At 43.2% G+C, this 57,671-nt stretch carries 36 protein-coding genes and 2 pseudogenes (1 of these 38 running past the window's edge); 5 read left to right on the top strand and 33 right to left on the bottom strand.

Annotated elements, in window-relative coordinates; genetic code table 11:
- The 6 genes from FGT79_RS00190 to FGT79_RS00165 all read right to left on the bottom strand — a co-directional run.
- Positions 1–176: the 5' portion of an ABC transporter ATP-binding protein gene (locus FGT79_RS00190; protein ID WP_138750784.1), read on the bottom strand. It extends 2,041 nt beyond the left edge of the window; only the first 176 of its 2,217 coding nucleotides appear in the window; its start codon is at positions 174–176; the stop codon falls past the left edge of the window.
- Positions 177–255: 79 nt separating this feature from the next.
- The gene (locus FGT79_RS00185; protein ID WP_138750783.1) at positions 256–690 is read right to left on the bottom strand and encodes a MarR family winged helix-turn-helix transcriptional regulator; all 435 of its coding nucleotides are present in this window, start codon (positions 688–690) and stop codon (positions 256–258) included.
- 234 nt (positions 691–924) lie between these two features.
- Positions 925–3,189: a glycoside hydrolase family 3 C-terminal domain-containing protein gene (locus FGT79_RS00180; RefSeq protein WP_138750782.1), complete on the bottom strand. Its 2,265-nt coding sequence runs from the start codon at positions 3,187–3,189 to the stop codon at positions 925–927.
- Between the two features lie 37 nt (positions 3,190–3,226).
- Positions 3,227–4,774 (bottom strand): DUF5597 domain-containing protein, encoded by a 1,548-nt coding sequence (locus FGT79_RS00175; protein WP_138750781.1) that lies wholly within the window; start codon positions 4,772–4,774, stop codon positions 3,227–3,229.
- A gap of 68 nt (positions 4,775–4,842) precedes the next feature.
- On the bottom strand, positions 4,843–7,368 hold the full coding sequence (locus FGT79_RS00170) for a glycoside hydrolase family 3 N-terminal domain-containing protein (RefSeq protein WP_138750780.1): 2,526 nt from the start codon (positions 7,366–7,368) through the stop codon (positions 4,843–4,845).
- A 34-nt stretch (positions 7,369–7,402) separates the two neighbouring features.
- Positions 7,403–9,004, bottom strand: a complete 1,602-nt coding sequence (locus tag FGT79_RS00165; RefSeq protein WP_138750779.1) for an ABC transporter substrate-binding protein — start codon at positions 9,002–9,004, stop codon at positions 7,403–7,405.
- A gap of 353 nt (positions 9,005–9,357) precedes the next feature.
- On the opposite strand from FGT79_RS00165, the gene FGT79_RS00160 reads away from it, so the two are divergent.
- A complete protein-coding gene (locus tag FGT79_RS00160; RefSeq protein WP_138750778.1) occupies positions 9,358–9,891 on the top strand; it encodes a TetR-like C-terminal domain-containing protein in 534 nt (177 codons plus the stop codon).
- Positions 9,892–9,985: 94 nt separating this feature from the next.
- Here the strand turns inward: FGT79_RS00160 and FGT79_RS00155 are convergent, their stop codons facing one another.
- The 22 genes from FGT79_RS00155 to FGT79_RS00050 all read right to left on the bottom strand — a co-directional run bounded on the left by FGT79_RS00155 (position 9,986) and on the right by FGT79_RS00050 (position 45,298).
- Positions 9,986–12,274 (bottom strand): glycoside hydrolase family 3 C-terminal domain-containing protein, encoded by a 2,289-nt coding sequence (locus FGT79_RS00155; RefSeq protein ID WP_138750777.1) that lies wholly within the window; start codon positions 12,272–12,274, stop codon positions 9,986–9,988.
- Between the two features lie 395 nt (positions 12,275–12,669).
- Positions 12,670–13,665 carry an alpha/beta hydrolase gene (locus FGT79_RS00150; RefSeq protein ID WP_281285891.1) on the bottom strand — a complete coding sequence of 332 codons (996 nt, stop codon included), beginning with the start codon at positions 13,663–13,665 and terminating at the stop codon, positions 12,670–12,672.
- Positions 13,629–15,119, bottom strand: a complete 1,491-nt coding sequence (locus tag FGT79_RS00145) for a carboxylesterase/lipase family protein (RefSeq protein ID WP_138750775.1) — start codon at positions 15,117–15,119, stop codon at positions 13,629–13,631. The genes FGT79_RS00150 and FGT79_RS00145 overlap by 37 nt, the downstream gene beginning before the upstream one ends.
- A gap of 296 nt (positions 15,120–15,415) precedes the next feature.
- The gene (locus tag FGT79_RS00140; RefSeq protein ID WP_138750774.1) at positions 15,416–17,191 is read right to left on the bottom strand and encodes a family 43 glycosylhydrolase; all 1,776 of its coding nucleotides are present in this window, start codon (positions 17,189–17,191) and stop codon (positions 15,416–15,418) included.
- A 546-nt stretch (positions 17,192–17,737) separates the two neighbouring features.
- Complete coding sequence (locus FGT79_RS00135; RefSeq protein WP_138750773.1) at positions 17,738–19,345, bottom strand: glycoside hydrolase family 43 protein; 1,608 nt, start codon at positions 19,343–19,345, stop codon at positions 17,738–17,740.
- Positions 19,342–21,369, bottom strand: a complete 2,028-nt coding sequence (locus tag FGT79_RS00130) for a beta-galactosidase (protein WP_138750772.1) — start codon at positions 21,367–21,369, stop codon at positions 19,342–19,344. The genes FGT79_RS00135 and FGT79_RS00130 overlap by 4 nt, the downstream gene beginning before the upstream one ends.
- 20 nt (positions 21,370–21,389) lie before the next feature.
- The gene (locus FGT79_RS00125; RefSeq protein ID WP_138750771.1) at positions 21,390–22,169 is read right to left on the bottom strand and encodes a response regulator transcription factor; all 780 of its coding nucleotides are present in this window, start codon (positions 22,167–22,169) and stop codon (positions 21,390–21,392) included.
- Positions 22,170–22,185: 16 nt separating this feature from the next.
- Positions 22,186–23,970 carry a sensor histidine kinase gene (locus FGT79_RS00120; protein WP_138750770.1) on the bottom strand — a complete coding sequence of 595 codons (1,785 nt, stop codon included), beginning with the start codon at positions 23,968–23,970 and terminating at the stop codon, positions 22,186–22,188.
- Positions 23,971–24,038: 68 nt separating this feature from the next.
- Entirely contained in the window at positions 24,039–24,908 is an 870-nt protein-coding gene (locus tag FGT79_RS00115; RefSeq protein WP_138750769.1) for a carbohydrate ABC transporter permease, read from the bottom strand.
- Between the two features lies 1 nt (position 24,909).
- A complete protein-coding gene (locus FGT79_RS00110; protein WP_138750768.1) occupies positions 24,910–25,824 on the bottom strand; it encodes an ABC transporter permease in 915 nt (304 codons plus the stop codon).
- A 111-nt stretch (positions 25,825–25,935) separates the two neighbouring features.
- On the bottom strand, positions 25,936–27,531 hold the full coding sequence (locus FGT79_RS00105) for a type 2 periplasmic-binding domain-containing protein (protein ID WP_138750767.1): 1,596 nt from the start codon (positions 27,529–27,531) through the stop codon (positions 25,936–25,938).
- A 363-nt stretch (positions 27,532–27,894) separates the two neighbouring features.
- A complete protein-coding gene (locus tag FGT79_RS00100; protein ID WP_138750766.1) occupies positions 27,895–28,983 on the bottom strand; it encodes a phosphotriesterase family protein in 1,089 nt (362 codons plus the stop codon).
- Positions 28,984–29,014: 31 nt separating this feature from the next.
- Positions 29,015–29,773 carry an SDR family NAD(P)-dependent oxidoreductase gene (locus FGT79_RS00095; RefSeq protein WP_138750765.1) on the bottom strand — a complete coding sequence of 253 codons (759 nt, stop codon included), beginning with the start codon at positions 29,771–29,773 and terminating at the stop codon, positions 29,015–29,017.
- A 274-nt stretch (positions 29,774–30,047) separates the two neighbouring features.
- Positions 30,048–30,776, bottom strand: coding sequence for a helix-turn-helix transcriptional regulator (locus FGT79_RS00090; protein WP_138750764.1), 729 nt, complete (start codon positions 30,774–30,776; stop codon positions 30,048–30,050).
- 147 nt (positions 30,777–30,923) lie between these two features.
- Positions 30,924–33,386, bottom strand: a complete 2,463-nt coding sequence (locus FGT79_RS00085; protein WP_138750763.1) for a glycoside hydrolase family 2 TIM barrel-domain containing protein — start codon at positions 33,384–33,386, stop codon at positions 30,924–30,926.
- A 227-nt stretch (positions 33,387–33,613) separates the two neighbouring features.
- Entirely contained in the window at positions 33,614–35,947 is a 2,334-nt protein-coding gene (locus FGT79_RS00080; protein WP_138750762.1) for a beta-glucosidase, read from the bottom strand.
- A 44-nt stretch (positions 35,948–35,991) separates the two neighbouring features.
- Entirely contained in the window at positions 35,992–37,581 is a 1,590-nt protein-coding gene (locus FGT79_RS00075; RefSeq protein ID WP_138750761.1) for a glycoside hydrolase family 43 protein, read from the bottom strand.
- A 99-nt stretch (positions 37,582–37,680) separates the two neighbouring features.
- The gene (bglX, locus tag FGT79_RS00070; RefSeq protein WP_138750760.1) at positions 37,681–39,885 is read right to left on the bottom strand and encodes a beta-glucosidase BglX; all 2,205 of its coding nucleotides are present in this window, start codon (positions 39,883–39,885) and stop codon (positions 37,681–37,683) included.
- A 73-nt stretch (positions 39,886–39,958) separates the two neighbouring features.
- Complete coding sequence (locus FGT79_RS00065) at positions 39,959–40,846, bottom strand: carbohydrate ABC transporter permease (RefSeq protein ID WP_138750759.1); 888 nt, start codon at positions 40,844–40,846, stop codon at positions 39,959–39,961.
- An 18-nt stretch (positions 40,847–40,864) separates the two neighbouring features.
- Positions 40,865–41,818: an ABC transporter permease gene (locus FGT79_RS00060; protein ID WP_246096054.1), complete on the bottom strand. Its 954-nt coding sequence runs from the start codon at positions 41,816–41,818 to the stop codon at positions 40,865–40,867.
- 216 nt (positions 41,819–42,034) lie between these two features.
- Entirely contained in the window at positions 42,035–43,573 is a 1,539-nt protein-coding gene (locus FGT79_RS00055) for an ABC transporter substrate-binding protein (RefSeq protein WP_138750758.1), read from the bottom strand.
- Positions 43,574–43,702: 129 nt separating this feature from the next.
- Positions 43,703–45,298: a response regulator transcription factor gene (locus FGT79_RS00050; RefSeq protein ID WP_138750757.1), complete on the bottom strand. Its 1,596-nt coding sequence runs from the start codon at positions 45,296–45,298 to the stop codon at positions 43,703–43,705.
- A gap of 112 nt (positions 45,299–45,410) precedes the next feature.
- On the opposite strand from FGT79_RS00050, the gene FGT79_RS00045 reads away from it, so the two are divergent.
- Positions 45,411–47,099: a sensor histidine kinase gene (locus FGT79_RS00045; protein ID WP_138750756.1), complete on the top strand. Its 1,689-nt coding sequence runs from the start codon at positions 45,411–45,413 to the stop codon at positions 47,097–47,099.
- Positions 47,100–47,226: 127 nt separating this feature from the next.
- Here FGT79_RS00045 and FGT79_RS00040 read toward each other — a convergent pair whose 3' ends face one another.
- The 4 genes from FGT79_RS00040 to FGT79_RS00025 form a co-directional block, all read right to left on the bottom strand.
- Positions 47,227–48,495, bottom strand: coding sequence for a glycoside hydrolase family 1 protein (locus tag FGT79_RS00040; RefSeq protein WP_138750755.1), 1,269 nt, complete (start codon positions 48,493–48,495; stop codon positions 47,227–47,229).
- A 24-nt stretch (positions 48,496–48,519) separates the two neighbouring features.
- The gene (locus FGT79_RS00035; protein WP_138750754.1) at positions 48,520–50,940 is read right to left on the bottom strand and encodes a glycoside hydrolase family 2 TIM barrel-domain containing protein; all 2,421 of its coding nucleotides are present in this window, start codon (positions 50,938–50,940) and stop codon (positions 48,520–48,522) included.
- Positions 50,941–51,143: 203 nt separating this feature from the next.
- The gene (locus tag FGT79_RS00030) at positions 51,144–52,079 is read right to left on the bottom strand and encodes an alpha/beta hydrolase (RefSeq protein ID WP_171056016.1); all 936 of its coding nucleotides are present in this window, start codon (positions 52,077–52,079) and stop codon (positions 51,144–51,146) included.
- 79 nt (positions 52,080–52,158) lie between these two features.
- Positions 52,159–53,082, bottom strand: coding sequence for an alpha/beta hydrolase (locus FGT79_RS00025; RefSeq protein ID WP_138750752.1), 924 nt, complete (start codon positions 53,080–53,082; stop codon positions 52,159–52,161).
- 186 nt (positions 53,083–53,268) lie between these two features.
- Between FGT79_RS00025 and FGT79_RS00020 the strand changes: the two genes are divergently transcribed.
- Both FGT79_RS00020 and FGT79_RS00015 read left to right on the top strand, forming a co-directional pair.
- A complete protein-coding gene (locus FGT79_RS00020) occupies positions 53,269–54,480 on the top strand; it encodes a helix-turn-helix transcriptional regulator (RefSeq protein WP_138750751.1) in 1,212 nt (403 codons plus the stop codon).
- A gap of 166 nt (positions 54,481–54,646) precedes the next feature.
- Positions 54,647–55,126 (top strand): annotated as a pseudogene (locus tag FGT79_RS00015) (transposase); the annotation flags it as partial.
- A gap of 268 nt (positions 55,127–55,394) precedes the next feature.
- On the opposite strand, the gene FGT79_RS00010 reads toward FGT79_RS00015, so the two are convergent.
- A complete protein-coding gene (locus FGT79_RS00010; RefSeq protein ID WP_138750749.1) occupies positions 55,395–56,528 on the bottom strand; it encodes a serine hydrolase domain-containing protein in 1,134 nt (377 codons plus the stop codon).
- A gap of 944 nt (positions 56,529–57,472) precedes the next feature.
- Between FGT79_RS00010 and FGT79_RS00005 the strand changes: the two are divergent.
- Positions 57,473–57,671, top strand: a pseudogene (locus tag FGT79_RS00005) (IS110 family RNA-guided transposase); the annotation flags it as partial.

Raw genomic sequence — 57,671 nt, 5'->3', positions numbered from 1 at the left:
GTACGGATCATGGCAGGCGCGCCCGACTCGATCCCCCTGGATTGAATGCCCGTATCAACCATTTCGCTCATTAATCGCGGCAGGCCTAAATCGCTTGCCACCTGAATGAACAGAAAAATAAGGCTAATCGTCAACGCTATAATAAAAGGTTTTAGATATCTTAAAATAAGTTTCATAAAGCTCCCCTAACCTTCTAGGACAAATTTTGTTCTTACCCTTACTGTCAGTTGCCTAACAATAGGGGTATAATAATGACTATTCTAAATTGTTCTTCAACCTTTCTGCGATTTCAAAAAACATAGCCAGATCTTCTTCGTTCAATCCACGGCGCAGGTGGTTTTCGAATTCCTCAAATCTCTGGACAGCACGCTCGTGTAACTTATCGGCTTTTGAAGTCAAAGTAAGCTTCTTCAACCTAGCATCATGTTCTACCGGTTCACGCAGAAGGAGTCCATTGCGTTCCATCAGTTGCAGCACACCTGTCACCGTCGCACGGCGGATGTTGAAATCCTTCTCTATATCCCTCTGAAATACGGCACGATTCCCATTAGCCCTTAAATATGCAATAATCCAGCCCTGCATGCCCGTTAATCCATTTTCTCCGTCATCCAACGAGCCATCGTCTAATTTCCGTTTAATCAGGTTAGACAGCATTTTGATCTCAAATCCAATCGATTTAGGCGGCTTCATGGCATCAACCCCTTTTGCACATTCTGTAGTCGCGAAGTCATCCTAAGCTCACACCTCCATTCTCAGCTTTTATATGTTCTTCCCATAAGCATAATGATAAGGTAAGCTTCCATAGCTCTCTAACGATTTAACGACTTCTTTAATGACGTTTTGACGACTTCTTATTCTAAAAAAAACGCACCCATCCATTCGGATTAAGGTGCGTGCACTGCCATTTGTTATGGTGTCAAAGATCTAACCTGCATTCAACTTCTTGAGCATATCCTCCAGCATTTCTTCAGTAAAGTCTGCTCCGCTGAAATTGAGCAAAGCGTGCAAAGGAACAGCATTCATCATAGCCTGAAGCATTTCCGAGCTAAACGCATTCTCGTCGATTTCGCTGCTTGGCTTGCTTTTAAGAAGCGCCTGTACAATCGAAGCTGCTTCTGGATCTACCAACAAATCGCCCATCGTCGAATTTCTTGTGAAGTTTTTAGGAAGAGCAATCGTAGAGTCTACGGTTACGGATTCTGTCAAAATAATGTCCTCGGAGGATTTGCCGATCATAAGATTGAACTCACCTGTTTCAACATGCCAGTCCTTTATTTGCACGTTATAGTAGGCAAAAGCACGCTTCCCAAGTGTAAAGGTCACGGTCTTGGCTTCACCTGGCAACAGCTCCACCTTAACAAATCCTTTTAATTCTTTATCTGGACGAATGACGCTGCTCGTCACATCCTGTACGTACAGCTGAACAATCTCTTTGCCAGCCACATCGCCTGTGTTCATCACCCGGAGCGTAACCTCGACTGAATCAGTATCTTTTAACGTTTTGTTGCTAACCGTAAGGTCAGCGTATTCGAAGCTCGTGTAGCTTAAGCCGAAGCCAAATGGGAAGAGAGGTTTAATCTTCTTCATGTCATAGTAGCGATAGCCGATAAACAAACCTTCTTTGTATTCTACCCTGTCGCCTTCACCAGGAAAATTCAGGTGTGACGGGTTATGTTCCAATTGCATCGGGAAGGTCTCTGCAAGTTTGCCGGATGGGCTGACATCGCCGAATAACAAGTCGGCGATAGCCCCGCCAAGTGCTTGACCGCCTAAATACGCTTCCAGCAGCCCTTTGACCTTTCCGAGCCACGGCATCTCGATAGGAGATCCGTTGCTCAGCACGACGACAACACGCGGATTCACAGCAGTAACAGCTTCGATCAGATGAATCTGATTGGCTGGAATGCGCAAGTGTGTACGATCATAACCCTCCGACTCATAACGATCCGGCAATCCGATGAACAATACAGCGATGTCGGATTCTTGAGCAGTGCGTACTGCTTCTGCTTCCAATTGCTCATTTATTTCATCGCTCGCTATCTCGTATCCTTGCACGTATGCAATTGATGCATTGCCGCCTGCCGACTTCTTAATCTCCTCGGCGATATCGTCCAGCTTGGTTGGATTTACGTGAGAGCTGCCGCCACCCTGATAGCGTGGGGCTTTCGCGAGCTCACCAATGACCGCGATGCGTCCTTCCTTCTTAAGCGGCAAAATCCGTTCTTCATTCTTAAGCAGCACCATACTCTCACTCGCCACTTCCCGAGCCAGACGGTGATGCTCCTCCACACTGTATGTCGCATTCGGTTTGTTATTGTCAACGGCTTTGAAGATAACCGTCAACAAACGCTCCACAGCTCGATTGAGTGCCTCTTCTGCCAGAGAGCCATTACGCACCGCCTCGACGATTTTACCATCCCCTTTGCCATTGCTGGATGGCATCTCGAGCTCTAATCCTGCTGCAAGCCCCTGAACACGCTCGTTGACAGCGCCCCAATCGGAAACGACGAATCCTTCATGACCCCATTCTTCCTTCAAAATGTCAGTTAACAATCGGCGGTTTTCTGAAGCGTAAACACCGTTCACTTTATTATAAGAGCTCATTACGGTCCAAGGCTGCGCCTTCTTTACTGCACCTTCGAAGCTCGCCAAATAGATTTCCCGCAGCGAGCGCTCGTCCACCTCCGAGCTGACCGACATCCGGCGATGCTCTTGATTGTTAACTGCAAAATGCTTAAGTGACGTTCCCACGCCTTGGCTTTGTACCCCCTCAATATGGCCGGCTGCCATCTCGCTGGAGAGGAAAGGATCTTCGGAGAAGTATTCAAAGTTCCTGCCGCACAGCGGCGAACGTTTCATATTGGCACCCGGTCCAAGCAGAATCGAGATATCTTCCGCTTGACACTCCTCGCCTAGTGCAACGCCTACTTTATGTGTGAGCGACACGTCCCAAGAGCATGCAAGCCCTGCTGCGGACGGAAAGCAGGTAGAAGGTATACTGCCATGCAATCCTAAGTGATCCGCTGGCCCTTCCTGTTTACGGAGTCCATGAGGTCCATCCGTCATCATGATGGACGGGATTCCAAGCCTTTCAATCGGCTTTGTCTGCCAGAAGTTTAAGCCGGAGCAAAGACCTGCTTTCTCTTCCAATGTCATTTGTGTAACCAATTGCTCGATGTTTCTCTTCATGTTTGTTCTCCTCCTGAATTAGACTTACGTCGGTCCACTATCGGTATTGATACGGCTCCACTCGCAATACTGCGGGATTACTCCCAATACTCAACTTGTAGGCGGCTTCGTCGCCGTTAAGCACTCGGCCGCGTACCCATTCGTCCTTCAAATATGTTCCTTCCTCAATCCGAATAAAGCCTACCTTGCCTAATTCTCCGTCTTTAGGCAGAAACTCAACTGAAAATCCGATTCCAGCAAATATAAATTCATGATCCGAGACCTCAATCAGGAGTCCCCCGGAAATGGGTTTACCTTCTTGCTGACGTGTATAGGTTACTTTCAAATCGTATTTCGATAAGGATAAGATGCACCCTTGGTCATGATTTTGTAGAAATCCCGTCATTTTCCCTGTTCCGCGGTACTGTTGTATAACGCCAAGCATATTTCCTAGCAATTCATAACTGCGTGCAAGATAAGGGCCTGTACCATTTAGCATAAAGGCCGAAAAATCTATATTAAGAGTCATCAGCAGGCTAAAGTCGATTCCACCACCACCGTCATCCGAAGGCGGAGCAAGAAAATCTTCAATTCCGAAAGGTGCAAAACAGAGCGCATCATGCTTTCCAATGGCATAAAAAACATTCGTAGCCGATGCAATATCCCTTCTAGCTTCGGGTATGAATAGCGGGTTGTCATTGTTTGCTGTATATTCCTCACACACCTCAGCGAAATTAGGCAAATAGATATCCGGAGCATACAAACATATGGTCGGTGCCGCTGCCTTCCACAGCTTCATTACCTTCGCAATCGGCCCCCCGCTCGGGTACGAACCTGGACTCCAAGGAAATTGCTCCAACCATGCGTTAACAAATAGCGGCAAAGGGTAAACCGCGGAACCTGCGTTTGCAATTCGTTCGATCGCTCTTGCATAATGATACGCCATAAAGTATTCCGCAGCGTTTTGCGAGAATGCTTCCGCCCATGTGCCGCTAGTGCTGTATAGAGATTCAACTTCTGCTGGGATCGGAAGATCGAATGCTTTATTCGCATGGTCAGAATAATCCCGATCACTACCGAGAAAACCGATTTCATTCTCTACTTGTACCATGATGACCGTATGCTGATCTCCGTCTATCTCTTTCAAATGAGTCATAAGCTGTAAGAAAGCAGTCGCGTCAGCTTCTATCGCACTTTCGCACAAAGGTGAGATCGTGTCAGAAGGTTCATTATTTTTATATACAGCTCGGAAATAGGTTTTAAAATCTTTCTTAACCCATCCTGGAACGTAACTAGATATCCCGTTTTTCCATAATCCGAACCACAACAGTACCAAACGCACATTTTCTTCCCGAGCTTGTTGGACAATGCCATCCAGCAAGTGAAAATCAAATTTCCCTTGTTCTGGTTCAATTAATTCCCAATATACAGGCAAGATTACCGTATTTAAATGTAAGCCTCTGAGATTAGGCCATACCTTTTCTTTCATGTAGTTCAGATTGGAGGAGCTGGAATTATGAATCTCACCCGATAAAGCAATATAGGGTTTACCATCAACATAAAGGTTATAGACTCCATCTTCTTTCAACAATTGCGGCAATGTCATACAAATCTCTCCTTTAGAAGTATTTCTGTAAGTTTAACTAACGAGTTTCAGACAAATGACACCACTAATCAATTTTCATCCACAAGTTCAAAGGCCACCTCTTGCAGATCCTCTGAATGAGGTCCTATAAACAGAAGGAACGAGCCAAGTTCCGCCTCAAAGCTGTGATTTTTCGAATAGTACTTTAAGTCATCTTCCTTAATCTGAAATGTGACCGACTGGCTTTCACCTGGCTGTAGATGAATTTTCTGAAAGCCTTTAAGTTCTTTTACTGGACGTACTACACTGCCATACAAATCCCTGATATATAACTGGACCGTTTCCTCACCCTCGTATTTACCAGTATTCGTAACTGTTATATTGGCATTCAACGAATCGGATCGCTTCAGTGTCGCTTGATCCAGGCGCAGATCTGAATAATCGAATGATGTATAACTTAGCCCGTAGCCGAACGGATATAACGGCTCGTTCGGGCAGTCTATATACTTAGAAATATACTTGGAGTGCATGTTATCAGGCGTAACAGGACGACCTGTATTGAATGCATTGTAATATATGGGTACCTGGCCTGCATGTCGCGGGAAACTCATCGTCAGTTTGCCAGAGGGATTGTAAGCGCCTAATAATACGTCAGCGATTGCATGTCCTGCTTGCGAACCCAAGAACCACGTCTCAACAATTGCATCCACATGCTGCTCGAACCAATCTAGCACGAGCGGTCGGCCGTTGGTCAGAACAAGCACGGTCGGCTTACCCAGCTTGACGATCTCCTCAGCGAGACGTTGCTGCACAAGTGGAAGGGAAATATCCGCCCGCGATGCAGCTTCGCCTGACATATTGCTGTCCTCGCCTAACGCCAACACTACGATGTCGGCTTGGCTTGCCATTTCGATCGCATGGTGAAGCCCGCCATCAATCTCTTCGTTGACTTCACAGCCCGAAGCAATGAACAACTGCTGCTCGTCGATACCTTTTCCTTCCAGCCCTTCCTTGAGCGTAACCGTCTCCATGCCATAACGGGAGAACTGCCAAGGACCAACCAAATCTCTGCTAGTGGCGAAAGGTCCGATTAGTGCGATTTTGGTCCCGTCATTCCGAAGAGGCAGAATGCCATCATTCTTAAGAAGGACAATCGACTTGCGAGCGAGATCACGACTTGCTTCCAAATGTTCTTTGCTATAGTGGTATTCGATCTCCTTCTCAGGCTGCACGTACCGAAACGGATCGTCCATTATACCGATCTTGTATTTGTAAGTTAAAATACGCCGCACCGCATCATCTAGCTGTTCTTCCTTCACGACGCCTTTTTCGATGAGACTTGGCAAATATTTAGCGAATAAGCTGGTGACCATTTCCATATCCATTGTGGCGTCCAAGGCTAGCTTAGCCGCTTCTTCACTGTCCTTAGACGCTCCGTGAATAAAGATTTCCTCGATTGCCCCATAATCGGAAATGAGCATACCATCGAAATCAAGCTCATTCCGCAGGAGCTCCTTCAGTAAATATTCGCTTCCTGCAACCGGAACGCCCTGATAAGTGTTGAACGCGTTCATGACAGAGCCCGCACCCGCTTCAATTCCGGCTTTGAAAGGAGGAAGAAAAACATTCCGAAGCGTTCCTTCTGAAATATCGACCGTGTTATAATCTCGGCCGCCTTCTGCCGCCCCATACGCGATAAAATGCTTCAAGCAGGCAATAATCGTTTCTCTGTCGAATAAGCTGTCGCCCTGATAGCCCTCCACCTGTGCTTTGGCAATGAGCGCTCCCAAGTATGGATCCTCGCCCGCTCCTTCAACTACCCTTCCCCATCTCGGATCACGAGTAATGTCGACCATCGGACCGTGGTTGTAGGTCGTGCCGGAAACCGCCGCTTCCTTGGCCGCGATGACGCACGCTTGCTTAATCCCTTCCAAGTCCCAACTGCATGACCACGCAAGTGGAACAGGGAAGATCGTCTGGAATCCGTGGATCACGTCCGCATTGAACATAAGCGGAATTCCAAGCGGCGATTGCTCGACCGCGATCTTCTGCAAGTCGAATACCCGATTGCTGTCGAAGGCACCTAGTGCCGAACCGGCTTTGCCCGAGGCAACCATCTGTTCGGGCGGCTCTGCATCGACATCAGCCCCGAAGGAAAAGTCGGAAGCCCCGATCTGGCTCATTTGACCGATTTTGTCCGTAATAGTCATCCGTGCAAGTAGTTTGTCGACCTCCTGACGAATCTCTTCGTCCAAACGTGCGCTCACGTCCGCTTTCCGGTAGGGCTTGACCTTCGGAATAAGTTCTTCTGCAAGGGAAGCCCCCCTACCTTGACCGCCGCTAAGCTGCAGCTCACCAATAAACGGCATCGTGATCGTACCGGCGAATTGGGTGTCTCCGAACTTCAGCTTTACCTTTACCGGATCGTTAGAGTAACTGGAGCGACCGGTCGCCTCAAGCCAATTCCCCTCCGCTGTTGCCTGCATCGGGAGAATAAAAGAAGGCATCGGTTCCGTATTGATCGTCAATCTATATCCTTCGATCTTTTCTACTAGAAAAAGATATTTAATCTTAGAACCATTCAGGTTCACGAAAGCATGCCATATGCCAATCATCGCGTCGTCTCCTTTATCTGTCGTTAATCCTATCTTAAAGGGTGATGATCGGACCAACTAACGGTTTGACGACTAATTCAATAACACATTCAAGACTTTTATCGGAAGCTGCCCACTCATCGAGCTGCTTCTGCTTCTCGGCAATGACTTTTTCAATTCCAGCAGCTTTCAGCTTCGTATTAAATTCTTCAATCTTATCGGCTGGAGCGACTGTTCCCGATTCTAGAATTTTCGCAAACTGGGTTAATACATTATTCAGTGCCGTAATCTCGGTCTTAACCGGATCCGAATTGAACGAGAAGCCAAGGGCTTTGGATTTGATTGCATCAGTGTTCGTCTGTTTGATTTGCACCCAATGATCAACAGGTTGGCCTTCAAACGTGAAGGTAATAAACGGATTTCCCACAACCCAAAAGTAATTGGTATAGCCAACCGTTGCTGCATTTATGCCACTCGGATAATCAATACTGGTACTCGATACTTTTACATAGTGCTTCCCTTCAACACCATACAACATAAGGTTAGCGATAGTCGGATCGGAGTAAAGCAGGTTCATGAACATCATCGTTCTTTCCGGGTTAGCAGAATTAGCAGAAATGCCCCACATTGCAAATAAAATATCACTGGTAGTCGAATAATCACCTTGTTTGACTGGAGCAAATACTAAGTCTTTGCCGATCGATCGAATATTTCCTTCCAACGCATCCGGCTTATTTCCCATGAAGAAAGCAAATGTTTTGTTGGCTTTAATCATATCCCCGGGATTATTCATATTGGTCGCTGCGTCTTTGTTGATATAACCGGCTTTAAACCAACGATGCAACGTATTTAAAGTGTCGGTATACTCCTGCGACTCATACAAGTTCTCGACTTTCAGGCCATTGTCATAATTCGGCAAGACACCGAAACTATCACCTAGCTTGTCATACCACACATATTGATACATAGGTCCCGATAATCCAATACCGAGCGGAGTGATATTAGGCTCGTTGTCTTTTATTGTCTTGAAAACTTGATCCAAATCGTCCAACGATTGAATGGAAGCTAAGTCGATCTTATACTTCTCCACCAAATCTTTTCTCATGGCGACTCCCGGAACGCCAGTTGTATAATCTTTTAGAGCAGGTACGCCATAGAGCTTTTCGTTTATCCTCGCACTTGTCAGGTAAGCAGGGTCAAATTGAGATTTCAAATCTTGCCCGTACTTCTCCAATAGGCCGTCCAACTCGATATATTTGCCTGACGCCACATCCATATTGTAGGCAGGCCCCAACGCAATATACATATCCAGCTTCTCGCCGCTGGAGTTCATCAGGTTCATTTGTTGTACATACGCGCCGATGCTAATGGGAAGCAGTTTGACCGTAGCATTAATTTTTTGTTTCGTTATTTTGCTGATTTCGTCTTGAACCAATTGGATATCTTCTGGCACAGGGCCAAATATCGGCATAGCGATTGCGATTTCAAACGGATCTTTTGTGATGTCATCCTGGCTTGAAGCAGGCGTATTAGTACTGGTTGATGCTTCGGGCAATGATTGGCTTTCTTCGTCTTTGGTAAACGAACATGCACTGATTAGACCCATGAACATGATTGTAACTAGCACCATACTGACTAACTTCGTTTTCTTTCTCATGGACAACCCCCTGATCATATTTGTTGTTTCACATCTATCATAGCGATTTAATAATTGAACGACTAACACTTAAACGACTCATTTAATATTGCTTTCACGACTATTTATCAAGCAGGAAAAATGAACAAGCATCTTGAACAAATTTACATTCCTTATCTTAAGTATCATGCCGTTAAATGCATCCCTTGTCTGCTTTATAAGGGATTCCTATCGCCGCGCTTTCAAATCAACACCTGTTGACTTCGAGATTTCAGTATTGTAAATTTAAGATTATCAATGATCGTTAGAGTGCCGACAAACGTAGGACTGAATATACAAAATCCATAAAAGTTGTTGACTTGGGAAGGACTCCTATGATAAAAACGAACAAAAAAATACTCCAAACCAAACAAGCTCTTCGGAATGCCCTTTGGTCTCTTATAGAATGGAAGGGCATACAGGATATCACCGTTTCACAAGTATGCAGCATGGCCGATATCAACCGGACAACCTTCTATAAATATTATTCAATCCCACTTGATATCCTAACGGAATACGTCGAAGAGATGTGCGAACAAGTGCTGCAGCAAATCAGCAAGAAGAATGACCATTCTTCAGAGTTCAATATCTACAGTATCATGTTGGATCTATGTCGCATGCATGATGAGAACAAACAGATTATGAAGATTTATATGGAGTTCAATAGAGTTTTACTTCCAATTATTCAGAAGGTAATCGTGGAAAATTTGGGTGCCCAGTTGAAGGAACCCAACCAAAATCATTTCATCTCTGGGGGGGTTAGCGCAATTATTTTTCAATGGAGCCTTAATGGTTATCAGCAAAAGCCTGAAGATATTGCCAAAATGCTGACCAAGTATATTGATCGACTATCTGGAACGAATTGGTGAACACCTCGTGTGATTTTTTTACTTTTCTATATTTTGAAAAGGCACAACCTCATCATTTGCCTGAAGTGGATGTACCTTTTCCGAGTATCAGTCTTTAACTTTGCTCTGCTTGCTCCAATAGCTGTTCTAGATTCTCGTCGCTTAATGCACCTTTACTTGTTACAACGAGGTTGCGCAGAGGCATACCCTTCATAACTTCCAACATCATCTTGCGATTCGCTTCATTCTCGGGAGTTTGGCTGACTTCCGATGCGCTGTCTGTCCGCTGTCCCATTCCCTGCATGATTCGATTTACAATACCAGAGCCGATAGGATCTTCCATAAGATCACCGATAGTCGAATTCCTTGAGAATTTCTTAGGTACCGCTACGGTGGAATTGACCTGTAGGGTTTTGGCTAGCATGATCCGATCAGAGGAAGCAGCAACGAGAATCCCGTATTCGCCGGTCTCGACATGCCAATCCTTTAACCCGGTATTGTAGTAGGCAAACGATCGTTTATCAAGGATAAATTCGACCATTTTCTCCTCGCCCGGCTCAAGATGAATCTTACGGAAACCTTTTAACTCTTTATCGGGACGCATGACGCTGCTCTTGATGTCACGAACATAAAGCTGAATGATTTCCTTCCCCGCCATTTGACCTGTATTTCTCACCGTAACGATTGCTTTGACGGACTCCTTATCGGATATGTTATCCTTTTCAAGCGTCAGTCCGGTATATTCGAATGTCGTATAACTGAGTCCGTGACCGAATGCAAATAATGGTTTAATATTCTTCGTATCATAGTGCCGATAGCCAACAAGCAGCCCTTCCCGGTATACGACCTCATCTCCCTCGCCTGGAAAATTGAAATAGGACGGATTATGTTTCATATCCATAGGAAACGTCTCCGCAAGCTTGCCGCTTGGGTTTACCGCTCCGAGCAGCAAGTCCGCGACGGCACCGCCAGCAGCCTGTCCGCTAAGATAGGCTTCGAGCACCGCCTTTGCCTGGCCAATCCAGGGCATCTCTACCGGGGAACCGTTGCTGAGCACAACGATCAGATTAGGCTGAACTTCCGCGATCGCTTCGATCATACGGTTATGATTCTCAGGCATACGCATATGTTCCCGGTCATAGCCTTCTGATTCGTACCGATCGGGCAGACCTGCAAACACAATGGCATAATCTGCCTGCCCAGCTGCGGTAATCGCCTCTTTCACAAGTTCCTCATGCCAAACATCGCTATTCAGTTCATATCCTTGCGCATAAGTCCATTCGATATGCTCAGCCGACATCGCAACCAGTTCGTCCCAAGGCAAATCAACCTTCGTGGGAACAATATGGGAACTGCCTCCGCCTTGATATCTTGGTCTCTTAGCCATTTCTCCAATAACGGCAATTCGGCCTTGCTTCTTGGGCGGCAATATTCCTTCTTCATTTTTTAACAGCACCATACTTTCGGCCGCTGATCTCCTTGCCAGTAAATGATGCTGCTCTACATCGTATGAAGCATTTTCTTTGCGGGCTTCGGCAGCTCGAAAAACGATTGTAAGGAACCGTTCTACTGCCAAATCCAACTGTTCGATGGATAATTCGCCGTTTTGGACCGCTTCAATGATCTTTCGATCTCCGTATCCTCCATTCCCCGGCATTTCGAGCTCAAGTCCTGCTGCCAATGCAGCGACCCGTTCGTTAACCGCCATCCAGTCAGATACGACATAGCCTTCAAATCCCCATTCATTGCGCAGGATATCGGTAAGCAGATACGGATGCTCCGTAGCGAATGTTCCGTTCACCTGATTGTATGCAGCCATAACTGTCCATGGCTGCGATTGTTTCACTGCACCTTCGAAACCCGGCAGATAGATTTCTCGCAACGTTCTTTCGTCTACAACCGCATTCATCGACATTCTTCGATGCTCTTGATTGTTGACCGCATAATGTTTTGCGGATGTTCCGACACCCTGACTTTGCACACCCCGAATGTGGCCCGCTGCCATTTCACCCGTTAAATACGGATCCTCGGAGAAATACTCGAAATTGCGGCCGCATAGAGGAGATCGTTTAATATTAAGCGCTGGCCCTAAAACAATCTGGACTCCTTCTGTTTGGCTCTCTTTACCGATTGCAGCACCTACTTGCTCGATTAATTCGGTATCCCATGATGCCGCAAGCGCCGGACCAGTCGGGAAACAAGTTGCAGGCGCACTATTTCCAATCCCATGTTCCGGACCTACCGGCAGCGGTTTTCGAAGACCATGCGGTCCATCTGTCATCAGGATCGTTGGGATTCCTAACCGTTCGATCGGTTTTGTACTCCAAAAACCCAACCCGGAGCACAAGCTTGCCTTTTCTTCGAGTGTCATTTCGGCAATCAATTTATTTATGTCACGGCTCATATAAATCGTTCCCCTCCATATTGTCTATTAACTCAGAGACTTTGCTTCCCCATCCCATTAAGATGCTTATGAGCCTCATCCTAATTATAAAATCGGTGAAGCCAGACAACTAACACTAAAACGACTATCTCACTATCGTTTTTCCGACTTTCGACGTTATGTAGGCTGGTATCAAAAAATAAGGTGCAGCCCCGAAAGTGACAGCACCTTGTTATTCATCTACTTTAAACAAAATATTTCATAATAAACGCCTCTGCCTTGTCTACTGTTTGCGCGATTTCCAGTGATTGCAGCAAAAGCATCGAAGCCCTTTGCCTCTATTTTGTAATCCATTTGCATAATGAAGGCTGCTCTAGTTTCATTTGGTATAATCATTATCTACGTTGGCTTATTCCTTATTTAGTGAAAATGCGTTTTAATTCTGTTGCCATAATCGTTTTACAGTTTCGTGCGATGTATTCATTACCTGCGATTTCCATAAATCCATGATCGGCATTATTGTAGCATTTGAACAAAACTTCTACCCCTGCATCCGCCAATCGATTGGCAAACACTTTGTTTTGATGCATCAGCAGATCTCCGCGCGCCGCATAGATGCTAGTGGGGGGAAAGATTGCTGGATCGGCATACAGCGGTGAAATAAGAGGGTTGCGGACGTTTTCTCCCACAGGGATATATAATTTACGTAATTGTTCTGCGCCTTCAGGTGACATGGCCTGCAAATTTGTCCGTTCATTAACCCCTTCGGCTATTGCCTCCGAAAGATCCACCGCTGGGTACACCAGCGCCGCATAATCAAATGAAAACTCTTTTTCCTGATACGCTTTGACGACAAGGGCTGCCGCCAAATTCCCTCCCGCACTGTTGCCGCCTACGGCAATGCGTGTATTGTCAAGATTATATTGTTCAGCATTCTGAATGAAGTAGCGGATCAATTCATACAGTTCCTCCAATGCGACTGGCCATTGATATTGGGGAGCCAGTGCATAGTTCGGGCTGATAACAGCGCATTCGGCGTCTCTACAAATCTGACGAATCACGGGCTCATCCATCTTATTGAAACCGGTAACCATCCCACCTCCATGAATGTACAGCATAATGGGAAAAGGTCCTTCACCTTCAGGGTAGTAAATGTTGACTTGCGTATTGTGACCGGTTTCAGAAACTTCAATGCTCTTGATATCTCCAACGGGGATTTCAAGACCGTCCGTCATCAGCTTTTGTTCGAATGTGCTCGAATCGTGCATTTCTCTAAGAATTTCTAAATTATCAAAATCGTTATATGGATTGCTCATATCCTCCATCCCTTTCCTGTCTAAAGTGTTGACCCTCTTTCTCGAAAGACGATTAGGTATTATTCTTTGTCGTACACTAAACCGATTTTTTCCCAAACGTCTGTAATTTTCTTATCTATGCGAATAGACTCGTTAGCAGGCTGCAAATCAAAAACATGCAGCATACTGTTTCGGTTATCATATTTGGCCCAATCTACTTCGCCGCCTGTCGGATTGCCTGTTTTCATAAAGTTGAACCATGCAGCGTTCATTTGGTCGCGGACGGCTTCAAGCTGATCTTGCGGAGTGCCCTTGAGCGCATAAGAGAAGTAACCCCTATCCAGCGTGTTGAGCGAAAACGGTATCTCAACCGCGTGAACGGCCCCCATATTCATTTGCTTGTAAGCGATAGGCACGAAGTCAAAGCGATACATCCACACGTTGCCGTGCTTTGCTTGCTCATCCGCACAGCGATGCGCATCCATGGCGAAAAGATAGTCTCTCACAAACTCACTTAAACCTTTACGTTCTGTCTCAAGATGATTGTACGCTGCTTTCAACTCCGAGAAATGTTGTTCTTTACCATTGTTCTTCAGCATCGCTTCAACGCCATCCCATGACGGGAACCATGCGTTTGAGGATTCAGACTCTGCAATAAAGGTATCTCCCTCGTCACGGGTATAACCGATGATTACATCTACTCCCTTTGCGCTGCCATTCTTCAAAGCAGTCCAATGACGCTCGGGGAGCAGATCGTCTCCGAAGAAAGGACCCGGCATAAAGTTCCCGTCGTACAATTTGGTAAATTTGTTATAAAAAATAGATCCAGCTTCTTTGATTTTGGCGATATCCATGGTTTTCAGCTTCATAATTTCTTCTGGCCTTATATCGAGAAGCTCCAAGAAATGAGGGATAACTAACTTGGTGAACTCTCTGCCCCCGCTGGCGCGAGGAAGACCGCTTTGCGCAATTGCTTTATGAAACAGACCTTTGGCGGCGGGGCTGGCAAGCAAGTTATACACAGCGCAGCCGCCTCCGCTTTCGCCTGCAATTGTGATGTTGCCAGGGTCGCCGCCGAATGCTTCGATGTTGTCCCTCACCCATTTTAAGGCTTCAATCTGATCGGATAAGGCGCAGTTCGTATCAAACGACTCGTCATACTGATTAAAATCATAATAACCGAGAGGTCCTATACGGAAATTGATATTGACGCGGATCACGTCCCCACTTGCCGTCATGCTCGCTCCGTCGTAGCTTAAATCACTATTGAAACCATAGTGAAATCCGCCCCCGTAAATCCATACCAATACTGGCAGCTTCTTCGCTTCTTTAGGTGCCCATATGTTGAGATTTAAGCAGTCTTCGTTTTCCGTTTCACGTTCACTAATAAACTGAATAGGGTCATTTCCGTAAGTCTTGCAATCCTTAACGCCCTGCCAAGGATTGGCGGGTTTCGCACGTTTAAAACGCAATTCTTCTGTCGGAGATTGTCCATAGGGAATGCCATACCAAGCAAGAACACCCTCTGTTTCGAAACCCTCTACTTTACCCTTTGTTGTTTGAATAATCATCGGATATACGCCTGCCTTCTCCAAATAGAATGATGGTTTATTGCTCGAATTAACATTGTATTTATTTTAAAACAACACTTGTTGACTTCGAGGTATTATAACTGTAAATTTATTATCATCAACCGTCAATAAGGTACCGACGAACGAACGACTTAAATAAACAGAATCAACATAAGTTGTTGACTTGAACAGAAATACGTCGATAAGATGTGCAAACGAAGAGACTATGTGAAGCCTTCGCAAGAAAAAAAGGCACAACCTCTTCAAGTTCATTGAATGGTTGTACCTCTCCATCGTTATACTTTGATGACATCACCTTCTGTGATGCCGTTGTCGTTGAAGCTATCAATCCTTACATACGTTTCTTGTCCTTTGACGAGTGCACCTATTCTTACGTTCTGGCCGAATACCTGATAGCTATGGTATAACTTATTTGGCTCAAATCCCCACTCTACAACGTAGCCGGTGCCATCGCCTTTCCAGCTTACATCTAGGTCGAGTTCGCTTATACGTTCGACTTTAATATCCACTGCCTTCTCGGGGGCATGTCCGCCGCCAAGTCCGAATATTCGCAAACCGGATACACAGGCAACCTGTCCATATGGAAGAGATACGACTGTAAGTCTAATATATCTTGCCTTTATTCCTTCCTCATTGATTACTAGGTCATGGGGCAGATCGGTGTTCACTTCACTCTTATCCTCAATGACAAAATAGTTATCCCCATCTTCCGAGCCCTCAAGCTTCCAACGTGTCGTCTGTTGCGTCTCATCAATCCAGCGCACTTGCCCATGTGCGCCTCTAAGCTCTGCACCACCCGGAAGGGGAAGGATCAGTTTATCGTCTGCAAAATTTATTTGAACAGCGTGCACAGCATATTCGTTGCCTAGATCTACCTCAATCCACTCGCCTGGCTCGTTCGACGATGCCCTCCACCAGGTCTGCACGTTTTCGTCAGTAGCATTAGCAGCCATTTTCCCCTCAATACTTGAGGATGCACTTGCGGTTTTACCATAGGATAATAACATCCACTTTGGGTTCGCCCAAGGGTCGAGCTTGGACTGCTCAACGCTAATAGGCCAGTCACCGTATCGTTGATTGCAGAACAGCTCTCCGTCATGATCCCAGCCTGCTGGCCAAATACCGACGCGGCGTTCGAAATTGTGGTTCTTTGCGATGCGCATTGTGGCGGTATGCCATAGTTTACCCTCATTATCTTCCATGGTAGAGCCATGTCCAGCCCCGGCCATGAATCCCCCAGGCTTATAGGAATACGGATTATTTTTGGCAAGCTTGTATGGCCCCAAGGGGCTGTGCGCCACATAAACACCATCAGCATACACGTTATAACCCGAGCCAGGAGTTGCATATTGCAGATAGTATACGCCGTTATGCTTATTCACCCATACTCCCTCAATATACGGCGCACTTATTACATAGGCCAACGCCGAATCTCTTATTGGTTCTGGAATACTATCTTTACTTTCCTCAAACGCTCTGATTAATTCTGCCATTTTTTCGGGGGAATGCGGCGGTATATGATCTTCCCCTGACCGTTCATAACCAATTTCCTTAATATTTCCGGCGATCAGCTCTTTCTTCTCGCCAATAGGCTTCATGTCAACTGGGTTGAGTTCAATGCCATAAAGGGGCAGCGTAGGGGAAGATCCCCAGTATATATAGATACGACCGTCATCATCTGCGAATAGATTCGGATCCCAGAACGGGAACGCGCTTTTGATTTCCTCGAATTTATCGCTAAACAAATCCTTCGTACGGTAAAAGCTGCAGTTTTCATGTGACGATGCGCAGAAATAGACGTATTCACCTACAACTCTCACGTCGGGCGCGTAGTCATAGGCGGGCAAGCTTTTGAGGGGATGGAAATTCCATTCCGCCATATCATCGCTGTAAAAAAAACCGCAGGTCATCGATGGAAACATATAATATCGACCATTAAAATTGATCATTGACGGGTCTGCCGCTTCTCGGGAAACGGATATTTCACCACTAATGGTTTTGTTGAATTGGTACTTATAACAGACGTTAATAGGATTGCTTAAATATTTCATATTTACCTCCTTGTGAAAACTCTTCATCAGCTTAATCATAAAGGAGTATCTGGCATCTAACTAACGTTATGGCGACTTTTTCGATATCGCTTTGACGACTTTTCTAGCAATGTCTACACAAGTAGATTTCCGGAAAATGAGATGTCATACCGGCCTTCACGCCGAGAATAACTGATTCCGCGTCGTATTCTGTCTCCGACTCTGCATACACTGGAGCCGGGGTGGAAGCCTGGAATGACTGACCTATAGACGAGCAATAAAGAACAGTTGTCATTACCGTTGTTCGTTTATATGCCTAGATCAAAATGGACATAGCAGCCGTAACTCGCTGCAGAGATATCTCCATTTTGAACAGTACTGTTGGAAAACATGAAAAATAGCGATACAGGGAACTACTCCTGTACCGCTTAGATTGTAGAGAAATCCACGTTTTTTCATAAACGCCGGGTTTTTCTTCTGTTTCTAAGGTTTGTTTCGGGAGATGCAGGAAGCCGCCCTTCACATATTAAAGAGCTGCTGCCTATCTTAAACCACGTTCTCTCTACATTAATTATTCTTAGACGCAGGGGGTAAAGCCATATTCTCAGAATATCGGAAATAATTGAAATCCGCGTACTTCTGAGCCCCGCTTAGATCCTGAGCACATAGACCAATAAAGTTGCCAGTGAAGCGAGTCAAATCCAAAGCCTCGTCAGACAAGTGAAGGATGTCCAGTTCAGGGCCGATTGATCTCCATTCCCCATTGTCAACCGAATAATAGAACTGGGCAGTATCTGTATGAATAACGACTCTAAGCCGGCAAGTTATTGATTCTCCGATTGAGACTTCGGATTCGGATAAGCTCTCCCAGGTCCCTTTAACGGAACGAACGAGTCCCAGACATTTTCCGAGCTTCTCGTCGTGACTGATCCGCAGATAAACATAATCCTTCGTGTCATAATATAGGATTAAACCTGCCATCTGTTGGAAGTGATCCGGGTTAATTTCCACTTCCGTCTCCGCTTCGCAGTTCATCGCTTGTTGTCGCCGGGCTACGAGGCTCTGGCGATGTTTCGAGCTTAGTGATTCTCTCCCTCGAATTCTGAGAAATCCTTTCCGTTCTGTGAGGCTCATCCAAGTAGGATCGGGTGGGAGTCTTAATGTGTTCCAATGAATGCCAAGCCGTTCCTCTTCGAAATTGTCCGTATCCGGCTCATTTGGAAATGGATGTTCAGGAAGATCGAACTCAAGGATATTAACCAATGGTGAATTCCCTCCACCTTCCAGCCTTAACCAGCCATCCGCCGTCCACTCCATGCGTTGAATCGCCGTCTCCCTGCCAAGCACGCATCTCTTTACATTTTCCACGACCGGTCTGCCAACCAAATGGACCATCGCCCATTCGCCATTCTGCGTCTCGACCAGACAGCCATGCCCCGCCTTCTGCAACTCCAAATCCATTCGATTTGCAGAGGTGAGAATTGGATTTTGCGGGTCAACCTCGTAAGGACCGTAAATTGACTTCGAGCGCGCCATAGTTACCGCATGCTCGTACTCAGTCCCTCCTTCAGCTACCATCAAATAATAATAACCATTTCGTTTGTACAAATGTGGTGCCTCAGTAATCTGTATAGACGTTCCATTAAAAATAATCTTACTTTCTCCGACTAATCTTTGTTCGACAGCGCTATATTCCTGCAATACAATACCAGCGAATGCTTCTCGTCTTTTCTGACGGAAATCCCATAGCATGTTGACTAGCCATTTTCGACCGTCATCGTCATGAAAGAGCGAAGGATCGAATCCGCTGCTGTTCAGGAACATTGGATCAGACCAAGGACCTTCAATATTTTCCGCAGTTACAAGGTAATTTGGCGTGTCCTTAAAGGCACCAGCTTTGCTTTTAACATCCGTATAGATTAAATAGAAAAGGCCGTTGTCATAGCTCAAGCAAGGTGCCCATATCCCGCAGGAATCATCGGCCCCCGCCATGTTAAGTTGGGAGGTTTTAGTCAATACGTGGGTTAACAGCCTCCAATTCTTTAGATCTCGTGAGTGATGAATCTGTACGCCAGGGAACCATTCAAACGTCGACGTTGCAATATAGTAATCTTCTCCTACTCGGATGATAGAAGGATCAGGATTAAAGCCTTTTAGTATCGGATTGTGAATCATATCAGTGTGTCCTCCCGAACCACTTCTATATCATAAGCCCTTAGTGTCAAGGTGCTTTCGTACGGTTGACCAGATAGAAGCCCATATCCTCTTCCGTCAAGCTCGATCCTCTTCTCCTCCGGGGTCGTATTGACGTAGAAGATGGCATTGCCGATCTGCCTAGCAACCACTCCGTGCGGTGTAACAGGTCCTTTTCGGCTGCCAAGCCTCTCAGAACAATCCGTAATCAATGCTTGCATAAGCTCCTTTTGCGCCGGAATCGCTACGTAAATTGCGGTCCCGAGGCCGTACGTATTTGCTGTAACCGCGGGAAGTTCTTGCTCCAGATTTGAAAATACGCCCAAGATCTCTGCCGTGGAAGGCTCGAGAATCTCGTAATAATCGATCGGTTCCTCGAAAGTTCTCTCGCCCATAACAATCCGAGGACTCTCACGTCGGAGATTCAATCTCGTTTTCTGAAGTCCGCCTTCGTTGGCATCCGAATGATGAGCGACCGGACGTTCGAACGCGTTAGCCCGAATGCCGAACACCTCGCTGAGTCGACCCGGCAATGTCGTTCCGAATACTCGATTGTTCTCGTCCACTTTTGCCGAATAGGCTGTCATGATGACCGTCCCGCCTTTCTCCACGAACTTCCTTACCGATTGTGCTGAAGCTTCGTCCATTATGGCATGTCCGGGAATCAACAGAACCTTGTAATTCAAATCAATATTGCGCAGATTCACTACATTGCAATCGATGTTCTCATCAATCAACGTTTCAAAGACTTGCATTACTTGCCTTAAATAAGGTGTTTTATAATAGGCTTTTTGATTCTCAGAAACTTTGAACGCTTCGAAAGAATAAGCCAAAGCGATCTCCGGTTGAGGCAGGTATGGCAGTTCCCCTGCTATCTCTAATCCTTTAATCTCAGACGCAAATTGTTGATATTCATACCATTTCCGACCAGGCTGACCGTCGTGATCCAGCAATCCGAAGAAATATTGCTCTTCGCCGCCTAACATAGACCTCCATGTCCAAGCGAAAATCGCCTCTGCTCGGAACAATAGACTCAGGTATGCATACATTCTCAAAACTCCCTTTGGAGGAGCGTATGCTCCAAAGGAACCCGTCTGGAATTCAAGACACCACATTGGCTTTTCGCTCTCACCAATTCTATGACTCATGGCAAAACAAGCTCCGAAAAGGGCATTACGATCCTCAGGGTTAACGCCAGGGTAGAATCCAACTCCTGGTAGATCAAAGATTTGTTTGTAGCCCTTCAAATAATCGAATCCATAACCAGGATGCTCACCCCAATGGTTGGTGGACTCCCTCGCATTCGGAGCGTTTCGCTTAACGATAACACTTAATTCATTCAGATACGCTAGCTGTTCGTCTGAGAAAAACCGCCACATGTCCAATATTCTCTCAGGTGCACCGTTTATTGATCCGGCTACAGGGAATTCGGCATCTTCAAAGCTATTCAGTCGGCGAGACCATCTCTGTGCAGCCCATGCCTCATTTAAGCATTCGATTTCTTTATATTTCTCTCTCAACCATTCTACATAGCGTTTACGAGCCTCCTCCGAATAACTCGGCGCTCCACTTCCTACTTCGTTACAAAGCCCGAAAGCATAGAGGGCAGGATGATCGGCATAACGCTTAGTCAAAGTTTCGGCGAAGCGAAACGCACATTCTTGAAAGGTTCCATTTCCTACATCATCCATATAACGATGAACCGCCTGCAGCCGATTTCCGTTTCGATCCGTGAGGTCGATCGAAGGATCTTTCTTATGAAGCCAAGTTGGGGCAGGACGTGTCGCAATATCAAGAACAACTTTAATCCCTGCTTCGGCAAAAAGATTCATTGCTTCATCAAACCAATTGAAGGTATAGTTTCCTTCTGATGGCTCAAAACTATCCCAGCACAAATGCCCTAATCGGACATGCGTGAATCCGGCTTCCTTCATCAATCGAATATCCGCCGGCCAACGTTCTTTGGGCCAATCATGGGGATGATAATTGGTTCCTACAAAAATCACATGTACCACCTGCTTATTTATTATTTTTGGTTCATTCTTCTATATTCACTAGGTTTGCATCCAGACAACTTCTCGAAAACCTTAGTGAAATTTTTCAAATCACTATAGCCTACCTTTTGACAAACCTCATAGATTCTCAAATCACTCTTCAGAAGCAGCTCTTTTGAACGTTCGATACGGACCATCGTCACGTATTCTAAATACGTTTGACCAGTCTTCTCTTTAAACAGACGACTAATATAGTGCAAATTCAAATAGAAGCGATTAGAGAGCTCGCTGAGGCTGATATTTTGGTTATAATTGTCAAATACATATTGTTTGATTTCTGAGATCACATCTTTTTTCTTGCTAACCGCGTCGAATTCACCTGAATCCCCATTTTCACCCAAGGCATTCGCGACCTGAATTCCCGTTCGTGTTTTCTCGGTCTCAATCTCTTTAATAACCTTCCTTACACATTGTTGAAGTTCTTCCTCCTCGATTGGCTTATTCAAGTAAAATTTGACACCGAGGTAAATTCCTTTACGCGCGTATTCGAATTCTGAGTAACCAGTTAGCAGAATAAACTTTGAATTAGAACCACGGTTAACCAATCGCTCGACCATTTCTAACCCATCCATAGAAAGCATACGTATGTCAGTAATGACGAGATCGGGGCAAAGCTCAAGCACGATATCGTAACCATCGCCCCCGTCATTAGCGGTTCCGATAACTTGGCATTCAGGCAGGTAACGTTTCATAATTACTTGTAATCCTTCAATAATGCCCATTTCATCGTCAACCAGTACCACCGTGTACATGAACAGAACCTCCTTACTAGCCTTCTCGTGGTAACGGAATCAGCATCTCCACGACCGTACCTACTCCCGGTTGTACGTCAAGTCGAAGGTAATATCGCTCTCCATATTGGAGCTTGAGACGCTCAGTGATGTTACGAAGGCCGATTCCTGAATCCGAGCTTTCTTCTTCCTGATCGTCAGTAACCATTCCACTTGTATCAACTTTCTGTAGCATGTAATCGATCTCTCTTGCCTTCTGTTCAGTTAAGCCGCCACCGTTATCAATTATTCGGATACGCACTTCGTCGAAACCGACAAATTCCTCTTCAATCCTGATCAGAAGTTCACTGTTATAATTCCGGAAACCATGCTTGATACTGTTCTCTACGATTGGTTGGAAGACTAGTGGAATGACCGGTGATTCCATTACTCTTTCACTAAGCTGCACATCAAGTTTAAAGCGATTATCATAGCGAATATTTTGTAAGAAAATATAATTCGCAGCATATTCAACTTCATGCCGAATGAGATGGCTGCCCCTGTCTTTCCCTAGCGATAATCGAAACATTCGTGCCAGTACTTTAATCATTTCGGCAATGTCATCTTGTTCCTTGATTACTGCCTTCATCCGAATTGACTCAAGCGTATTGTAGAGCATGTGTGGATTGATCTGCGCTTGAAGGGCTAGAAATTGGGCTTGTTTGCGCTTCATTCCCGCTTTGAAAACATCTTCGATGAGTTCTCCGATTCGTAAGATCATTTTATTATAGCTATTGACAAGCCCGCTGATTTCATCATGTGCGGTAGGTACCGGAATCAGAATGGAATAGTGGCCTAATTCCACTTGCTTCATGCTCCTGCGCAAATTCAAAATTGGCTTTGTAATTTTGTAGCTAAACAAAATCGAAATAAACGCTATAAATATCAGGCATACAACAATAGACCATAAGGTTACATGCTTAATGCTTTGGATTGGGGCGAGCAGCTTGCTCAAGGGAATTTCGGCGCTAATTCGCAACTTCCCACCGTATGCTCTATCCGAAAGAACGATAAGACCATTCTCGTCTCCTTCATCTTTCGCCTTATACGGTTGATTGATCAACGAATTCCAAGACCGCTTGCCGGTCGCAGCATCTGAATGATATAGAATGCCGCCGTTCTCGTTAGTGACGACAAGTCGGATATCATAGCGATTTCCTAATGAGAGGAAAATTTCACTCAGGTTGATTAACTTGTTTGGATCCATGTCCATTAAGATCATGCCTGCATAACTCCCATTATAATTCCACAAAACTCTTCCGACGGTGAAGACAGCCCCCCTCTTTTCCTTATTGTAATAAGATCGATCATGAATAGGAGTTATGAACATCTGGCGCTCCTGTGCTTTGGCGCTTTTGAACCAATCCTGTTCCTGCAACTTCTCCACATTCACATAGTCGGGTGCACGCGTATAGTCATACATCTCGCCTGTGGAACCAACTAGCATGACCGTGTCGATCTCCGGGTATACAGTCGTGATGTCACTGAAAAAGCGGGATAGAATCAGCTTGTTCTCTATAAGCTCATCCATATTGTCCGTTTGCTCTGACATCAGTAAGTGTATAATGTCTCGTTCGAGCAAAACGGATCGAGTCGATTGATTATGCCTATCCATAAAATCATCCAGATTTGTCGTCGCCTGAGATACATACATCGACGCAAACTCCTGCGACGCATCCTCGACACTCTTCGCAGACAACTGATAGATGGTCAAGCTGATAAGTAGAATCGGAATGATCGAAGCCAAGAAATAACTGATGATCAGTTTATTACGAAGCTTCATCTCGCCAATCCTACTTCGTAGCGTTTTTATTAGCACGTCATACCCTGCTTTCAAGCGCTTTGATTACGTTATCCCTTCACAGAACCGAGCATGGCACCCTTCGCGAAATATTTTTGCAGATATGGATAGACCGCAAGAATCGGAAGGACAGCGAAGACGATTGTGACGGCACGCAGCGTCCTTGAATTGTAATTCAATAATTCTACGTTGCCAACAATGGGTAGTTCATTATCGCTTGTAATGAACTGACGAATCTTGATCTGAAGCGGATACCAATCCGGATCCTGTATAAATAGTAGGGGATGCTGGAATTGGTTCCATATGACAACCGCGTAGAACAGGCCAAGTGTTGCAAGTACAGCCTTGGATAATGGGAGAACGAGACTGAACAGAACCCGGAAGTAACCTGCACCCTCAACATGTGCTGCTTCTTCCAACTCTTTTGGAAATTGTTGAAAAAAAGTTCTCATGATGATGAGGTTAAAAGCGGTAAGTATATGCGGAATCACAAGTACTAATGGATTGTCATACAAGCCGACGCTTTTAACTGTTAAGAAGTATGGTATAAGCGGAGCTTTGAAAACCATAGTTACTACAGCAGCGATCATTACTAATCTGCCAAGCATAAACTCCTTTTTTGTCAGTGGATACGCCGTTAGAGCAGTGATTAATAGAGCAATAACGGTGCCGACCGCAGTCGAAACCAAGGTGACAGCAAATGATCTCCACAGGTCAGGCCGATCCAGCACATACTTCCAGGAGTCAAGTGTGAATTCTTGCGGCCAAATCGTGACAAGATTGAGCTCCACGGGCAAACGCGAACTGAAGGAGGTTGCGAGTACCGAGAACAAGGGCACGATGGCGACTGCGGATATGATACAGAGTACGATAATCGTGAAAGCCTGAAGGACTTTCTCGCCAAATGTTAAGCGTACCATATTACCACAACCCTTCATCGGATACTTTTTTGGACAAGCGATTGAAGATTAATACTAAGACGAAACCGATTATGGCTTGGAACAAGCCTACCGCCGTTGCGAAGCTGTAACGAGCTTCTTGAATTCCTGTACGATACACATAGGTATCTATAATGTCCCCGACTGAATACGTCATTGGGGTAAGAAGGTTGAAAACTTGATCAAAGCCGAGCTCAAGGAAATTCCCTATATCGAGCAGGAACAGGACTACAACCGTCGGAAGGAGCAGTGGCAACGTAATTTTGATCATCTGCTTGAAACGCGAAGCACCATCCACAAGAGCAGATTCATAAATTCCCGGATCCATTGAACTGATGGCTGCTAAGTAAACAATCGTTCCCCAGCCGGCATCACGCCAGATCCCAGTGAGAACATAGATCCATCGGAAGTATTTCTCCTGCTGCATAACCAGACTGGGTTCGAAACCGAACCAATCCAGAACCGTATTGAAAATCCCATTAAGGGAGAAGATATCAAACGTAATTCCCGAAATAATAACCCAGGACATGAAATGCGGAATGTATAGCGCGGTTTGCACTCCCTTCTTAAGAAGCACAAATCTAACCTCATTAATAAGAAGAGCAAGCACGATAGGTACCGGGAAAATAATGGCGACCTTCAGAAGTCCCAGTAGCAACGTGTTCGTAAAGACGCGGTAGAAATCAGGTGAATCCAATAGCAACTTAAAGTTGTTAAAGCCAACCCACGGACTGTCCGTGATTCCTTTAAAAATCGAATAATTCTGAAAGGCGATTATCGATCCACCAATTGGAATAAACTTAAAGATAATGAAAAATGTTATACCCGGCAATACCATTAGGTATAAGGGCCAACATTGTTTAATATTGAGTAAAAAACGAAATGACGCTTTGATCATATGATTTCCCTCCACCTATGCTACTTATTTTTCTATTGTGTAAGGAACAAGGAAAGGCAACCCTCTCGGGCTGCCCTCGCTTGTTAACTGAGGAGCTAAATCGGATAATTTTTATTTACCGACTTTCGCGTACCACTCCCGAGCCTGCTTCGTTACAGCCTCGCCGCCGGATTTGTTCCACTTGTCGACGAATTCGTCGAACTTGTCAATCGGATATGTTCCGATAATAATCTTGGTTGCATATTCTTGCCATAGTTTGTGATTCTTGATGTCTGGATAATTCTCATAGACACTCGAAGGCATACCGTCTCCAGCGATTACTTTAACGTATTGCTGAAGATCCTTCATGTTTTTGATACTCTGATCATATTGCCATTGGTTGTCTGGAGTTGCACTTTGATTCAACAGGTCTTCTTGGAACTCAATCGTACCGAATTGATCATACGGGTTCAGCCTATTCTGCTGCGTACTTTTATCCTCAGGAAGTACCGTTTTCTTACCATCAACAAGTTTATAATGCATGCCTTCAACGCCTAAATAAAGATCAGACCATTTTGATTGATCCGCGATCCCGTTTAAAAATTTCAAGCTAGTCATAAGATGCTCTTCATCTTGCTGAGAGCTCACTACCCAAGCCGGGTTACCAACTTGTTTGGTTGTGATAAATCCTTTACCTTCGTAGCCTGGAGCTTGCAGTATGGGTAGAACAGAGAAATCTGCTTTAGCTCCAGTTGCTTGTTCAATGTTGGATAAGTGCATCCATGTCGTTTGGCCCCAGTGGTAATAGTTACCAACCACATTGGAATCGATCTTTCCATCCCAAGCTGCTTTATCATTCAGGAATGTTTCTTGATCAAGTAATTTTTGTTGATAAAGCTGATGAATAAAGGCCAAAGCGTCCTTCATGTTCGGAGAAACGGCCGAATAGGTCAATTCGCCATTATACAAATCCCATTCCGGATTCCCCTCCAGCATCGCGACACCATATTGATTGTAGAGATGATCCATCCATCGGGCGTTCTCGCGTCCACCAGTTGGAATCTCATCGGCTTTACCGTTTCCGTTAGGATCTTTTTCTTTAAACTGCTTCAAAACATTGACGTATTCTTCTTGCGTCTTCGGCATTTGAAGATTCAGCTTATCCAACCAATCTTGCCGAATAAGGCCCGTCGTCTTCTCATACGACGTAACAGAAGGAATCCAGTAAATTTTGCCTTGGCCAGTCGGATCGTTCGCCTTAACGACATTCCATACATCTTCAGGAATAAGCTTCCACAGGTTTGGCGCATACTTCGGAAGTAGTTCCGTAAGATCAGTAATTGCTCCATTCTTCGCGAGTTCCGCCTCGTTGCCATTCCAAGGCATGAAAACGTTCGGCATCTCTCCAGCGGCAATTTTCATATTAAGCGTATTCAAATAATCCGTGCCACCGTTCCATTCCACATAAGGACTGACAACGCCTACGCCAAGCAAATCGGTATAGGACTTATAGAGTGGGCTGTCCTTGTCGATACCTTTAAATCCGATATTCGTCCACCACACGTTTAAATCTACAAGCTTCTCGCTGGATGGGTTAGCCGAACCGTTTGCAGAGTTTGTTGTGCTCGATGGTTGACTGTTTTCGTTGTTGGAGCCGCAGCCCGTTACTAGACCAACCATCATCACACCGGCTAAGATTAAGGTAAGCAGTTTCTTTCTGTTAAGCATGTTTTTCCCCCTTAGATTATTTTTTAGATTGCGCAATTCTGTGTCGAAATATGTCTTGTATGCGCTTACCAACAGATTAACACATCAACCGATACGCTTAAACGGGGGAGATTTGGACGATTACTGGGTCATTTTTGAGGTTTTATCAACAGTAAACTACTATCCGTATTCTATTTTATTTTCGCTACTCCTTAGACGACTTTTTGAATGACAGTTAGACGACTTTCCATTTTTCCTAAGGCTTTTTTAGGTGAACTGTAAAACAGCCAATTAATAAAAAAGACATGCTACACCTCACTCTTTAGGAGGCTGTAACATGTCCTGTATTTAGTTTTTACTCTATGTGTCCAAAAATTATTAAAGTTAATAGGCTAATATTCTCGCTGGATTCTCAACCGTCAGCTTATTAATGATATCGTCGCCAAATCCAAGTTCTTTGAGAATAGGAAGAACGAACCCAGCAAAACCTGTAAATCCTGTGTAGCCATAAGTTACACCACGCGACTTGTCGTATATATCATGACCAAGAGCAATTTGCGAGGCATAACCTTTCTTCAACAGGTCAGCGAGACCCTTAACTCGGTCATAATCATCGGGCAACGTATTCACCAACATCCCCCATGAATCAAAGCCGATGTTTACTCCCTTTTCCAACACCTTTGTTTGAAGATCCGTATTTACACATCTGACCGCTTCAATCGTTGAATAATAATCAGAAATCTTGGATGGCGTTCTTAGAAAGGAATCCAAATGCATGATATGAACTTTTTCCGGTTTCATGCCGCATTCATAGATTGCAATATCAACACCCTGTAATATATGCTCACCAGTCAGAGGCGCAGCAGTGTGAACATGTAAGCTCATACCTGTATAAGCTGCAACCTTAGCACAGGCTCTAAGTGTTTTTAATTCAATTTCATGAATCGTGCAGTCTGGATTGAGAACATTTAATGCACATTTCAAAAACCCGGGTTTGATTGTGGTTCCGTCTATTCCCTCTTTAATCTCTTTTTCAAAATGGGCTATTAATTCTTTTTCGCTTCTAGACATAAACTCTTCAGGCTGAGCTGCCGCATGGTACAGACCTGTCGCGCACACGATATGGACATCAGCCATCTCCGAAGCTTCCTTCATATCAGTGACATCTCCTCTTAATCCAATCGGAGATGCGTCAACAACTGCGTTTCCACCGATCTTCTTAAATGCCGTCAGTTCCTTAGTCAAATAGTCAACATCGCCAAGAGTAGAGCATTCATCTGAAAACAACCCCAAACCGCTTCTTAGGGAGGCCATGTTTTCAGGTGTTAAAGTCAACTTCTCCGATGGTATCGGAGGTATAAACCCTAATTGATTCCTTAAGAATGCCAGATCACAAATTGTATGCTCGTGCATGGTAGTAAACCCCAACTCTTCAGGGAATATATCCCCTCTAACAGTCGTTATCCTCTTCAAAAGATTCCCTCCCAGAAATGCACTAATTGGATTACCAGTGTATATCTACGCCGCCTTCAACTCGTATATCTTGTCCGGTAATCCATCTGCTATCTTCTGATGCCAAAAACAAAATAACGGGAACAACATCATCTTCCGGTATTCCAACTCTATTGAAGGGACTAGATTTCGCCACTTCCGTCATAATGACATCATAAAGCTCTTTCGGAGAGTCATTGATTACCGTATCCGTTATCGCTATAGGACTTACATTATTCACTCGAATATTATATTTACCCCATTCTTTAGCGACGGTCTTGGTTAATGCGCCAACAGCGCCTTTAGCTGCAGTATAGGACGCATATCCATCCAAGCCTTGCACAGCATTGCTAATGAAATTAATAATCGACCCGCCATTTTCTTTCATTAAAGGATGGCAAAGCTGCATCATGGTCCATGTAGCAAAAAGCTGCGTTTTCAATGAATGTTCTAAGTCCTCAATTGTCTGATCTAGGAAAGGTACCATATAGTTCGATGAAGTTGCTCCATTAATTAATACATCAACATGTCCAAATTTCTCTTGAATCTTCTGCACGAATAGCTTCATTTGCTCTTGTTCTTTTAAATTTGTTACCAATGCTAATACTTCTGCACCTTCTGCCTCGCATAACTTGGCCGTTTCCTTTAACTTCTCTTCTTGAATATCACAAATCGCCACTTTTGTCCCTTCTTTGGCAAAACGGATTGCATTCTGTTTTCCAAGTCCTGCAGCAGCCCCAGTAATTACAATCACTTTATCTTTAAATTTCATTTGCGACACCTCAACTATTGGTTAGATTTTTGAAAAACTTCATCAAACAGAACTTATGCTAATATGAATGACAGCTTTACTTTATCAAATTTCGAATCGGTAACGTTACAAGTCTTCTCTTTTTTATATCAGATTTGTACGGTATTTTTTAATAGGTTCAAATAAGAAATAGACCGTTCTCCACCAAGGAGAAGATCTATATCTTATCTGGACTCACTCGTTTATTTTTAGTTATTTCGTGCTACAGTTTTTTTCGATGCCCTGTTCCTTACCCTTATTTTTGAATGCTTAGACTTTGATTACGAACAGGTTTAAGACGAAACTGATGAGGTGTGATTCTCGTTTCCCTGCGAAATATATCGGTGAAATGGCTTTGCGAACTGAAGCCAAGCTTATGTCCAATATCATTTAATGTTAGCGAGCTATGTTCGAGAAGTTGCATAGCCTCTGAAATCTTCTCCTTACGAATACGATCAGAAAGCGTTTCACCCGTCTCTCGTTTATATACATGGGAAAGATGACTCCGGCTGAAGTGAAGCGCCTCCGCAATTTCGCTGACAGTAAGGGATTCGTACAGATGTTCTTTAATATATTGATGACAATTCCTTACTAAAGGAGAATAGCGTTCATCCCCTTGTGCAATAGCGACATTGTCAGCATACTCAATGAAAACTTGATGATGTAAATCTAATAAAGCTTGTACGGTTTTGGCATGTTGTGCCTTTTGGATATAGTTGCGGTATATACCGGAGGCTACCATTTCAGACATCCCGCCTTCTACGGCGGAACGTACAATTTGAGGCCATAGAAACTGAACAACCATATAGGTAAAAGACAAACGATCACTAAATATCAGCTTTGTATAGGATTGAATTTCGGGAGTACTTAATTCTCTTTCGATTTTTATTCGACGGCCGTCGCGAACGCAATCCAATAAAAACGATAGTATGGCATTCCCCCTCTGTCTCGCGTATTCATCAGAAATATCGGTTTGAAAGTCCATTGTAAGCGCCTCCTTGTCAAATCAATATATCTATCATACCAGAGAATTGAGCAGATTTTCATCTTAGAGAACCTTCGGGCTCCTTAGAAAAAAAGCCATCCAGGTTATCTGGTTGGCTTTCGCTTTAATTAGAACATTTTTACATACTTATCTAACTTGAATCGTAATGCTTTGCGGAGCGCATCCATCTGCAGATGCATTCACCGTAATGGTTCCCCTCTCCGATTTGGAGCGGACAACCGCAAGCACCTTTCCGTCAAACGTTGTTCTTTCCAAATCGTAGAAGTTTTCCAAGCTCTTCGGATCTGCACTGCCGAATCCTTGTAGCGTACCTGCTCCTTCTACAGATATGGATATTTTCCTATCCGATGAAGCCTGCAGGATACCCTCTTCGTCTACCAACGAGATCATGATATAAGCTAAGTCAGCGCTTGTGCTTTGCAGCTCCACGCGATCACTTTCCACATTCAATTTAAGTTCTTTTCCTGCTGTTCTCAGGATCATACGCCCTGTTTCTTCGCCGCTCATATACGCAACAGCTGTAAGTTCACCTGACTGATATACTGTATCAAATATTGCTTTAAACCGATTCTTCTCTCCCACTGCAGCCTTACCAATAGAATTACCGTTTAACAGCAGTTCTACTTCCTCAGCATCCGAGTACACTTCAATCTTCACAGGGTTGTTTTCTGCGCCTGGCCAAGTCCAACTAGAGATCGAATCACTCCAAGACCAAGCTGATTTCATATATTTCTGATTGTAATGCTGCGGTCTTTGAACAGCGATAAATGGCTCTTTTCTTAAGCCCCATACAATTTCACGATAGTAGGACGCTGGTCTGCGATTGCCGATAATATCAATATCTCCGCAATAGGCGACATACCATGGATACGGAGCGTAGATTGCTTTACTTTCATCTAACGTATAATCAAACTTACCAATGCCTGCTTCACCAAGATAATCCCAGCCTGTCCAAGTGAAATCACCGATAATATGGCTATTAGCCTTCGTCAATCTCCAATTAATATCAATATCATGAGGCATCGTCTCTGTACCGCAAATGACCCGATTTGGATAAAGCTCCTTATCCATCTCATATCTGCCATTCATGTAGTTATAGCCTGCAACATCGACAGCCGCAAACGCTTCTTCCGTTACTGCCCCTACGCTTTCATGCTTAACAATTTGATTCTTCTGATTCATAAGATTCGACATCACTGTATTAATCTCGTTAGAATCCAACTGCTCGGTATCAGCTGCTGTTTCATTACTTTCTCCGGCGAAGCTCGCCATGACCTCACCTAGTCGATCCATAATACACAACCATCCATTAACAGAGGTTGTGATGAATCTTGTTCCATCCATGGAACGAAGCTTCTCAGCAATTTGCCGATTCATACTTGCTCCATCACCCGTTGCAACCTCCCTAATTTCATTGCCAATCGAATACATAATGACACTTGGATGATTATAATCCTTGTCGATCATAGCTTGTACGTCTCTTTCCCACCATTCTTGGAAATATAAACCGTAGTCATATTCCGTCTGACAAGAATTCCACATATCGAACGTTTCATCCATAACTAGCATGCCATGCCGATCACAAGCATCAAGCAAAGCTTTGGATATCGGCTGGTGAGCACTTCTTATGGCATTAAACCCTGCTTCTTTCATCTTTTCTATGCGTCTCTCCTCAGCCCGCTCAAACGTGCATGCACCGATTACGCCATTATCATGATGAATACAAGCCCCTCTTAACTTAACGACTTCTCCATTGATTCTTAGACCGTTTTGTGTATCCAATTGCAGCTTTCTAATTCCGAAATGATTCTTCTCTTCATCAACTATTTGGTCGTCAACAACGATTTTGGAATAACAATAATAAAGATTTGGTTCTTCAACTGACCATAATTTTGGCGCTTGAACCGACATCCGATGTCTAACTGTCACTGAATCTCTAGAAAATACGGTTACAGGCACCATATCAGACGCAACGATATTCCCAGCTGCATCCTGAATCTCTGTATACAAATATGCTCTTTGCGTATTCCTTCCGTCGTATTCCAAAACGGTACTAATCTCTACAATTGCCTGGTCATCTGCAATGTCAGGGGTGCTAATTCGGACGCCGTCTTCCTTAATATGCAGCAGTTCACCAATCATAATGTTTACGTTGCGGTAAATGCCGCTTCCCGTGTACCATCTTGAACTCGGTTCTGCTCCATTTTTAACAAGAACTTTGATTTCATTGTCTGCATCCCATTTCAAGAACCGATTAGCCTTCACATAGAAGTTGCTATAACCGAATGGACATTTTCCTGCAAAATCTCCATTAATATAGACCATTGCATTCATATATACGCCTTCAAACTCGAGGACGATGTTTTTATCCTCATATTCCTTTGGCGCATACCAATTTTTCTTATAGGTATAATTTCCGCCTGGAAAATAACCCGTATTGTGTTGGTTATCACAATTTTTATTTCTTTCTTCAAGAACCATGGCATCATGTGGTAACGTGACTTCTATTTCTTGATCTGAATTGGAAGCTGAAAAGTTTATCGTACCTTTTGAAAATACCCATTTTTCATTAAACGATTGCTTTAACATGTGATTACCCCTTTCAATCATACTTCGCTCACTTTGTTCAGCTTATTACAATACAAGAAAGCTGACTAACGTTATCACGACTACTTGACTTGTGTTTTAAAGACTTTATTACAGTAAACACTTTCATTACATAGTTCAAAGGCACAACTTCCTCAATTAAACTTGAGGAGATTGTGCCTTTTTATATTAAAGATTCCGATTAAGTTTCTAAATGAATTCAGATATAATTAATCCGCTTTCTTAACTGCATGATTAAACTGCTCCAACATCATGTTCAGCGTTTCTTCCGTCATCGCGCCTCCCGTAAAAGGCAGTAGACCACGAAGCGGCATATACTGAATCATCGCCTTCTTCATGTCCGAAGAAACGGCATCAGATGGATCCGACAGCGATTCTGGTTGCGGTTCCGATTGCGGCGCAATACCCTGCAAACGCTGAAGAAGCGGTGCTGTTTTTGGATTACTCATAATTTCGCCCAATGTGGAATTGCGATGGAAGATAGTCTGAAGCTCAACAGTAGAAACTACCTTCAAGGATGAACGAAGTACGAGGTCACGTGAGGATTTACTAATCATCACCTCATATTCACCTGACTCGACATGCCAATCCCTCAGCGATTCGTTATAATACGCAAAGCTTCTTTTGTCGAGCGTGAAGCTAACCTTCTTTTCCTCACCTGCTTGAAGAGCGACCTTAATGAAGCCTTTGAGTTCCTTCTCCGGTCGGATTACATGTGGATTGACTGCTCTCACATAGAGTTGAACAACCTCTTGTCCAAAGCGTTGTCCCGTATTCTTCACGCTAACGGTTACGTTCACAGATTCTTGATCCGTGATGTTCGCACTGCTAATATCTAAATCCGAGTATTCAAATGTAGTATAGCTAAGCCCGTAGCCGAATGGGAAAAGCGGCTCCAGCTCCTTCGAATCGTAATAACGATAACCGACGAAGATCCCTTCTCGGTATTCCACTTGGTCCTTCTCACCTGGGAAATACGGATGGGAAGGATTATGTTTCTGGTTCAATGGGAACGTTTCCGCTAGTTTCCCGCTTGGATTCGCGTCACCGAATAGAAGATCAGTGACTGCCCCTCCAAACGCTTGACCGCCTAAGTAGCCTTCAAGGACAGCCTTGGCATTGCCTATCCATGGCATTACAATAGGTGCGCCGTTACTAAGAACTACAACGAGATTAGGCTGTACCGCAGCAACTTGTTCAATCACGATTCGTTGATTTTCGGGCAGGTTCAGGTGAGTCCTGTCATATCCTTCTGATTCATAGCGATCTGGAAGACCAACAAACAAGACGACAACGTCGGAACTAGCTCCTAGCTGTTTAGCTTCCTCAATTAATGCTTCAACAGTAACATCGCTATCTAGATCATATCCCTGGGCATATTTAACTTCTGCTTGGCTGCCAGCTGCCTTTATCATCTCTTGGAGCGGTTGATCTAGCTTCGTCGGATTAATATGAGAGCTGCCTCCGCCTTGATAGCGTACCTTATCTGCAAGGGCTCCGATGACAGCAATTTTCCCTTCTCTTGCAAGTGGGAGAATTCCGCCGTCGTTTTTGAGCAATACCATCGTTTCTTGAGCGGTCTGTCTTGCCAAAGCATGATGGACATCCTGATCATACACTGCATCGGATTTCCGATTCGCATATGCCTTGAAAACTACGCTAAGCAATCGCTCCACAGACTGATTAAGCACTTCTTCGGACAATTGACCATTCTCGACCGCATCAATAATACTTTTCTGTCCAATACCATGACTAGCTGGCATTTCAAGCGCCATTCCTGCTGCAACGCTGGCTACAGCTTCATTCACTGCTCCCCAATCGGACACGACAAACCCTTCATGTCCCCATTCCTTCTTGAGGATATCCGTAAGCAAATATTCATTCTCTGAACAATACTCACCATTGACACGGTTATAGGCCGACATCACCGTCCACGGCTGCGATTTCTTGACGGCCATTTCGAAGCCGGTCAAATAGATTTCTCGCAGCGTCCGTTCATCAACGACCGCATTGATCGTCATCCGACGATGCTCCTGATTATTAACGGCAAAATGCTTGAGCGAAGTACCAACGCCTTGACTTTGAACTCCGTTAATATGTGCAATCGCCATTTCACCAGTTAGATAAGGGTCCTCAGAGAAATACTCAAAATTTCGTCCGCACAACGGCGAGCGTTTAATATTGGCAGCAGGTCCTAGCAGAATGGAAACCCCTTCTGCCTGACTTTCTTTCCCCAACGCTTCTCCTACACGGTTCACCAGTTCCAAATTCCATGAGCTTGCCAAGCCGGCAGCAGATGGAAAACAGGTAGCCGGCGAACTGCCATTGAGCCCCAGGTGGTCTGCTTCAGCACCGTCTTGCTTCCGAACGCCATGCGGGCCGTCCGTCAGCAAAATGGATGGAATCCCCAGCCGTTCAATCGCTTTGGTCATCCAGAACGATTCACCAGAGCATAGACTAGCTTTTTCCTCCAGTGTCATCTGGGCAATAAGCCCTCGAATATCTTTTGTTTTGTTATTCAAGTTAACGGTTTGTCCGGTCATATTCCTCTTCCTTTCAGTTCCATTGGATTCGAAAGATTTTAAAATTATTTGTTTTTTAAAGACGCTATGATCATTGCTGCAAAGTCCATTGGTTCTTTTTCCTCACCTGGACAATATTCGAAATAATCAAAACGAGCAGATGTTCGAGCATCCTTTCCATTCCCCGTAGCATACATAGCTATAAAAATACCTGTGTAACCGCCGGCTACTTCGGTTGCAAGCATCCCTGTTTCACCGGTACCAATCTCAATCACTTCACCACTTGACGTAGCATATGAAAACTTGTAGTGCTGCTCAGTTGCACTTATGTGAAACACTACTGTCGATTCGGAATATGGCACCTCCGCTTCCACTTTCCAAAGACTGCCGATTCGGCGCCGGAAGATTACTACAGATTGCCCCTGTTTACATGTTCTAGCAATCTCATAATGATAGTTTTCGTTCATATAAACGGTCAGGCCCGCTTCATCACCATCATCAACAGGTATAAATTCCAACAAAGATGATACTTCGCAGTTAAAGTGCTGCTGTCTCCGACCCACAAAAGCTGGTGACTCACCGTCGTCTAAGTTCGATGATTGACCGTTTAAGGTTAACCACCCCGGTTTTTCTGTTAGTGACCAAGATCCAGGCTGCGGGTTTCGGTAGAAATTCCAAACAGGAGATAACGTGTCCGAATTAAAATCATCCTTTGGCTCCCAAAGTTCCGGGACGCCAAGTGGCAGAGTTCCAGCATCATTTTCGATTTCCGCTTGTCCTGCTTCACCAATAATTGGCCACCCATTCTCTGTCCAACTCACTGCAGAAAGGTTTGTTTCCCGTCCCAAGTGATGGCGTTTGGAATGTGTGATCGGTCGAACACCAAGAAATACAGCCCACCAGCTTCCGTCCGCAGCTTGTACGAGGTCGGCATGACCAGTTGCCTGAATGCCTTTACCTGTGCTCCGGTTAGATAGGATAGGGTTAGAAGAATTACTCTCATACGGTCCGTAAGGATGACGACTTCGAGCAATGGTGACCATGTGACCGTATTCGGTTCCACCCTCAGCGATCAGCAGGTAATACCAGCCATCCATGTGATATAGGTGAGGAGCTTCCGGGTGGCTGCCACCGGTTCCCCTCCAAATGAGTCGTCTTTCACTTAACAATCTGCCTGTAGCTATTTCTAATTCCGCTTGGTAAATGCCGTCTTCTTCCCCATTGCCCCCTGCGTTGCCTGTCAGATAAACCTTTCCATCTTGATCAAAATGCAAGGATGGATCGATTCCGCCCCATCCTTCAATATAGATTGGATCTGACCATGGTCCTTCCGGCTGTTCCGCCCACACATAGAAATTTTTCCCTCTAAGAGAGAGGTTTGTTGTAATGACATAAAAACGGCCTTCGTTATAGCGGATTGTAGGTGCAAATATTCCAAAGGAAAGCGGCATAGGGAAAGGCCTTTTAAGCGGCAGTTGGTTCTCGCGTGTAAGCACATGTCCGAGCTGAGTCCAATTCACCAAATCCTTACTATGAAAAATCGGCACTCCGGGGAAATAGTCAAATGAACTGGTAACTAAATAATAATCATCTCCTACACGGCATACACTCGGATCAGGATGGAAGCCACTGATGACTGGATTGTTGTATTTCATTGATATCCCCTTCAATCTAAAGTATTGTAATGGCACATAATTACCCGCGGTAACAAATGCGTTTCATCGTGAGCTGACAGATATCCGTTTTATGATATATTAATCTACATACTCAAATGCGGCTTCTTTAACATCACTGCTGTTTTTGCCAATGAACAACTTGAACTTTCCTTCTTCAGCAGTGAAAATCATATCTTTCGTAAAGAATGATAAATCCTCATCAGTAATAACGAATTCTACTTTCACCATTTCACCTGAATCAAGCTGAACCTTCTGAAATCCTTTTAATTCCTTAACCGGTCTCACCACGCTTGCAACAATATCTTGAATATACATTTGGACCGTTTCTTTCCCTCTTCGATCACCAATATTTTTTATAGTAATGGATGCATGGATGGATTTATGTTTAATCAAAACATTTGTGTCCAGTTGAATATCGCCATATTCAAATTCGGTATAGGATAATCCATATCCGAATGGATATCTAGGCTCATTCCGTACATCCGTATATTTAGAAACTTCCTTCGTCAGATCTCCAGGTACATAGGGTCTTCCCGTTTTGAAGCCATTATAGTAAACAGGAATTTGACCAACATTCATCGGAAAGCTCATCGTCAATTTCCCTGAAGGATTCACATCGCCGAATAGAATATCAGTGATTGCCAGTGCTCCTTCAGATCCCGGGAACCAAGCTTCAACCAAAGCATCAATCTTGTCCAGAATGGGATCAAGCATTAACGGTCTTCCATTAAACAATATGCAAACAATCGGTTTATTTAGCTCGTGAAGTTTTTCTAATAACTTAACTTGCATTTTGTTTAGCGTTAAATCTGTGCGGCTTGCAGCCTCTCCGCTTTGAAGCATATGTTCGCCTAATGCAACGACAATGATATCTGCTTGGCTGGCTGCCTCTAACGCTTCATCTAAGTCTTTATTTACATCTTTGTTAGCAAACCTGCCTTGGAAATAAACCGCTAAATGACCTAGAAAAGAATAATCATCGACAATATCACACCCATGAGCGTGCAATAGATTATCGCCTATTTTATTCTCCATCGCCGTTTTTAAGGTCATGATATGCTCGCGATCTGCATGTGCAGCAGCCCATGTTCCCATCAAGGATGTTTCATTCGCATAAGGTCCAACTAATGCTACCTTTTTGTTTTTACTCAATGGCAATACGTGATTGTCATTTTTCAATAATACGACTGATTCTTGAGCTAACGCGCGTGCAATTTCCTTATTCCCCTCAGCATGTAGAACCTCTTCTTCAACTTTCGGGTCTATGCCGCGAAAAGGATCTTCAAACAATCCCAACTCATTTTTCAAATTCAACATTCTTAAGACGGCTTCATCAATCTTCGTGATATCCAATTCTTTTCTTTCTACAGCCTTTTTCAAGTGATTCGCGTATATGGATGTCTTCATATCCACATCTACGCCTGCTCCAATAGCCAGCTTAGCTGCGTGCACTTCATCTTCTGCTGCACCATGATCCATTAATTCTTTAATAGAGGCATAATCGGAATTAACAACTCCTTTGAACCCCCATTCCTTTCTCAGAACATCTCTAAGTAACCATTCATTCCCTGTAGCTGGAATTCCATCTACCGTATTAAATGAGGTCATAACCATCTTACATCCAGCTTCAACAGCTGCTTTATAGGCAGGTAGATAATCTTGTCGAAGCCTTCTTTCCGACATATCGACGTGGTTATACTCCCGTCCGCCCTCCGGAGCCCCATAAGCCGCAAAATGCTTTACACATGCAGCAAGATGCTGGTGATCTAAATTATCTTGCAGGCCTTCAACTTGAGCTCGTGCATAAACACTATTCAAAAAAGGATCTTCACCCGTAGATTCCATTACACGTCCCCATCTTGGATCGCGAACTAAGTCAACCATGGGGGAGAACGTTGCATGAATGCCTACTGCAGACGCTTCCTTAGCTACCATACCCATTCCGTCTTTCACGAGTCTGGGATTCCATGAGCACCCAAATGCTAACGGAATCGGTAGTATCGTTTTGTATCCGTAAACAACATCGGCAGCAAATAGAAGAGGTATTTTCAGCCTGCTTGTTTTCAAATGATCATCCTGCAATTTTCTTAATTTTTCTGCTCCGAATACGTTATAGACAGATCCCATATTTCGAATGACATCATCAGAAATATCCAAATCAACCTTAGGCCCCGTTAGGAATGAATTATCATCGTAAAGCGAGCCGTCCCATTGCACGAGTTGATAAATCTTTTCCTCAACCGTCATTTGGTTTATGATTTGCAAAAGTTCTTCTTCCTTCATTGTTCTGTTCCTCTCCTTTATCCACTTTGGCTTTGGAGAAACTTTTCTGAATTAACGGTTGCAAAAAAGTGTCTTATTCCTTAACCGCACCTGCAGTCGCACCTTTGACAAACCATCGTTGAAAGATTGGAAATAGCCCAAGCATCGGTACTACGCCGACGACAGCAATGGCCATTCGAATGGTAGCAGAAGGCATATCTCCCGTTGAGACCATATTCCCAACATTGTTTTGCTGCAGGAACTTGATATTCTCATTTATATTATTAAGTATGGTTTGAATGCTTTGTATACTACTGTTCGTTGAGAGATAGTACATCCCATTCGTCCAATCATTCCAATACATCAAGGCTGTGGTCAATCCGACTGTGACGAACATCGGTAATGACAATGGCATCGATATTTTAGCAAAAATGTTTAATTCAGTCGCCCCATCGATTCTCGCGGATTCAAGCAGTGCGTTTGGTATACTGTGTTCAAAATAATTTTTAAACATCACAACATTATACGCATTCATCAATAAACCAGGGAGAAGCAAACCTAATATCGTATCTTTAATATGGAAGATTTGAGTATATACAATATATGATGATGTTAAGCCACCGTTAAATAACATGGTGAAGGTCAACAGGAACATCAGCAGATTGCGCCCAGGAAGATCATGCTTGCTTAGCGTATACGCTAACATGGCCGAGATTATCACACCGACTACAGTACCTACTACAGTTACAATAATCGTGATCAGATACCCCTTACCGATCATCTCCCATTGACTAGAAATGTAATGATAAGCATTGAGCGAAAATTTCTCTGGAAAGAAGCTGTATCCATTTTTCAGTGCAGTAGCTTCATCCGTGAAGGAGGACATCAGTAGGAGCAGGAAAGGGGCTATTGCCACAATGGACAGTATAATCATCACAATGTGTCCAGCATAGGACCACCATTTATCTTTGTTCTCAATCATGCTTTATCGTCTCCGTTCTTAGAATAGTGAATCTTCCTTGCTGAATTTCCGAGTTACATAATTGGTAACTAGAATTAATACGAATCCTACTATAGACTGGTATACGCCCGTTGCCGTTGACATTGTTATATCACCAAGATTCATTAATGCTCTGAATGAATAGGTATCAATTGTCGTGGTTACGTCATACAAGGCTCCAGAGCTCATTGGGAGCTGATAGAACAATCCGAAGTCCGAATAAAATATTCTACCAATTGACAAGATTGTCATCAGAACAATAACTGGCTTGAGGAAGGGAAGCGTAATATAAAAGATTTGTTGCCATTTTGTGGCACCGTCAATCTTTGCAGCTTCATAATAGTCTTTACTGATCGTAATAATCCTTACTGTGATAAAAAGAAGACTGTAGCCCATTCCCTTCCAGGTGTGTACGAACAGAATAATGTATGGCCAATATTTTGGTTCTGTGTACCAGGATACCGGATCAATTCCGAGCGGTTTCAATATGGAATTATTTATAAATCCGTTCTCGCTGCTCAGAAATGCGAATCCTAAGTAACTTACGACTACCATAGAGATGAAAAAAGGAATTAATACAGCAGACTGATAAAACTTCGCCAATCGTTTGCTAAGGATCTCATTGAAGAGTATAGCTACGAATACGGAAAATATCGTACCCACCACAATAAATAATAGATTGTACAAAACGGTGTTCCGAGTCATGATCATCGCGTCTTTAGTAGTGAACAGAAACTTGAAATTATCAAACCAAACAAACTTGCCTGAGAAAATACTTCCGGAGAAATCCAGCTCTCTGAATGCGATTTGCATGCCGTACAAAGGCATATAGTTGTTAATGAACACGTAGATTAGTGCCGGTAATGCCATCAGATATAAAGGAATATATGACTTCCATTTAATCTTGTTTTTCTTGCGTACGCCTGACAGCTTCATGTCAGTGGTTGCTCTCACTTACTCCGCCTCCTTATTGTTCTTGCCTGCTAAAATGTTTTGTTTTTCTATATGGTTATCTTACACATTGTGCACAGTATGACGTTATACATTAAGCGACAGAATAGATATCCTTTTCCGACTTGATAAACACTTCATAAAGGAAAATTAAAAAGACTGTCCTTCTGTATGAAACTACAGCGAGACAGCCTTATTAATCAATATGAATAGCTTTGATTATTTGTTATTTGTTGCAAGCCACGCATCAAACTGACGTTGTTTTTCATCCATAACCTTTTGCAGACCTGCTGCATAGAGACTATCATTGAATTTTTTCAACAATTCTGTCGGATCTACTGCTCCATTGCCGATTACTTTTGCATATTGCGCAGCAACAGCATCTAAGGCTGCAATTTCCGTTTTCACTGGACCTGGATCGAATATAAAGCCATAAGCAATGGACTTCTTCGTGTTGTCATTCCATGCCTTCTGCTTCAATTTGAATTCCTCTACGCTGAGTCCGCTTGCTGTAACATATGTTTCACTAAGCGGTGCTTTACTGTAATCACCGAACATAGGCCAATAACTCTCATAATTTTTGTTATTGCTTACATTTAAGGTTCCATTTGCATTCACCTCATAATGTTCTCCTTCAATTCCGAATTGAAGTAATGTTGTTAATTCTGCGCTGGAATTCAACAAATTGAGAAACTGTATCGCTTTATCAGGACGTTCACTAGAAGAAGCAACCGACCATAACAGCAGCTGTGTATCACTTGTTGTAAGAACAGGCGGATACATAGCAATAGATTGCTTTTCAATTGGTTTAATACTACCGCCAGCGAAGCCCACGGAGCTTGCAGCAACAGCAAATACCTTTCCGTTATCCAACAATGTCGCACCATCGTCTTGCGATGTATTTACATCCTTGGAAATGTAGCCTTTTTGATACCATTCACGCACTTTTTTTATCGTTTCCACAAATTCTTCTGACTCATACATGTTTTCCAATTTCGTACTATTCGGGTCTAAGAGACCGCCATATGCATTACCAAGCCCGTCATTCCATTTGAGAATAGACGCAATATTGCCAACGCTTACTTCGGGTGCAAGCACGGTCATATTAGGTTCCTTTTCATGAACGATAGCAAAAACGGAATCCAAGTCACTTAAAGATTTTATATTGGAAACATCGATATTGTATTTATCAAGAATACTTTTAGAGAAATGAAAACCTATGGTGTTTTTTTGATCCGCTTTTTGCGGAATTGCATATTGTTTACCATTGAATTGGCCAGAAATAAGATTATCACCTAATGTTTCTGTCAGGGCTGGCCCCCATTGAGCAAGTTCCTCATCGATCGGACGAATCATTTTGTTGTTAGCGAATGATGCGAGATAACGGTTACCTGGCATCAGGAGCATCAGGTCTGTTTTCTCACGACTCGAAGCTTTGAGAGCATACACATTCGCCATATTATATAAGCTTACCCCTTCTAAATCTATCTTCGCATTGATTTCTTTTAAGGTAATCTCATTCAGTTTCGCTTCAATCTTCGGCAAATCAGGTTGTTCTTGCCCCAGTACAGCATAGTTGACTTTGATCGTATAAGGCTCTTCATCAAAATTGATTTTTCCTGCATCGCCATTTTCAGCTGTTGGTACAGCGCTTTCATTGGATGGTGCAGACGAATTCCCATTGTTGGTGTTGCTGCAACCTATTGATCCAACTACTAGAAATGAAGCAAGAAGCACAAGCACAAGATTCTTTTTCATTTAAATCCCCCTCATAATTATATGTTGTCTTACTATCATTAGTATAGGCAAGTGGGGCTAAGCAAGGTTATACGCTATCCGACTTATTGGATATCCAAATCCGACTTGTTACATGATCATATTAGACTTTTATTTTTTTCTTCTGCTATTCTTGTACTCCTGAGGGGACATACCGACATCTTTGGTAAATATACGATTGAAGCTGGAGTAATTGTAGTAACCGACGATCATTGCAATATCACCGATACTTTTGTCCGTATTCTCAAGAAGCTCCTTAGCCTTTTCTATCTTCATGTTAATCATGTATTTACTGATCGAAACGCCAACCTCTTTCTTAAATATACGTGTTAAATAATCGGCATTCAAATGTACGTTATTCGCAATGTCTACCATCGTAATCTCTTCCGACAAATGTTGGTGAATATAATCTTTCGTCTTATCAACAGGGGTGTTTCGACTAGTATTCTCATGATCATAATTTTGCATGATACCAATCGCATAATTCACCCATTGCAGCAAACCACCTAACGATTCAGAAGCCTCCTCCAGAAGTCGGTTTGATTGTTCATTCCCATACAATTCATTAATAAAAATATTACGATCGCTTGCAAAACCGACTATTAAGTAATAGAAATCTCTTGCGAATTTCTTCAAATAATCACGGTTGATCCCGTTCTGCTGATCTTGAGGCGTTAAATGATTCATAATCTCATTTAATACCTGAGCAAATCCCCCATGCTGCAACCATTCTCTCCATTTCATAAATGGATGATCTGTGTAGGTCAGTTCATGATTCTGTTCTTCTTGATAGAGAAAAAGAACTTTAGGATCATAAATAACATCATTAAAATCCATCATCTGCAGCAATTCAATAGCAGCCGGCATTTCGAATATGGTTCCTTTTTTTCCAACGTAACAGCAAACAATCTCCTTGATGTGCTTTCTCGCAGCATCGCTCAACTGACAACAACTTATGTCAATCTGCTTATAGACGGTTTGTTCATCTACACTTGGATCCATATGCAGCATAATGAGAATAGAGGTATCTGAAAAAGGAAGGACCTCTTGTGTAGTCTCTGGAATGACAACCATTTCTTCAGTCATGTTTCTCAATGCATATTGCAACAGCTTCTGATCATCTTTGCTCATCGGTTCTGTCCATTTTTTTGTACTAACAATGATTGGCAGATAGCTGTCTTCCAGATTAAAATCTAATCGCTTCAAGCGGAAATAGTTCATTAAACTATCTTTGTTAGGCGATATTTCCCCAAGAAAGAAATCCTTCCAGAACTGTTTAACTACAATTTTTTTATTTTGCAGCCAAGAATGGCTATTCTCTTTTAAGAGCTTTTCAGTAAAAATTTTATCTATAGTTGATTGGATAACACTTTCCACTTTCGTGAAATTAAGTGGTTTCAATATATAATCAATACTGCCCAAATGCATAGCTTCCTGTAAAAAGTTGAAATCGGCATGGCAGGTCATAAAAATGCATTTCACATTTGGATAGTTCTCATTCGTCCATCTGAGTAAGTCCAGACCCGTGCCCATAGGCATTTCGATATCACTGAGCAGGATGTCAATCGAATTCTCTTTGAACATACTGATCGCATTACTTACACTCGTTGCCGTATAGATTTCTCCAACTCCTAGCTTGACCCATTGAATACCGTTTCGTACGGCTTCTATCGCACTTACTTCGTCATCCACCATTAGAATATTCATGCTTGCGAACCTCCGTAAGAGAATGTTGATTTGACATCAATCAGGTGATAAGTATAAATTAATTATAATTACAAGTTTAAGCGAACCATACTAAACGTTTTGGAGAATCAATATGAAATTTTATCAAACGACCGGTTTTTTTAATTCGATTTTCTTTAAGCTCTTCGCAATCTTCATTCTATTACTTCCAGTAACTGGATTATTCATCTACGCCAATTACCAATCGCGTTCCACGCTCATTACGCAAGTACACATTACACATGAGAATATGCTGCAGTCTTATCTGATTCAAATTGATAATCAGTTGAAGAATGCGGTTACCTATGGTATTAATACGGCTTGGTTTGAGAGCGACCCGCAATTAGCTTTGCGGAACAATGAGTCAGAGTCAGCGCTAGCCAAAATGAGGATTTCACTAAAACTCTCAGATCAGATTTTATCAAGTAGTATCATCGATACCCTTTTTGTGTATACCGATAATGAGTTTATTTCCTCCAGCCAGAATAGTCTTGAGATTGAAGAACGAACAGCACTCAAATCATATGTCATCCAGGCTGCTGCATCCATAAACACAAGCAATATTTCACCAAAAGCTAACTGGAATCTTGTTTCTCTGTATAATCACTCCGTTATGGTAAACCTTAACCAAGGTGACAATGGCGTGCTTACCGGGGCATATATTAATCTTGACCGACTTCTTAGTCATTATGAAAAAAATGATGAAAATTCAACACTATTATTACTGCCTAATACAGAGCTAAAATCGTTGGAAGCCACCTATTCAAAGGACAACTTGATCATAACCGGCACTTCATCCTCTGCACCCATTTCATTTGCTGAAATTATACCAGAAAGCAACTTCATGAATACACTCCCGTTTATGCAGAAGTATACATTAGCTCTTTCCGTGCTTGTGACGTTGCTTCTCCCCTTCGTATTTCTTTTGTTAAGATTATACGTTGTACAGCCACTACAGAAGCTGAATAGAGCAATGAAACATATTCAACGCGGTGAACTGCACTACCGTATTACTCCTTATCGAACATCGAACGAAATTGCAATTGTGAATCATACCTTTAACCAAATGATGGATGAAGTTCAACACTTGAAAATTAGCGTTTATGAAGAGGAAATTAAGACGCAAAAGTCTCAGCTTCGTAACCTTCAAATGCAAATACAACCGCATTTTATCGTTAACTCGCTGAATATGGTCTACAATCTTATTGAAAACAAGGATCATCAAACAGCCAAGCAACTTATTATTTATTCGGTTGATTTTTATCGGTATATGGTTAGCGTTGATGCTGATTTAGTTCCACTTCATGAAGAAGTGAAGCATGTGAGTACGTACCTTCAAATTCAAACCATTCGATATAAAGACAGGTTTACCTATTCAATCAATATTGATCCAATGGTCGAGGACATGCTTGTCCCCCCTATGCTCATTCAGAATTTTGTGGAGAATTCAATCAAATATGCTATTCACATGAACAAATGCATCCATATTTCAATTAAAGTAAATTCATTCGAGATTAACTATTATCCTTATGCTCTAATCAATATTTCTGACACAGGGAACGGTTACCCAGTAAGTCAGCTTGAGTGCTTGAATCATGGCAAAAAGATCATAGACGATAACGGCCAGCATATAGGCTTACGAAACACGGTTCAGCGTCTTGCCCTTTTATTCGAAGGACAAGCGAAATGGCATTTCTATAATGATCATGGTGCAGTAAGTGAATTAATCCTGCCCGCTCGATTTTCTGAATTGACAGAAAGACCGTCATTAGACGAAGAATAAAGTCATTCCGCAGAATGACTTTTTTTGTTTACCTATTGGATTTGAAGTGAATTTCCCAGCCAATCTCTTACCAAATATGGCTGTCTTTACATTTGCACGCGATATTTTTATCCATAACCAATCCGTGTCACATCATATTGCTTTTGGCTATGCTGCCATAGTAGAAGGCACTCTTTTTCGGCAAACGTTTCTGCGTAGAGCGATCGACTTCAATTAAGCCGAAACGTTTGCTGAATCCTAACTGCCATTCAAAGTTATCCAGTAATGACCAATGCGTATATCCTAGCACAGGTATCCCGTCGGCGATGCATGCATGAACACCTATTAAGGCTCTCTCAATGAAAGCGACACGTCGTTCATCGTCATCAGTAGATACGCCGTTCTCCGTTACAATGATGGGCTTATTTAGAGCTTCTGCTGCATAACGGATAACCGCTTCCAAGCCTTCAGGATAATATTCATAGCCCATCTGCGTCTTTTCAGCATTTTCGTGGACAGGAAGAGCACCATCAGGACCGAATACCGTACGCGTATAATTTTGCAATCCGAAGAAGTCATCATCCTGAATATACGGGATGAATTGAAGGAACTCTTCATGCAAATCATTAGCCGCATGTTCCTCTCCACCTGAGATGGATTGGATGTCAAATAGCGACATGCTTAAACCAACTTGAACTTCAGGGCAAACCTCACGAATAGCTGCTCTCGCCTCCACATGCGCACGGAAAATAACTTTCAAACCCTCATCGGTTCGTGGAGCTAAGAAGGTGTGTATCTCTCTCGGAGACACTTCAAAGGCCTTGCCTAGTTCCATATAATAGTTGTCCATTCTGGCCATCATTTCCGTATTGATTCCAACCTGGACACTTGCCCCCGATTGCATTTGTTCGATAACCTTCTTAATACCGATGGAAATGTTAGCTTCATTGATTGTACATACGTAAGGTATCGCACCGCCTAGCTCAGACATCACATATACACAGTAGCGCGCAAATCGAGCAGGAGTTTCCTCAGATTCCCAACCACCCGCTCGAATCAGCCATTGCGGCGAAGAGAAATGATGCAACGTCACGATCGGAGTCACATTGTACTCCTTACAAGCCTCCAAAACATCCCGATAATGATTAATAGCTATTTCATCGAATTGTCCTTCCTCAGGTTCAACTCGAGCCCACTCAATCGAAAATCGATAGGAATTCAGACCAAGTTCCGCTAGTAAACGAATATCCTCTCTGAAGAGACGATAATGGTCTACAGCACTCCCAGAGGGCTCCTTAAAAGTAGATCCCTCGATATTCTCCATCAGCCAAAAATCTGAATGGTTATTATTGCCTTCTACTTGATGAGCAGCCGTAGCTGCTCCCCATAAGAACCCATTTGGGAATTGGAATGCCATATTTAAATTACTCCTCTCATCTGATTATGTCCGAACCGTTATTTGTACCGTCTGCTTCGTACATCCTTCTGCATTGAATGAAACATGAATGATTCCACTTGAGGTTGGCCGAATAACGGCAAGCACTTTTCCATCGTAAGTCTTCTGTGTAGAATCGAAGAAATTCCCTTCTAGTTTCGGATTGGCACTTCCAAAACCTTGCAATACACCAGAGCCTTCAACTGTTACCGTTACGTTACGGTCTGCGAGTGGCTTTAAAATTCCATTTTCATCAGCAATTGTAACCGTAATAAAGGTTAGGTCACGATCACTTGCTTCAATTTCACTGCGATCAACTTCAACCAGCAGTTTTTCCGTGTTTCCGGCAGATTTAAGTACTGTTCTTCCTGTTTCTTGTCCATCTGTATAAGCCACAGCAACAATCTCACCAGAAATATAAACGGTTTCAAATTCCGCTTTGAATTTATTTGCTTCTCCTGCACCAACTTTACCTACTACTTCTCCATTGACTAACAGTTCCACTTCATCTGCTGCAGAGTACACCTCCACCTGAACAGGCTTCGCTTCATATCCATCCCAGCTCCAACTCGAAACCGAATCGCTCCAACCCCACGAAGATGTGTTTACCTTCTCCCCATAATGTGCAGGTCTTAGAACAGCAATGTAAGGCTCATTCCGCAGACCAAATACGATTTCGCGGTAGTATGATGCCGGGCGACGATTTCCAATAATGTCAATGTCTCCACAATAAGCAGTTAGCCATGGATATTCGCCAAACATTCCATGCCTATTGCTTGTTTCTTCTTCATAACTAATTTTACCGATTCCCGACTCACCTAAGTAATCCCAACCTGTCCAAGTAAAATCCCCAATAACATGCCCGTTTTCTTTTACCAGCTTCCAATTGTCTGCAATATCCTTAGGGAAGGTTTCGCTGCCGCATATGATACGGTTCGGGAATAATTCCTTGTCCATTTCATATCTGGAATCTGCATAGTTATAGCCTGCAACGTCTACTGCTGCGAAAGACTCCGATGTTGCGTTTGTTACGAGCTCCGATTTATTGACCAGTTTCATCATGTCGGCGGCACTGCCGCCTAATGTATTATTGAAATTGCCGTCCATTTTCCCTTGTGACAAGGCCATTATTTGTTTGATAACGGATAGAAGTCCATTAACGGAATTGATAACATATCGAGTATGATCCAAGCTGCGGACTTTCTCAGCAAGTTTTCTACCCCAAGCAGCTCCATGCGGACTGCCTGCTTCAGGAACTTCGTTTCCAATCGAATACATAATAACACTTGGATGGTTATAGTTTTTATGAACCATAGCTTCAATGTCCTTCTCCCACCAGAGAGGGAAGCTCAACGAATAGTCATAAGCGGATTTATTCGTCGTCCATACATCAAAGCTTTCGTCCATAACCAGCATCCCAATTCGGTCGCATGCTTGAAGCATAGCTTTACTCATCGGATAGTGAGAGCTGCGAATGGCGTTGAATCCGGCTTCCTTCAAAATTTCTACACGGCGCTCCTCAGCACGATCAATCGTTGCTGCGCCAATGACACCATTGTCATGGTGAACACACGCACCTCTTAGCTTGACTACTTCTCCGTTAATCCGCAAGCCGTCAACCGCATCCAGTGAAAGAGAACGAATCCCAAATGTCGTTTCTTCTTCATCCAACACTTGATCTCCATCCATCAGCTTAATCCTGCATGTATAGAGTGAAGGGCTGTCTACATCCCACAATTTAGGTTCCCTCACAACCATACGCTGTCGTGAGGTCACGGTTTCCCCTGCAAACGCTGTGAGTGGTGCCGAATCCGATGCGACAACAAGGCCAACTGAATCGAGAATCTCCGTTAATATTCTCGTTGCTTGCACATTCATCCCTTCATTCTCAACCGCCGTTGCCACCGTTACTACTGCACGTCCACTAGAAATGTCAGGAGTGGATATTTTAATGCCATCCATAGCAATATGAACCGGATTGGCGACGATAATCTTCGTATTGCGATAAATTCCTGTACCCGTGTACCAACGGGAATCATCATAGCTTCTGGTTACAACCTTAATCTCATTCTCTTCCCCGTATTTCAGAAAGCGGTCAGCCTTGATATAGAAATTGCTATATCCGTATGGATGTTGCCCTGCATAATCATCATTAATGTATACCATCGCATTCGAATAAACCCCTTCGAATTCAAAGGTAACTCTCTTCTCTTTGTAATCAGCAGGAACAACAAATTTCTTAGTATAATCATAGGTGCCATCCGGGTAGTAACCTTTTTTCTCAGAACTAACTGCTTGAGGATCTCGTTCCTTCGTAATCGTCATATCATGCGGTAACGTTACCGGCACCGTTTCTCCTGGACGCATGTTGGTAAAGCTTGTATGAGGCCCTGCATTCCAATCTTGGTTAAAGGTTTGTCTAATCATATTGATCATCCTTTCTTTGCTGCACTTATGGATGGAAAACAGTATATATACCTATCCTACACATGATGAAACCCTCAACGTTATACGATTAACGACTGATTAGATGTCCTTTTCCGACTTGATCATCTCATCTGAATCCAATATAAATACAGCGGGATTCATAGAATCCCGCCATCCCTATGAATGAAACATCTTAAACCTTCCTATGAAGCAAAATGCTTTTTAATAAACGCTTCTGCCTCATCTAAAAGTTGCGCACTTTCAGGTGTACCTCTTCCGACTGTGCCGAAAGCATGGAAAGCACCTTCTACTGAAACCCAAGTGATCTCAACGCCTGCTTCTGTTAATTTGTCATATAGAAGCTGAGCATCGATGGAAAACGTTTCGTTTGCATCAGAGGTCATAAACACGGGTGGGAAGCCACGATAGTCACCATACAGCGGTGAAAGATCCGGGTTTTCCAAATCAATAGATTCGTCGTACAATACTCCTTTTAGAACAGAAGCAATGTTTTTGCCAACAAGCAAGTCATGAGTATCGTAGTTTTCTCTTCCGATATCTACAAGAGTTGCTCCGGGACTGTGAATGATTACCGACGACGGTAGTTGAATGCCTGCACGCATAGCACGAAGTGTGGTTACCAGAGCAGCCATCGCACCTGCACTATCACCAATCAATGAAATCTTTGTACCAGGATATTCCATTAGAAGGGCCTGATACGCAGTAAAGCAATCATCTACACCTGCAGGGAAGGGATGTTCTGGAGCTAAGCGATAGTCTATCGTAAATACTCTGCAGCCAACTTCTGCTGCTAATACGGAAGCAAAGCCTCTTGAATGTTTTGCCGATCCACTGATAAATGAGCCGCCATGCATATAGAAGATGATGTTATCTGTTTCTAGTTTTTCTGGAAACACAACCTCCATATGAACAGGGCAAATATCAGCATCCGCATATGTCGTGCCAGGAGCCGTTTTTTGATGAGCATGGCTTCTCTCCAACATTTCACGTATTGCTATAACGTCTAGCTTTGCGTTATCCGATTGAGCGTTAAGACCTGCCTCACCTGACATTTTTTCAATTGCTTCAATTACATACTTCATTTGCATACTGGAGGCAACTCTAACTTCTTTTGTCATAATCATAATCTCCTTTAGTTATGTTGGTAATCATACAAAGTAATAACAAACTCCAAATCTGTATGCGCTGGATTGTTGCTTATTTTGAGAAAATGCGTTTTAATTCCGTTGCCATAATCGTTCTGCAGTCTCGTGCGACGCTCTCATTTCCTGCGATTTCCATAAATCCATGATCAGAATTAGTGTAACATTTAAACAAAACCTCTACTCCCGCATCTGTCAGCTTATTAGCAAATAACTTATTTTGATGCATCAGCAGATCTCCACGCGCAGCAAAGATGCTTGTTGGAGGAAATATTGTCGGATCAGCGTAAAATGGCGAAATAAGCGGATTTTCAGGATTTTCTCCATCAGGTATATATAATTTACGCAAATGATCTGTACCCTCTGGTGACATCGCCTCCAAATTTGTCAAATCATTAACCCCGTCGGCAACTGCCTCTGAAATATCCAGCGCTGGATATACCAACGCTGCATAATCGAATGAAAACTCCTTTTCCTGATGCGCTTTGACAACAAGGCCTGCGGCTAAATTTCCTCCAGCGCTGTTACCGCCTACCGCAATGCGGGTTTTGTCTAGTTTGTATAGTTCCGCATTCTGAATGAAGTAGCGAATTAATTCATATAGTTCCTCGAGTGCTGACGGCCATTGATATTGGGGAGCCAGCACATAATTCGGGCTGATGACGGCACATTCAACGTCGCGACAGATTTGACGGATCGCCGGTTCATCCATTTTATTGAAGCCGGTTACCATTCCACCTCCGTGAATGTATACCATGACAGGAAAAGGACCATTGCCTTCTGGGTAGTATATATTAACTTGTGTATTGTGACCGGTTTCAGAAACCTCAATGCTCTTAATCTCACCAACTTGTACTTCTAGACCGTCTGTCATAAGCTTTTTTTCGAATCTGCTTGAGTCGTGCATCTCTCTAAGAATATCCAAGTTTTCAAAATTATTTTGCTGTTCGCTCATATCGTCCATCCCTTTCCTTTTCATAGTGTTGTGCCTCTTGCTATTACTCTATGATAGAATTAGATTAAGAGATATTCGTAATTTCGTTTTGTTGTTCACTATTTCGATGAGTAATTTTTAAATAGTTAATTTGTAAATAAGAGGATATGCCAAAATAACCTAATTAAATATCATCTCTGAACTTTTTATCGAAAAAAGGAGGAAATAAAGATGAATGTTGAAAAAAATACAATCTTTTTTCGTGAATTGATACAATGCGGAGATGAGTTAGCCAGCTGGGTTTTTGATTCCGAGGGAAATACTCTTTACAGCAATAGTAGTGATGAGCTTGCTTTTAATACTCTTTTTACCGTATTGAAATGCAAGGATTACATGCTGACCCAAGGCAAAGAACATGACGCACCTTTAATATTAAGCACGTCATCCGGCTTGGTTTGGATTTCGGTTTATGATAAAAAACAAGCAATATACCATTCAATTGGCCCCACTTTCTGCATGGATATATCACAAGATCGTTTAAAAGAATCGTTGCGTACAAATAATCTATCTATTGCAATGCAGAATAAATTGTTTGGTTTGTTAAAGGCTCTCCCTATTGTGTCAGCTATTCTCTTCCAGCAATATGCACTTATGCTCTATTACTGTATTACAGGTATCAAGTTAAAACCAAGCGACATTAGATTCCAAGAGGGCGAACAATCTAATCAGAACTTCGAGTTACACGAAGGACAAAGCAACGGTCAAAAAGCCTGGAGGTTTGAGCAAGAACTTTTAAGAATGGTTCGCGAAGGCAACTTGAATTATAGGCATGTGCGCGAAAAAGGCATTACCATCAGCAATGGAATTGGCATAAATGTTGGCGACCCTATCCGCCGAGCCAAGGACACCTGTATTGTATTTATCTCTCTTTGTACTCGCGCTGCTATTGATGGAGGACTCCCACCGGATACCGCCTATGCAGTCGGGGACCAATATCTTCAGTCCATTCAAACTTGCAAAATATTGACTGAACTCACCGTTATCAATAGTAGGATGTACGATGATTTCGTCCGAAGGGTACATGCTATTTTGGCAGCTCCTAAGTTGTCATCTCAAATTCAAAGCTGCTGCGATTATATTCACATGCACATTGAACAAAAATTATCTATAGAGTTGCTCGCTTCGCAATTAGGTTACTCCAAGTATTACCTGACTCAAAAATTCAAAAATGAAGTTGGTGTATATTTGAATTCATTTATAAACCATGCCAAGATCGAGCACGCCAAGCTTCTTTTGAAAACAACAGAGCTGAGCATACAAGAGATTTCAGAAGCTTTACATTTTGGGACAAGAAGCTATTTCGCCGATACTTTTCAAAAAACTGTAGGTATGACCCCTCGTAAATTCAAGGAAAATAGAACTTTCTATTTAAGTGAAGTTTGATTAAAAGTAACATTTGATTCATTCTATTGGCTTGGAGTTAGTAATCGCCAAAAGTGTAGATAGAAATGAAGAGACATTATTCTGCGAGTCTGTAAAATGAATTCCTATTATGAGGTTAGCCAGCTTAATCTGGTTGACCTCATTTTTATTTACAATAGCAGGAGCACTGGTTCTTATGATTAGCTTGCTCATGGAGTATCAAAACCATCTTGCTGATCTTGAGCAAGCCATCAAAATCAAAGCAACAAGCATACAAGGTTTTGACTTATTGCGCTCTATTCCTGGTATTGGAGATAAGCTTGCGTCATCCATTCTTGCAGAGATTGGGGACATCTCCTCGTTCCCTCATGCCAAAAAACGTGTAGCATTTGCAGGTATTGATCCTAGCGTATTCTCATCAGGTAAGTTTGCAGCCACTAAGAATCGTATAACAAAACGAGGGTCTTCCCGTCTAAGAAGAGCGCTTTATCTGGCTGTGCTTTGCGGTATTCGAGGAGCAGTGAGAAACGAAAGTATTCGGAATTTTTATGACAAGAAGAGGCTTGAAGGAAAGCCTCACCGGGTTGCACTTATTGCTTGCACCAATAAATTATTGCATATCATTTTCGCCATGCTTAAAAAATCGGTTTATCACCGCCCGTCCTAACCCTTTGAAAAAGGATTATTTTACATAAAACTCCAGTTTTCACCGGAGTACTTTCGTACTGTATTTTTCTGTATTTTAGAAAATAAAATAGTTGGTGCGAAAGTAATGACATGATATTAGTTGGTTTGTGTAAACTCCAAAACCCATAAGAATGGTAGTATACGAAAGGCTGGGGAATACACATGGGATTATGGACAAAACAGCAGCTCAGAGCATTCATTAAGGAGAATAAATTAGTTTCTGTACAGGATGCTCAAAACGCATTCTTTTATAGACAGGAATATACAAGATTTTTCAAACGGGGATGAACATAAGGCTCCTGACTATGAATAAGGTGTTGCGCATACATGACCGTCAGCTCGGATTCCGGGTCGATGAGGGCCATGCTTCCAGCCGCACCGCTCCAACCGAATTCACCTATCGAACACAACAAGCCGCTCTCCGACTTCGAAATATGTGTACGGACGCCTAGCCCGTATCCATACCCTCTCATGTGATCCCACATGAAATCACCCCGCGTCTTATCATTCAGATGGTCCGTCCTCATCAGTTCCACAGAGGCCGGCGACAAAATACGAACGCCCTCCGGACTGGTACCGCGATGAGTCAATACGTTCAGGAACAAGGCATAATCTCTAACAGTAGACAATAATCCGGAGCCGCCACTTTCCAACTCCGTGCCTACACGAAAATAGTTTCCATCCTGTCGTATTGCTTTTTCAAGCTCATCATTGTACCAATACTGCGGGATCAGCCTTGTATGTTGCTCATCATTCAAATCAAATGCTGTATCGTTCATGCCCAGCGGTTTTGTAATTTCTTCTTTCAAATAGATGCTAAAACGTTTTCCACTCACAACCTCAATCAATGCACCCAATACATCATGACACATACTATAGTGAAACTGCGAGCCAGGCTCGAATAGAAGTGGTTCCTTGGCAAGTGCTTTTGCAAAATCGCGTGTTGGCAAAGTTCCTTTTGATTGCTTAACAGCTTCCTGAATGGATGGTGAGCCCACGTCATACGAGAATCCAGCCGTCATCGTAAACAAGTCGCGCACCGTAATTGCCCTTGTTGCTGTTTCCAACCTAACTTCGCCATTTGGCATTGTTTTTTTGATCTTCATATCGGCATATTCCGGTAAATAGTCGGACACCGGATCACTGAGCAGCATTTTACCTTGCTCTATTAGTTGGAGCGCTGCGACACAGGTCATGATCTTAGTCATGGAGTAAAGATTAAAGATCGCTCCATCGCCGATAGGCGTTTTTTCCTCCAGATTGGCGAATCCATTGCGATAGTGGTAAACGGTCTTGTTTTTATGCATGATGACCACCTCGGCCCAAGGAATTTTCCAGGAAGTGATGGTGTCGATAAACGAAGTCAACGGTTGAAAGTTCATTTTTATTCCTCCTAGTATTTAGAATCGTGCGTTTCTATTGCCAATTGATTGCGTTATATTACGCTTAGGATACCCATCTACTACTTCCCAGTTCTTAAGAAGATGGAGTCGGACTGTGCTGAAAATAATAGAAAACAACCCTAATCCGCCGCTTATCATATAAAGTATTATAGTGACAATACCGCTTTCGAATAACTGAAATTCCATATAAAACGATGGGATTGCAATAATGAATCCAGCTAAAATGAACACATACCTTCTTATATTAAATCTTTTAATTTTTCGAAACAAGTGTTCATAAACAGGTTTTACATATAACTGTTTTCCGATTGCCGAAAAGCATCAAACAGTCAGATCAATAATAAATACCCTAGGCGTCTCGCTGCAAAAGTAACTCCCATCTGTTCCAAGCAGCTTGAAGCAGGAATAATCTTCCTGAAGGTCGTCTGTTGCACCCATATATGCTTCTTCCTTCACGCGACTTTGTCCATGTTCCTCCTACACCTTTTGTCACACAGCGCCGCTTTGTTGTAATTCCGTTATCTTGCTCTTTCGTTTGTACATGTTATAAACTTTTGAGCAATATGATTGATCTCAATATCATACTCGTTCTGTGGTGTACCTCCAGCTAACAGACCAACTGGGTCCTAATTGTTAATTACTACAGTTAAAAGAGTGGTACTTACTTTCACCTATATCACACCTTATTTGACAATATATTCGGTAAAAGTCTTCTATAAATAGCACTACAATCCTGACTGTAGCTTAATAAAATGAGTTGGCTACCTCAGACCTGCTCACCATGTATGCTATGCAACTATCATTCTCCGTTAGGATTCCTGTAGAGCGTTAATTTGGCGCTTTGCACAAATACGAGCGCCTCCAGTAAGATGGGGTAGTCACGGGTCATAGCCCTTTAGCCATCATAAGGAGGTCGCTCTAACTTGAAGTTTAAAACTCAAACCAAACAAAATCAACTGCTCGAACGTATTTCAACTCAGTACCTTGTCGTCGGCATCGACATCGCCCAGCAAACCCACGTTGCACGCGCCGTCAATTTCCGTGACATTCTGCTGGGCACTCCGCTTCACTTCTCCAACGACGACGCAGGCTTCAGCCTACTGCCGCAGTGGATGAAAGATT

This window comes from Paenibacillus sinopodophylli, assembly GCF_005930355.1.
Lineage (GTDB): Bacteria > Bacillota > Bacilli > Paenibacillales > Paenibacillaceae > Pristimantibacillus > Pristimantibacillus sinopodophylli.
Note: the sequence above shows the minus strand (reverse complement) of the source record. Positions and strands in the feature narration are given on the sequence as shown.

Bases quoted from the DNA above. Each gene is read 5' to 3' on its own strand.
- FGT79_RS00145 (WP_138750775.1), bottom strand. From the start codon at position 15,119: ATGATTATTCAAACAACAAAGGGTAAAGTAGAGGGTTTCGAAACAGAG.
- FGT79_RS00125 (WP_138750771.1), bottom strand. From the start codon at position 22,169: ATGTACACGGTGGTACTGGTTGACGATGAAATGGGCATTATTGAAGGA.
- FGT79_RS00165 (WP_138750779.1), bottom strand. From the start codon at position 9,004: ATGAGAAAGAAAACGAAGTTAGTCAGTATGGTGCTAGTTACAATCATG.
- FGT79_RS00050 (WP_138750757.1), bottom strand. From the start codon at position 45,298: ATGAATATTCTAATGGTGGATGACGAAGTAAGTGCGATAGAAGCCGTA.
- FGT79_RS00095 (WP_138750765.1), bottom strand. From the start codon at position 29,773: ATGAAATTTAAAGATAAAGTGATTGTAATTACTGGGGCTGCTGCAGGA.
- FGT79_RS00085 (WP_138750763.1), bottom strand. From the start codon at position 33,386: ATGTTAAAGCAATCGTTTAATGAAAAATGGGTATTTTCAAAAGGTACG.
- FGT79_RS00040 (WP_138750755.1), bottom strand. From the start codon at position 48,495: ATGGCATTCCAATTCCCAAATGGGTTCTTATGGGGAGCAGCTACGGCT.
- FGT79_RS00120 (WP_138750770.1), bottom strand. From the start codon at position 23,970: ATGAAGCTTCGTAATAAACTGATCATCAGTTATTTCTTGGCTTCGATC.
- FGT79_RS00115 (WP_138750769.1), bottom strand. From the start codon at position 24,908: ATGGTACGCTTAACATTTGGCGAGAAAGTCCTTCAGGCTTTCACGATT.
- FGT79_RS00170 (WP_138750780.1), bottom strand. From the start codon at position 7,368: ATGATTGGCATATGGCATGCTTTCGTGAACCTGAATGGTTCTAAGATT.
- FGT79_RS00025 (WP_138750752.1), bottom strand. From the start codon at position 53,082: ATGAAAAGGAAAGGGATGGACGATATGAGCGAACAGCAAAATAATTTT.
- FGT79_RS00035 (WP_138750754.1), bottom strand. From the start codon at position 50,940: ATGATTAGACAAACCTTTAACCAAGATTGGAATGCAGGGCCTCATACA.
- FGT79_RS00020 (WP_138750751.1), top strand. From the start codon at position 53,269: ATGAATGTTGAAAAAAATACAATCTTTTTTCGTGAATTGATACAATGC.
- FGT79_RS00080 (WP_138750762.1), bottom strand. From the start codon at position 35,947: ATGACCGGACAAACCGTTAACTTGAATAACAAAACAAAAGATATTCGA.
- FGT79_RS00155 (WP_138750777.1), bottom strand. From the start codon at position 12,274: ATGAGCCGTGACATAAATAAATTGATTGCCGAAATGACACTCGAAGAA.
- FGT79_RS00105 (WP_138750767.1), bottom strand. From the start codon at position 27,531: ATGCTTAACAGAAAGAAACTGCTTACCTTAATCTTAGCCGGTGTGATG.
- FGT79_RS00135 (WP_138750773.1), bottom strand. From the start codon at position 19,345: ATGATTCACAATCCGATACTAAAAGGCTTTAATCCTGATCCTTCTATC.
- FGT79_RS00010 (WP_138750749.1), bottom strand. From the start codon at position 56,528: ATGAACTTTCAACCGTTGACTTCGTTTATCGACACCATCACTTCCTGG.
- FGT79_RS00090 (WP_138750764.1), bottom strand. From the start codon at position 30,776: ATGGACTTTCAAACCGATATTTCTGATGAATACGCGAGACAGAGGGGG.
- FGT79_RS00160 (WP_138750778.1), top strand. From the start codon at position 9,358: ATGATAAAAACGAACAAAAAAATACTCCAAACCAAACAAGCTCTTCGG.
- bglX (WP_138750760.1), bottom strand. From the start codon at position 39,885: ATGAAGGAAGAAGAACTTTTGCAAATCATAAACCAAATGACGGTTGAG.
- FGT79_RS00180 (WP_138750782.1), bottom strand. From the start codon at position 3,189: ATGAAGAGAAACATCGAGCAATTGGTTACACAAATGACATTGGAAGAG.
- FGT79_RS00075 (WP_138750761.1), bottom strand. From the start codon at position 37,581: ATGAAATACAACAATCCAGTCATCAGTGGCTTCCATCCTGATCCGAGT.
- FGT79_RS00110 (WP_138750768.1), bottom strand. From the start codon at position 25,824: ATGATCAAAGCGTCATTTCGTTTTTTACTCAATATTAAACAATGTTGG.
- FGT79_RS00055 (WP_138750758.1), bottom strand. From the start codon at position 43,573: ATGAAAAAGAATCTTGTGCTTGTGCTTCTTGCTTCATTTCTAGTAGTT.
- FGT79_RS00185 (WP_138750783.1), bottom strand. From the start codon at position 690: ATGAAGCCGCCTAAATCGATTGGATTTGAGATCAAAATGCTGTCTAAC.
- FGT79_RS00065 (WP_138750759.1), bottom strand. From the start codon at position 40,846: ATGATTGAGAACAAAGATAAATGGTGGTCCTATGCTGGACACATTGTG.
- FGT79_RS00045 (WP_138750756.1), top strand. From the start codon at position 45,411: ATGAAATTTTATCAAACGACCGGTTTTTTTAATTCGATTTTCTTTAAG.
- FGT79_RS00140 (WP_138750774.1), bottom strand. From the start codon at position 17,191: ATGAAATATTTAAGCAATCCTATTAACGTCTGTTATAAGTACCAATTC.
- FGT79_RS00030 (WP_171056016.1), bottom strand. From the start codon at position 52,079: ATGACAAAAGAAGTTAGAGTTGCCTCCAGTATGCAAATGAAGTATGTA.
- FGT79_RS00175 (WP_138750781.1), bottom strand. From the start codon at position 4,774: ATGACATTGCCGCAATTGTTGAAAGAAGATGGAGTCTATAACCTTTAT.